Here is a 43,762-nt window from a genome sequence, read left to right on the forward strand (position 1 = left end):
TCCGACAGCACGTACGGCGCGAAGACCACCAGCCGCAGCACCGCCCGCCCGCGGATCTTCCGGTTGAGCAGCAGCGCCAGGGCGATCGACAGCGGCAGTTGGATGACCACGGACAGCACCGCGATGATCAGGTTGTGCAGCAGCGCGGACCGGAAGACCTCGTCCTCCAGGACCCGCTGGTAGTTGCCCAGCCCGTACGGGGTGCGGGGGCTGAAGCCGGTCCATTTGTAGAAGCTGTAGTAGACGGCGACCGCGATCGGCAGCAGCACGAACCCGACGAACAGCACGAGGGCCGGGCTGAGCAGGAGCGCGAGTTCCAGCCGGGTGCCGAGGCGCCCCGGCCGGCGGGCCGGCCGCGATGACTCGCGGCCGGCCTGCTTCGCGGGCGCCGTTGCGGCGGCAACGGTTCCCATCACTGACCCATCACTTGTTCGCGACCGCCTTGTTGAAGGCGTCGACGATGCCCTGCGGGCTGCCCTTGCCGGCGAAGAAGTCGGCAATGGCGTCGTTGAGTGCCTGCCCGACGCTCGTGGGCAGAGCCTGGTCGAAGTACACCTGGATGTACGGCGCCTTGTTCAGGTACTCCTGCACGGTCTTGAGCGTGGGGTCCTGGATGGCGGAGATCGCACCCGGGTTCGCCGGGAGGCTGATCGTGTTGCTCTGCACCAGCTTCTGCTGGACCGGGACGCTGGCGATGTACTTGAGGAAGTCGGCGCACGCCGCGCCGGCCTTGACGGCGCAGGAGTAGCCGTCGCCGCCGCCGAGCGCGGTCCCGGGCGTGCCCTTGCCGCCGGGGACGCTCGGGAACTCGAACCAGCTGAGCTTCTTGGCGTACTCCTTGTCCTCGGTCAGCGGGATCATCGTGGGCAGCTCCCAGTCACCCTGCAGCTCCATCGCGGCCTTGCCGTTGGCGACCAGACCGGCGGAGCTGCCGGCGCCCTGCTGGGCGGGGGTGCCGAGGAAGGCCTCCTGGAACGGCTTGGTGTCGAGGAACGCCTTGAGGTCCTCGCCGGCCTTGACCCAGCACGGGTCGTCCATCTTGAGGTTCTTCACGGTGTTCTTCACGGTGTCCAGGGCGCACTCGCGGATCGCGAAGTAGGACCACCAGAAGGCGTCGGGCCACTTGTCCTTGCCGCCGAGCGCGATCGGGGCGATGCCCTTGGCCTTCAGCTTGGTGACGGCGGCGTTGAGCTCCTCCATCGTCTTCGGCGGGGAGGTGATGCCCGCCTGCTCGAAGAGGTCCGTGCGGTACCAGAAGCCGACGACGTGCAGGCCGAACGGCACGCCGTACTGCTTGCCCTCGACCTGCCAGCCCTTGGCGCCGGCGCCGAGCTCGGAGATCCAGCTCGAGGTCGCGTCGGTGATGTCCAGCAGCTTGCCGGACTCCACCTGCGTGGCCAGGGCGCCGCCGCCCCACTGCTGGAAGATGCTCGGCGGGGTCGGCGACTGCAGCGCCACCGAGATCTTGGTCTTGAGTGCCTCGTTCTGTGCCGGTTCGACCTTGAACGACACGTTCGGGTGTTCAGCGTGGTACTGGTCGGCGATCGACTGCCAGACGCCCTTGGCGGGGTCCTGGGCGCCGTTGTGCCACCAGGTCAAGGTCGTGGCGGCATTCGGGTCGCCGCTCGATCCGGGTTCGTCGTCACCGCATGCGGTCAGGGAGGGGACCGCCACCGCAAGTGCGATGGCAATCGTGGCCAGCCTCCGTGGGGTGCTCAGGCGGACGTTCAAAGTGATCATCTCCTGACGGGGGCGAGCCGAGCCGAAGGGCTCGGCCCTCGATGACCGCAGATCCTCCGCCTCGGGAAGTCCGCTTGTCAATCGTTGTTGATATCGTTATCGGAAGTTACTCTGCCCTCGTGAAGCCCAGTTCTCGAATCACGATCCGGGACGTCGCCGCGACCGCGGGCGTCTCGGTGGCGACGGTGTCCAAGGTGCTCAACGCCCGTTACGGGGTGTCTGCCGCAACCAGCGCACACGTCCAGTCCGTCATCCGCGAGCTGGGCTACGAGGCGAGCCTCGTGGCGCAGAGCCTGCGCAACCACAAGACCAACGTGATCGGCATCCTGGTCGCCGACCTGGAGCCGTTCAGCACCGAGCTGCTCAAGGGCGCCGCTAAGGCGATCAAGGGCACCGGCTACGAGCTGGTCGTCTACTCCGCCGGCGGGCGCACCAGCGACCAGGCCGGCTGGGAGCAGCGCTACCTGTCGCGGCTGTCCGGCACCCTCATCGACGGCGCGGTCCTGGTCACGCCGACCGTGGTCGACGTCGACTACGGCACCTCCGTGGTGGCCGTCGACCCGCACGCCGGCCCGTCCGGCCTGCCGACCGTCGACTCGGACAACCTCAACGGCGCCAGGCTCGGCACCCAGCACCTGCTCGACCTCGGTCACCGCCGCATCGCGATGATCACCGGCCGGCCCGACCTGGAGTCCTCCAGGCTGCGTGAGCGGGGCTTCCGGGAGGCGATGCACGACGCCGGCGTGCCCGTCGACCCGGACCTGATCCAGGTCGGCGACTACGACCCGGACTCCTCGGCCGCCGCGGCCCGGCTCCTGCTCGAGGGCCCGGACCGGCCCACCGCCATCTTCGGCGCCAACGACGTCTCGGCGATCGTCGCGGTGGAGGTCGCGGCCTCGATGGGCCTGCGGGTCCCCGACGACCTGTCGGTCGTCGGCTTCGACAACGTGCCGGAGGCGGCCCTGGCCAGCCCGGCGCTCACCACCGTCGAGCAGCCGATCCACGCCATGGGCCACCGCGCGATCGAGCTGCTCATCAAGCTGATCCACAACGAGCCGGTCGACACCACACACGTGCGGCTCACGACCCGCCTCGTCGTGCGCCAGTCGACCCGCACCGTCTGAAACCTTCCAAACGTCCCAGCTCAACGTCCCCAGGCACGTCCCAGGCACGTTCCCAGCGTCCCGAGACGCCGTGCGCAACGCCGCGCGCGGCGTCCAGTGCCACCCTGCAACGAACATTGGAGCCCCGAGCGTGACACTCGACAGCGGCGTCTCCGCCGGAACCTGGCGGGACACCACGGCGCCCGCGTCCGCACGCGTGGCCGACCTGATGACCCGGATGACTCTGCGCGAGAAGGTGGCGCAGATGTACGGCGCCTGGCTCGACGTCAACGACAGCGCCGGTGAGGTCGCGCCGCACCAGCACGACCAGACGCCCGAACCGATCGACTGGGCCGCCGTGCTGCCCCACGGCATCGGCCAGGTGACCCGGGTCTACGGCACGACGCCGGTCGCGCCGGCCGACGGTGCCCGGCGCGTCGCCCACCTGCAGCGCGAGATCGTCGCGGCCGGCCGGTTCGGTATCCCGGCGATCGTCCACGAGGAATGCCTGACCGGCCTGGCGGCCTGGCAGGCGACCATCTACCCGGCGCCGCTGTCCTGGGGCGCCAGCTTCGACCCGGAGCTGGTCGAGCGGATGGGCGCGCAGATCGGGCGCACCATGCACCGCCTCGGCATCCAGCAGGGCCTGGCCCCGGTCCTGGACGTGGTCCGGGACCTGCGCTGGGGCCGGGTCGAGGAGACCATCGGCGAGGACCCGTACCTGGTGGGCACCATCGGCGCGGCGTACGTGCGCGGCGTGGAGTCCGCGGGCGTCGTGGCCACCCTCAAGCACTTCGCCGGCTACTCCGCCTCCCGCGCCGGGCGCAACCTCGCGCCGGTGTCGATCGGGCCGCGCGAGATCGCCGACGTGCTGCTGCCACCGTTCGAGATGGCGCTGCGCGCCGGCGCCCGCTCGGTCATGAACAGCTACACCGACGTCGACGGCGTCCCTGTCGCCGCCGACCCGGCGATGCTCACCGACCTGCTGCGCGACCGGCTGCGCTTCGAGGGCACCGTCGTGTCGGACTACTTCTCGATCGCGTTCCTGCAGACGCTGCACGGGGTGGCCGCCTCCCGGGCCGACGCGGCGGCGCTGGCGCTGCGCGCCGGCATCGACGTGGAGCTGCCCGGCGCCAACTGCTACGGCGCCCCGCTGCTGGACGCGGTCGAGGCCGGCGACGTCGACGAGGCCCTCATCGACCGGGCCGTCGCCCGCATCCTGCTGCAGAAGTGCGAACTCGGCCTCCTGGACGCCGACTGGCGGCCGGAGCCGCCGGCGCTGGACGAGCAGGGCACGGCCGTCGACATCGACGAGCCCGACGCGCGGGACCTGGCCCGGCGGCTCGCGGAACGCTCCGTCGTGCTGCTGCGCAACGCCCCGGTCGACGGCGCCCCCGTGCTCCCCCTGGCACCCGGGGCGCGGCTCGCGGTCGTCGGCCCCGGCGCCGCGGAGTGGGGCGCGATGCTCGGCTGCTACTCCTTCCCCCGCCACGTCCTCGTGCACCACCCCGACGTGCCCGCCGGCGTGTCCGTGCCCTCGGTGCTCGACGCGCTCAAGACCGGGCACGACGTGACCTACGCGCTGGGCTGCCCGGCGCTCGGCGGCGACGACGAGCAGATCGCCGCCGCGGCCGAGGCCGCCGCCGGCGCCGACGTCTGCGTCGCGGTCCTCGGCGACCTGTCGGGGCTGTTCGGTGGCGGCACGTCCGGGGAGGGCTGCGACGCCGTCGACCTGCGGCTGCCCGGCCGGCAGGAGGAGCTGCTGGAGGCGCTGCTGGCCACCGGTACCCCGGTGGTGCTGGTGCTGCTGGTGGGCCGCCCGTACGAGCTGTCCCGGCAGGTCGACCGGCTCGCCGCCGTGGTCTGCGGGTTCTTCCCCGGCGAGGAGGGCGCCGCCGCGATCGAGGGCGTCCTCAGCGGGCGGGTCGACCCGGCCGGCCGGCTGCCGGTGAGCTTCCCGGGCGCCGGCGGCAGCCAGCCGTCGACCTATCTCGCCGCTCCGCTGGCGGCCAGCAGCGGCGTCAGCACCGTCGACCCGACGGCGCTGTTCCCGTTCGGCCACGGCCTGTCGTACACGCCGACGACGTGGGGCGAGGTGGGCCTCGAACCGGCCGGTGGCTGGGCCACCGACGGCACCGTCGAGCTGGCGGTGCCGGTGAGCAACGACGGGGACCGTGCGACGAGCACCGTCGTGCAGGTGTACCTGCACGACCCGGTCGCCGAGGTGGCCCGCCCCGAGCGGCAGCTGATCGCCGCGGCCCGGGTCGACCTGGACCCGGGGCAGTGCCGCACGGTCGTGTTCGGGCTGCACGCCGACCTGCTGTCCTACACGGGACGCGACGGGCGGCGGCTGGTCGAGCCCGGCGAGGTCGAGCTGCGGGTGGCGCGTTCCAGCGCCGACGTGCACGCCGCGGTGCGGGTCCCGGTCGTCGGGCCGCGCCGGGTCGTCGGGGCCGACCGGCAGCTGCACCCCCGGGTCACGATCACCGGCTGAGCAGGCAGTACAAGGGCGGGACCCCGGCCGGGGTCCCGCCCTCTTCGTGCGGTCAGACGAGCGTGCAGGCGCTGCCGTTCAGGGTGAACGCGGGCGGCCGGCCCGTGTCGCCCGTGTGGTTGGCCTGGAACCCGAACGACGTCGAGCCGCCCGGCGGGATCGACCCGTTGTAGCTCACGTTGCGGGCCGTCACCGCGCCCGAGGTGGGGCTGACGGTCGCGTTCCACGCCGACGTGACGCTCTGCCCGGCCGGCAGCGTGAAGCCGAGGGTCCAGCCGTTGACGGCGGTGGAGCCCGCGTTGGTGATCGTGACGGCCGTGGTGAGCCCGGTGTTCCAGGCGTTCACGGTGTACGACACCCGGCAGCCGCCGACCGGCACCGACGCCGACCCCGAGGGCGAGGCCGACGCAGAGGCCGACGGTGACCCGGACGGCGACCGGGACGGCGACGCCGAGGACGGCGACGGGCTCGTGCCCCCGGACAGCCCGAAGAACGCGATGACCATGGCGGCCTGCCCGGCCAGCGGCAGCGAGTGCCCGACGCCGGCGATGCTGATGCCCTCGACCGGTGCCATGGTGCCCGCGCTGCCGTAGCGGGTGCGGGTCCAGTTCTGCTGCGGCTGGTCGGTGAACACCGGCGTCTGGCTGACGCCGAGCACGTTGGTCCACTGTTCGATCTCCTCGCCGAAGTTCGGGTAGGCGAGGGTCGTGTCGGTGGTGCCGTGGAACACCTGCATGCGCGGGCGGGGCCCGCTGTACCCGGGATAGGCGGCCCGGACCAGGTCACCCCACTGCTGCGGAGTCTTGTTCAGCTGCCCGCTGGAGCAGGTGCTGTTCCAGGACGAGCCGTCGGTGGTGGCGAAGCACCCGAACGGCACCCCCATGAACGCGGCGCCGGCCTTGAACACGTCCGGGTAGTCGCCGAGCAGCACGTTGGTCATCATGCCGCCGGACGACGCGCCGGTCACGAAGATCCGGTCCGGGTCGACGTTGTAGCGCTGCTGGACGTAGGTGACCATGGACATGATGCCGACCGGGTCGCTGCCGCCACCACGCCGCAACGCCTGCGGCGACGACACGTCGAAGCAGTTGCCGCTGCGGGTCGCGGACGGGTAGATCACGATGAACCCGTACCGGTCGGCGAGCGACGCGAACTCGGTGCCGGAGTAGAACGCGGGGCCGGAGCCGGTGCAGTAGTGCACGGCCACGACGACCGCCGGCCGGGCGGCGACCGTGTTCGGCACGTACAGGTGCATGCGCAAGTTGGTCGGGTTGGTGCCGAAGCCGGTCACCTCGGTCAGGGTGGCGGCGGCCGCCGGCGACGCGACCAGGGTGACGCCGGCGACCGCGACGGCCGCCACGGCGACGGCCGCGCCCAGGAGCCTGCGGAGGACACGCATCTGCCGCTCCTTTCAGCTCGCGGCGCAGCTCGGGGTCAGGGTGCCGGCGGTACCGTTCGCCTGGAAGCCGAACTCCGTCGACTGGCCCGCGCCGACCTGGCCGTTGTAGGAGACGTTGCTGAAGACGTTGCCCGACCGGCTGGTGTTCCAGGCGTTGGTGACGGTGACGCCCGACGGCAGCGGCAGGGTGACGGCCCAGCCGTTGGTGCCGTTCGCGCCGGCGGTGACGCGGAGCGTGGCCACAAACCCGCCCTGCCACTGGTCGACCCTGACGACGGTGGCGGTGCAGCCGCCCGACGGGATCGGCGGCGGGCTGGAGCTGGAGCTGGGGCTGTTGCTCACCGGCGGGCTGCTCGGCGGCGTCGAGGTCGGGTTGCCCCCGCCGAGCGCGGCCAGGGTGCTGGTGTAGGCGGCCTTCTTGTTGCCGTTGCCGTCGAAGAGCAGCGGGGTGCCGGACGCGCGCCACGAGTCGCTGTCGCGGATGCCCCACACCGTGATGCCGGTGCAGCGGGTCACGGCCAGGCAGGCCTGCACGACGCGGCGGTAGTTGTCGGCCTGGGCGGTGCCGGAGCCCTCGATGTCCAGCTCGGTGATCTGCACGTCGACGCCGAGGTTGGCGAAGCGCTGCAGGTTGGCCTGGTAGTCCGACGGCACGGGGCTGGCGGAGTTGAAGTGCGACTGGAAGCCCACGCAGTCGATCGGCACGCCACGGGACTTGAAGTCCTGCACCATCGCGTAGACGGCGTTGGACTTCGCGTTCTGCCCGTCGGTGTTGTAGTCGTTGTAGCACAGCTTCGCGCCCGGGTCCGCGGCCCGCGCGGCACGGAACGCGACCTCGATCCAGTCGTTGCCGGTGCGCTGCAGGCTCGAGTCCCGCCGCGCCCCGGAGCCGCCGTCGTCGAACGCCTCGTTCACCACGTCCCAGGCATAGATCTTGCCCTGGTAGTGGGTGGCGACCTGGGTGACGTGGTTGACCATCGCGTTGCGCAGCGCGGTGCCGGACAGGTTCTGCGCCCAGCCCGGCTGCTGCTGGTGCCAGGCCAGGGCGTGCCCGCGGACCCGCTGGTTGCGCGCCAGCGCCCGGTTCACAATCTGGTCGGCGGAGCTGTACGAGAACGAGCCCTGCGACGGCTCGGTCGCGTCCCACTTCATCTCGTTCTCCGGCGTCACCATCCCGAACTCGCGGTCCAGGATGCCGGTGTAGACCGAGTCGCTGAGCTTGTACGCCGCGACCGCCGTGCCGAAGTACCGGCCCTGCTCGGCGGCTGCGGCGTGCAGCGTGGACGCCGCGGCGTCGGCGCTCGACGCGATGCCCAGGGCGACGACGACCGCCAGGGCACCGGCCCCGGCGGCGCCGAGCGCCCGTTTCCGTGTCTTGTCCATTGCCAAGCCCTTCGTTTCGAAAACATTGTTCGGCGGGGGACCTGATCAGCATCAGGGAATCGACAGACGGCAACCCGTGCCGACGTCCGGATTTCCCCGCCGCGGCCGGGGTTGCCCTGCTGGAGGCGGGCAGCGGCGCAGTTTTCGAAAAACCAAAACTGAAACTTTCATTGATCTGCGCACGAGTTTCTTGATTCGATGTCGGTGCGCCGCACGCGGCCGGACGAAAGGACCAGGAAATGGTGCCGTTACGGTTCGAAGGCCACCGCGACGCGGCCGGTCCGCTCACCGCCGGCCAGCGCAACATCGCCAAGTGGCTGCTCAACGCGCCGCACGCGCCCGCCGCCGTCCTCGATCACACCTTCGCCGTCCCGCCGGGCACGACCGTCGAGGACGTCGCCGCGTGCCTGCGGGTGCTGCTGTGCCGCCATGAGGGGCTGCGCAGCACGTACCGGCTCGGCGACCCCGGCGAGCAGCGGGTCCTGGCCGCCGGGTCGCTGCCGCTGCTGGTCCACGACGCCGACGGTGGTGGCGACGCCCCCGACGGTGGCGGCGCCGGTGCCGCTGCGCGGCTCGTCGCGCTGTGCCGGGCGGAGCCGTTCGACGTCGCCGCCGAGCCGCCGGTCCGCTTCGGCGTCGCCGTCACCGCCGCGGGACTCGTCACCGCCGCGGTCATGGTGTGCTCGCACCTCGCCGTGGACTTCCAGGCCCTCGCGGTGCTGGACGCCGAGTTCGCCGAGATGATCCGCGACCCGGCCGCCCGGGTGCCCGGCGAGCCCCGTCCCCAGCCGCTGGACCGCGCCGCGCTGGAGGACCGGCCGGCCCGACGCCGGCGGATGGACCAGGCGGTGCGGCACTGGGCACGGGCGCTGCGGGTCGCGCCGGCGCACCCGTACGCCAAGCCGCGCACCGCGCCGCCGGCCGCGTCCGGCGCCGGCACGGGATCCGGCGCGTGCGGCATGTCATCGCCCGCCGCGGCCATGGCGCTGGAGCACGTCGCGGCCCGCACCGGCGCGAGCCGCCCCGCGATCGTGCTGGCCGCGTTCTGCGCGCTGCTGTCCCGCCGTACCGGCGACGCCACCTGCACCTTCGTGACCCTGTCGGCGAACCGGTTCGAGTCCGACCTGCTCCGCTACGTCGGCACCCTGGCGCAGGCCACGTTCCTGACCGTCGAGGTCGGCGACTCGGGCTTCGACGCGCTGGTGCGCCGCTGCTTCGGCGCGGTGCTGCAGGCCGGCCTGCACGGCGCGTACGACGTGCACCGCCAGCACGAGCAGTCGACCCGCATCGTCGCCGAACGCGGGATCGCGCCCACGTTCGAGCCGATGTTCAACAGCATCGTGATGGACACCCGCGCCCCGGCGCCGGGGTCCCTGCGCGACATCGCGCTGGCGCCCGCCACCGAGACCCAGTGGGTCGACCTGCCCGCCACCGACATCCTGCTGCGCTTCGACCTCGGCAGCGTCGACGGCGCGCTCATCGCCCGGGTCTGGACCGGCGACACCTCCCGGGTCAGCCCGGCGGAGGCCGAGTCGCTGCTGCTGGCCCTGGAGCGGCTCGTCATCGCCGCGGCCGGCGGCGACCTCGATCACGCCGGCATCGTCGGCGCGCTCGGGCTGGCACCGATCCAGCGGCCCCCGGGCTGGCTGCACATCGACCACTGCTGGGTCGACGTCGCCGAGGTCCAGCGCCTCCTCGACGACGCCCTCGCCCCCGCGGTCTGCCGGGTCTTCCCCGGCGTCGACGGCGTCCCGCTCACCGCCTACGTCGCCGGCGGCCCCGCCACCGCGCAGGAGGCGCACGAGCGGTGCCTGGCCGCGCTGCCCGGGCGGCACGCCGCGATGGCGCCGCAGCGGTACGTCCTGTGTGGACAGTCCCCGGCCGACCCGGCGCTGCTCGCCGCCTGGCAGGCCGAGCCGGTCCTGGCCGAGGGCTCCGGCCGCACCGGCGACCTGGCGCTGAGCGCCGTCTGACCCGCCCTACCTGACCCGCCGCGGCACGGCGGCGGTGCCGGTGCTCACGGCCGCGGTTGCGCCGCCGGTCCGGTGACGCACACGCCTTCGAGCATCAGGTCGATGGAGCGGGTCGCGGCGTCGGCGTCGGCCGTCTCCACCACGCCCTCCACCATCGTGCACAGCAGGGCCAGATCGGCGGGGGCGAGGTCGGCGCGGACGAGGCCCTCCTGCTGGGCGCGGCGCAGCGGTCCGGTGAGTGTGGCGATCATGCGCTGCTGGTACCGGTCGCGGGTGGCCCGGTCCAGCCGGCGCACGTACAGCACCAGCGGGCGCATCGCGATCTGGGTGCGCAGCAGCCCGGCGAGCAGGTCGCGGAAGGCGGCCGGGCGGTCGGCGTTGGCGGCCACGTACGCCTCCAGCCGGGCCAGCTCGTGCGCGACGACGGCGGCGGTCAGCGCCTGCCGGTCCGGGAAGTGCCGGTAGAGGGTCGCCTGGCCGACGCCGGCCCGGCGGGCGATCTCCGGGATCAGCACGGTGGTGCGGCGGCTCAGCATCATCTCGGAGGCGGCCTCGACGATGGCCGCGCGGTTGCGCTGCGCGTCCCGGCGACGCGGCGTCTGGGCTCCGTACAGCACCGGCCACACCCTCCCGAGCGGCATCGCAGCAACACATGTTACCGACAAGTAACGATAATGTCATGAACTTCAAATTCTCGGTACCCGCTTCTACGCTCCCGCCACCGAGGCACCCGCCTGACCGACCCCGCCCCGGCCCACCCCGCCTCCGAAGGAGCGCGCATGGCGAAGCGCCGAACACCCCTGCCCGTCTGCCTGCTGTCCGTGCTCGCCGCCGCCGTGCTCACCGCGGCGGACCCGGCGGCGGCCGCGGCCGCTCCCCCGGCCGCCGCCCCGGTTGCCGCCACCCAGGTCGCCGCGGCCCCCGTGCCGACGACCGGGTTCCGGTTCGTCGACGTCACCGGCTCCGGCGGCGTGGTCCTCAAGGCCAACGTGATCGCCCCGTCCGCCGCCGGCCGGTACCCGGCGATCGTGTTCCCGGCCAGCTGGGGGCTCAACGACCTGGAGTACGTCGCGCAGGCGAGGACCCTGGCCGGCCGCGGCTACGTCGTGGTCTCCTACACCCCGCGCGGCTGGTGGGCCTCCGGCGGCGAGATCGACACCGCCGGGCCGAAGGACATGGCCGACCTGTCGAAGGTCATCGACTGGACGATTGCGAACACCGCCGCCGACCCGTCGCGCATCGGCGCGGCGGGGATCTCCTACGGCGCCGGCATCAGCCTGCTCGGCTCGGCCTTCGACCCGCGCATCCGGGCCGTGGTCATGATGAGCGGCTGGACCGACCTGGTGTACTCGCTGTACGGCGACCAGACCCGCCACCGGCAGTCCGTCGGGCTGCTGCAACTCGCCGCCGCGCTGCTGGGCAACGCGGGCCCGGAGCTGTCCGGCAAGCTCGACGACTTCAACGCCAACCGCAACGTCGCGCAGATCATGGCGTGGGCCGGCGCCCGCTCGGCGGCGACCTACCTCGACGCGATCAACGCCAACCGCCCGGCGGTGCTCATCGCCAACTCGTGGGGCGACTCGATCTTCCCACCCAACCAGCTGGTCGACTTCTACGGCCGGCTGGCCGGTCCGAAGCGCCTCGAGCTGCGCCCCGGCGACCACGCCATCGCCGAGCTGACCGGCGTCGCCGGCCTGCCCAACGCCGTGTGGAGCAGCGCGTACCGCTGGTTCGACCAGTACCTGGCCGGGATCGACACCGGCATCTCCGGCGAGCCAGGGGTGCTCGTGCAGCCGCACAACGCCGCCACCGAGGCCTTTCCCGCGTGGTCCTCGCTCAGCGGGAGTGTCCGCCGGTACGGCCTGGGCCAGATCCGCTGGTGGGACGGCACCGGCCTGCTCGGCGGCGCCCCGAGCACGGGCTGGAGCAAGAGCCTGCCGGCGGAGCTGAACACCACCGCCGACGGCGGGGTCGTGCTGCTCACCAACGGCGCCGCCGCGCTGACCGGCGTCCTGCCGCAGATCTGGCTGCCGACCGTGGACCGGCTGCGCGCCGGGGTGTGGGCCTCCGAGCGGCCCTCGACCCCGCTGCGCATCCGGGGCGTGCCGAAGGTGCACCTGAACCTGACCGGCACCGCCGCGCAGGGCACCGTGGTCGCGTACCTGTACGACCTGGACAGCCTCGGCAACGCCAAGCTCGTCACGCACGCCCCGGTGACGTGGCTCGGCACCGCCGGCGGCAGCCGCAGCGTCGACGTGGCGCTGTCGGCGACCGCGTACGACGTCCCCGCCGGGCACGCGCTGACCCTCGTGGTGGACACGGTCGACCCGCTGTACTACGACGCCAACGCGCCCGGCGGCACGGTCACCGTCGCCGGCGGGTCCTACGTGGACGTGCCGGTCCGCTGACCGCGGCCGGCACCGGCCGGTGCGCCGCCCGCCTCCCGGGCGGCGCACCGGCGACCGGCGCTCAGCCGGTGCTGCGACGGCGTGACCCACGACGCGCGGTGGGTGTCGGCGGCCCGACCCTGCTGCGGGCCGCCGGCGCATACGGTGACGGCATGCTGCGCAAGCTCGCCCTGACCGCCTGCCTCGCCCTGGCCCTCACCGGCTGCAGCTTCCCCGGTGCGGACCCGTTCGGCGCCGGCGACGGCAAGCACATCAAGGTCGCCGTCGAGGAACTCTTCGGCGAGCTGGAGCGCGCCGATTACGCCGCCGCCGCGTCGCACTGGTGCGACGCCGGGCCGGCCGCGACGCCGCCGACCGCCGACGAGCTCAGGGCCGGCTTCGCCGCCTACCCGCGGCCGTGGCAGGTCAAGCCGGTCTCCTCGCGGCACACGCCCGGCGGCACCGGCTTGGTCAACGTGACGCTGACCGACGGCGCGGGCGCCGGGCACCAGTACAACGTCGACTTCACCATGGCCGGTGGGACCATCGAGGTGTGTGACGTGGACACCGGCACCGTCCACATCGACGCGGACGTCTGACGGCCGGCGGTGGAGGGCCCCGGCTATCGTGCCGCGGCATGGGATATGCATTCAGTTTCGACCCGCCGACCGACGAGGGCTACGCCAGCACCCCGTGCGCGTTCAACGGCGAGCAGATGAACTACGTCCGGCTGATCATGATCGAGGCCGGGGCGATCGGCGGGGACGGCTTCGAGCAGGCGCTGGCCACGCCCGGCCTGGAGCCCGGCGAGCAGACGCTGCGGGCGCGGCGCTTCCAGTACAACGAGGGGCACGTCACCGCGGCCGAGGCGGCCTTCGTCGCCGCGCGACTGCGTGCCGCCGTCGAGGCCAAGGTCGCCGGCGAGCTGCTGTCGTTCTACGACGAGCACCCCGGCGTCGAGGAGGTGACGGCGTGGGTCGAGCGGTTCGCGGCCTTCAACGAGCAGGCCGCCGGGCGCGACGGCTACTACATCTGCTGACGCCCCGGGGGCGGGATGGCGGCTGGGCCGTCACCCCGCGCCTACGTCAAGGGGTGACGGCGCGTCACAGGTGCGGGCCGAGCAGGGTCAGGTCCGCCGGGGAGAGCCGGTCCCGCGCGGTCTTCGCCTGGTGCCAGTACGGGTACAGCAGCTTGACGGCGCTGACCTCGTCGAGCCGGTGCCGCTCCTCGTCGCTGAGGACCAGGTCCGCGGCGGCGAGGTTGTCGGCGAGCTGCTCGCTGGTGCGGGCGCCGATGACCAGCGACGTCACCGCGGGCCGGCCGAGGATGTAGGCCAGGGCGACCTGCGCGGCCGACACGCCGTGCCCGGCGCCGATCTCGACGAGCAGCTCGACCGTGTCGTAGAGCTTGTCCTGGTCGTACACCGGCGGCTCGTCCCAGTCGGAGAGGTGCCGGGACCCCGCCGGCGCCTGCTGGCCGCGCCGGTACTTACCCGACAGCAGCCCGCCCGCCAGGGGGCTCCACACCAGCACGCCGAGGCGCTGGTCGACGGCGGCGGGGATCAGTTCGTACTCCGCGTCGCGGGCCTGCAGCGAGTAGTAGATCTGCTGGCTGACCGGGCGCGGCAGGCCGTGCTGCACGGCGGTGCCGACCGCCTTCATCAGCTGCCAGCCCGCGTAGTTGGACAGCCCGACGTAACGGACCTTGCCGGCGCGCACCAGCAGGTCGAGCGCCTCGAACGTCTCCTGCAGCGGGGTGACGCCGTCCCACTCGTGCAGCTGGTAGAGGTCGATGTGGTCGGTGCCGAGCCGGCGCAGGCTCGCCTCGCAGCCGGCGATGACGTGCTGGCGAGACAGCCCGGCGTCGTTGGGGCCGGGCCCCATCGGCATGCGGACCTTCGTGGCGACGAGCACGTCGTCGCGGCGGCCTCGCATCCCGCTGAGCACCTCGCCGACGATGCGCTCCGACTCGCCGGTCGAGTAGACGTCGGCGGTGTCGATGAGGTTGACCCCGGCGTCGAGGCACCGGTCGACCTGGCGGCGGGCCTCCGTCACGTCCGTGGCGCCGACGGCGGCGAAGCCGCCCTTCCCACCGAACGTCATCGTGCCCATCGTGAGCACGGAGACCATGAGACCGGACCGGCCGAGCGCGCGATACTCCACCCGGCCACCCTACCCAGCGGCGGCGGCTCAGCCGCGCAACCGGTCCAGCCCGTCCAGGAGCAGGTCGAGGGTGAACTCGAACTCGACCTGGCTGTCGCACCAGCCCAGGGCCGGGTCCGCCGCGGCGTGGACCTCGGCGGCGACCATCGCGGTCAGGTGCGGCATGCGCTGCGCCATCGCGGCGAGCTCCGCCTCCGTGGCCTCGACGTCCATGCTGCCGCCGGCCGCGGCCGGGCTGAACACCTCCTGCGCGAAACCGAGCGGCATGCTGCCGAACGCGTGCAGCGCCCGGTGCGCCAGGTGGTAGCTGAACCCGCCGCCGACGAGCGTGCCGAGGATCCCGTCGTAATACGCGAACACGGCCGCCGGGACGCTCCGCCGGGTGCCCAGCAGCCCCGGCGCCCACGGGTGGCGCAGCATGACCTCCCGGGCGGCGAGGAACTGCCGGCGCAGCACCTCCCGCCATGGCCCGCCGGTCAGCGGCTCGACCGCGGCGGCGATCTCGCCGACGACGGTCTCGGCGACGCCGTCGAGCAGCGTCTCCTTGTCGGGCAGGTGGTAGTACAGCGACATCGCCTCGACGCCGAGGTCCACGGCGAGCCGGCGCATGGTCAGCGCCTGGATGCCGTGCCCGTCGGCCAGCGCGACCGCCGCCGCGAGGACGCGCTCGCGGCTGAGCGGCGGCCGGGTCGCCTTGCGTGCCACCGGTGCTCCCTTCACCTCTTGCCGCTACCTTACAACGTATGGTTACCTTACGAGGTAAGGTTGTCCTGGCCTGCGAAGGAAGCCCCTCATGCATCCGCTGATCCGCACCGCCCGCGTCACCGGCCTGCTCTATCTCGGCCTCGCCGTCACCGGCGGGCTCGGGTTCCTGCTCGTGCGCTCGCGACTGTTCGTCGACGGCGACCCGGCGGCGACCCTGGCCAACCTTGTGGCGCACGAGTCGCTGGCCCGCACCGGCGTCGCCCTGGAGCTGCTCGTCGTGCTCACCCAGGCGCTCGCCGCGGTGTGGTTCCACCGGCTGTTCCGCACCGCGCACGGGACGGCGGCGGCCGGCATCGCCGCGTTCGGCCTGGTCAACGCGGTGCTGATCCTCGTCAGCGCGGCGCTGCTAGGTGCGGCGGTGCAGCTGGCCGGCGACCCGTTCGGCGACGCGGCGGCGGGTGTGCAGCTGCTGTACCTGGTGAGCGGCGGCCTGTGGAGCGCGGGCGGGATCTTCTTCGGGCTGTGGCTGATCCCGATGGGCTGGTGCGTGCTGCGGTCGGGGTGGATGCCGCGCGCGCTCGGCTGGATCCTGGTGGCCGGCGGCGTCGGGTACGTGCTCGCCGCGTTCCTCGGTTACCTCACGCCCGGGCTGGCAGGAGCCGGGGACCTGCTGGTGGTGCCGGCGACGGTCGGTGAGCTGTGGATGGTCGGCTACCTGCTGGTCCGCGGCGTGCGCCGGCCCGCCCTGGAGCCCGCCCTGGAGCCCGGCACCGAGCCCGCGGCGGCGTGACGGCGCGGTGTTCAATGATGGGCATGGAATCGTTGCTGCCGGTCGTGGTGCTCCTGCCGTTCATCCTCGTGCTGCTGGTCGTGGGCAGCGGCCGCCGCGCCGCCGCCGACCATCAGGCCCGCCGGCTGGCCGCGATCGAGCGCAAGCTGGACCTGGTCATCGCCCACCTCGGCCTGCGCGAGGACGAGCCCGACGCCGTCATGCTGGAGCTCCTCGCCGGCCGCAAGGTGCATGCCGTCAAGGCGTACCGCGAAGCGACGGGCGCGAGCCTGTTGGAGGCCAAGAACGCCGTCGATGCCATCGCCAGGCAGCACGGCATCGCCTGAGCGGCCCGCCCGTCGCGGCTCAGCTGTAGTCGAGCGAGAAGCTGTTGCAGGTGAACGAGGAGCGGCCGGCGGTGCCGGTCAGCTCGAAGCCGAACTGGACCTGGCCCACGGTCACGTCACCCCACCAGCCCTGCGTGCGCAGCCAGTTCATGACCGCGAGGACGTCGACGGTACCGGACGCGGTGGTGCTGGTGCGCACGAACGAGAACACGGCGTTGGCGCCGTTCGAGCCGCGGTACACGTTCCAGGTGTGCCCGCCGACGGCGACGTTGCGGGCGTTGGGCACCGCCCCGTGACGAGCACGCCGGTGGCGGCCGCGCCGATCGTCGCGGCGGACAGGGCAACTGCGGTGCGCCTACGCATACCCGCACGACCTTCCTTGAGGCAGGCCGCCCCACGGACCGCAATTGGCAGAGTGAGTGACCTGTGTCGATGCGCTTCGACACGGCAAGCTAGCCCCGCCCGTCACCGCGGTCAACCGCGGCCGCCCCCGCCACCGTCCGGGCCGTGAAAGTTTCCGCGGTCGCGCCACGGCGGGCCGGCGCGGGCTGCGGCCGCGCCGGCCGTTTTCATGGCAAGGGGGTCAGGCCGGCACTGGGGCCGGGGCCGGGGTGAGGCGGCCGCCGGTGAGGTCGTACACGGCGTCGACGTGTTCGAGGCCGTCCCGGCGGTGGGTGAGCAGCAGCACCGCACGGCCCGTCGCCGCGGTGAGCAGGTCGGTCATCAGCGCCGCCGCCTCCTGCTCGTCGAGGCCCTCGGTCGGCTCGTCCAGGACCAGCAGCGCCGGGCCGGCGAGCAGCGCGCGGGCCATCGCGAGGCGCCGCCGCTGGCCGCCGGAGATCGTGGCGCCGCCCTCGCCGAGCCAGGTGTCCAGCCCGTCGGGCAGGCCGGCGAGCCACGGGCCGAGGTGGGCGGCCGCGAGGGCGGCGCGCAGGTCGGCGTCGGTGGCGGCGGGCCGGGCCAGGGCCAGGTTCTGCCGGACGGTGGTGGCGAACACGTGGTCCGCCGCGTCGCCGACCATGCCGACCGTGCGGCGCAGCACCGGGTCGGGCAGGTCGCGCAGGTCGGTGCCGCCCAGCAGGATCCGGCCGCCGCGCGGGTCGAGCATCCGCACCAGCACGGCCGCGAGGGTCGACTTGCCGCTGCCGGACGCGCCGAGCACCGCGACCCGCCGCCCCGGCGGCAGCCGCAGCTCGAGGCCGTCGATGACCGCCGGCCGCGCCGGGTCCCAGCCCGCGGTGAGCCCTTCGACCGACACCGTGACGTCCTCGCCGGTGCCGCCCGCGGCCTCGGTACGCGCCGGCGCGGCGAGGCCTGGCTGCGCGGCGCGGCTTGCCTGCGCACCAGGGCTCGGCGCCGCGGCGGGGCGCGGCTGTGCGGCGAGGCTCGGTGCTGCGGCGGGGCTTGGCTGCGCGGCGGGGCTCGGTGCCGCGGCGGGGCGCGGCTGTGCGGCGAGCGCGGCGAGGCGGCGGCGGGCACCGGCCGCGGCGCGCCGGGCGACGGCCGCGGCGGGCAGGGTCAGCACGGGTTCGGCGAGGGCGACCGCGCCGAGCAGCAGGATCGCGGCGGTCTCGGCCGGGTGCCGGCCGGTGCTGGCGACGGCCAGGGCGGTGCCGACGACGGCGACGCCGCAGCCCAGGTGGGCCAGGGCCGCCGCGGCGCCGGCCGTGGCCGCGGCGCCGGACTCCAGGCGGGACAGGGCCTGGCTGCGCCGGTCCGGGACGGCGAGCGCGGCCGCGGCGCCGCGCACCGCGAGGTCCTCGACGCCCTCGACGGTCTCCACGACGGCGTCGCGCAGCCGGGCGCGGGCTCGGCCGGTGGCGGCGTCGGTCCGGTCCGCGTGCCGGGCGGCCAGCCACGGCGCCAGCCCGCCCGCCACGGCGGCGCCCGCGGCGAGGGCGGCGGCGACCGGCAGCGAGACCAGCGCGGCCACGGCCACGGCCACGGCGGTCGCGCCCCAGGCGGCGTACGCGGGCAGCCTTCCCCGCAGCACCCCGTCGACCCGGCCGTCCACGTCGTCGACGACCCTGGTGAGCAGGTCGCCGCGGCGGTGCAGGGCCGGGCCGGGCACCCGCGGGATCAGGTCGGCGTACACCTCGGCCCGCCACGTCCCGAGCCGGGCGAACGCGACCTCGTGCGAGACGAGCCGTTCGAGGTACCGCAGCAGCGGCCGGGCGACGGCGCTGCCGCGTACCAGGACGACGGCCGCGGACAGGGTCAGCACCGGCGGCAGCCCGGCGGCCCGGACGATCAGCCACGTCGCGGCGCCGGTGAGGGTGATGCCGGCCAGCCAGGACGCCGCCCCGAGCGCGACCGCCGTGACGGGCCGCCGCCCCGCCGCCCGCACCAGGCCGAGCCCGCCGCCCGCCCGCGACGACCGATCCGGCTCCCCGCCCACGGTCGCGGCTCCGGCCACCGCAGGCCCACCCACCGTCGCGGCTCCGGCCACCGCAGGCCCGGCCGCGGTCAACGGCAGACCGGCGTCTTCCACCGGTACAGCGGCGGCGGGCGGCGGGGTGATCAGCACGGTGCGGTCGGCGGCGGCGAGCACCGCGGGCCGGTGCGCGACGACCAGCACCGCGCAGCCCCGCTCGGCCAGGGCCCGCAGCTCGCCGATGACGAGGCGTTCGGCGGCCGCGTCCAGGTGGGCGGTCGGCTCGTCCAGCAGCACCACAGCCGGGCCGGTGGCGGCCTGCCGCAGCAGCCGGGCGAGGGCGAGCCGCTGCCGCTGGCCCGAGGAGAGGCCCTGGCCGCGCTCGCCGAGCGGGGCCAGCAGCCCGCCCGGCATGGCGAGCACCTCCGCGTCGAGCCCGACCGTCCGCAGCGCGTCGAGGAGCACGCCGTCGCCGGGGCGTTCCTCGTCGTCGAGCGTGACCGCCTCGGCCACGGTCCGCGCGTGCGGCAGGGTCGGGTCCTGCGGCAGGTACAGGGGACGGCCGCCGACCTCGAAGCTGCCGGCCAGCACCGGCTGCAGCCCCGCCAGCACCCGCAGCGTCGTGGTCTTCCCCGCCCCGGACGGCCCGCGCAGCCCGACGAACTCTCCACTGTGGACGGTGAGTGACGGCAGCGACAGCGCGTCGACGGCCGTCCCGGCGTGCCGGACCCGCAGCCCCGCCGCCACGACACCCGGCGCGTCGTCACCCGCGGCCGGCGGCGGAGCGCTCCCGCCGGCCGGGGTCAGGATCTCGTCGACGTCGGCGATGACGGCGCCCGCGTCGGCGCTGGCGTGGAAGCGGGCCGCGACCTCGCGCAGCGGCCGGTACGCCTCCGGGGCGAGCAGGATGACCAGCAGCGCCGGGCCGAGGTCGAGCCGGCCCGCGGCGACCCGCAGCCCCGCCTCGACCGCGACCAGCCCGACGGACAGCGTGCCGACCAGGTCCAGCGCGGTCGAGGAGAGGAACGCGACCCGCAGCACCCGCACGGTCGCCGCGCGGTGCCCGTCGGTCATCCGGCGCACGGCAGCGATCTGGCGTTCGGCGCGGCCGTAAAGGCGCAGCGTCGCGATGCCGCGCACGGCGTCGAGGAAGTGCCCGGCCAGGCGCGCGCCGGCCTGCCAGCGGTCCTGGGCGCGCCGCTGGGTGGCCCAGCCGATGAGGGCGCCGAGCAGCGGCACCAGCGGCAGGGTCACCAGCACGATCAGGGCCGAGGCAGGGTCGGCGACGAGCATGGTGGCCACCACGAGCGGCGGCAGGGCCACCCCGAGGACCAGCGACGGCAGGTACCCGCTGAACCACGGCCGCAGCGCGTCGAGGCCGCCGCCGAGCACGGCGACGAGCCGGCCGGTGCCGTACCCGGCGACCCAGGCGGGCCCGCGGCGCAGCGCCGCGTGCAGCACCGAGCGGCGCAGCTCGTCGGTGACCCGGGCGGCGGTGCGGTGCCCGGCCACCTGCTCGGCCCAGGTGAGGGCGGCCCGGGCGGCGTACACCCCGGCGAGCGCGGCGAGCGGCCCGGCACCGACGGCACGGGGTCCGGGGCCGGCGAGGGTGACGACGATGCCGGTGAGGATCACGGCGAGCGCCACCGTGGCGGCGGCCTGGGCGGCACCGATCGTGGCGAGCACGGCGATCCCGGCCCGGCTGGAACGGGCGTGCCGCAACAGCCGCGGGTCGACCGGCCCGCGCGCGACCCGCCCGCGCACGCCGCCCCCTGGACCGCTCACGAGGCGACCCGTTCGCTGGCGACGCGGTGGCGGAAGACGCGGTACGACCACGCCTGGTACACCAGCACCCCCGGCAGCACGACGACCCCGGCGGCGCTGATCAGCCGCAGTGTGGAGCCGGTCGCAGCGGCGTCGTGCATGGTGAGGGAGAAGGCGCCGGACAGGGTGCTGGGCAGCACGACGTCGCCGTTGGCGGTGAGCGCGGCCACCACGGCCCCGGCGACGGCGGCGGCGGTCAGCGCGAACGACGCCGCCTCCCACCGCGTCCCCGGCCGGCGGGCCAGCACGGCCAGCCCGGCGAGGGCCAGCGCGGCGACGGAGGCGACGGCGGCGGTGCCGGCCGCCCCGGTCAGGGCCGCGCCGCCGGCGGCGAGCAGCGCGACGGTGGCGCCGGCCAGGGAGACCCGGCGGGCCAGCAGCGCGGCCCGGCGGCGCACCGGGCCGGTGGTGCGCAGCGTCAGGAACGTGGCGCCGAGCAGCACCGCGGCGGTCAGGGCGAGCAGCGCGCCGAGGGCGGCGGCCGGGGTGAGCAGCGGCGCGAGGGTGCGGCCGAGCCCGCCGCCGGTGACCTCGCCGCCCGCGTCGAGCGCGAGGCCGCGCACGAAGACGGTCAGCACGGCGCCCCACAGCAGCACGACCCCGGCGGAGCAGGCGGCGAGGACGGCGTCGCAGCGGCGGCGCCAGCGCGGGTCGTCGTGCTTGCCGCGGAACTCCAGGGCCACGCCGCGCCCGGCGAGCAGCAGCAGGATCGCCACCATCGGCAGGTACAGGCCGGACAGCAGGGCCGCGTACCAGCCGGGGAAGGCGGCGAAGGTGACGCCGATCGCGGCGACCAGCCACACCTCGTTGCCGTCCCAGAACGGGCCGATGGTACGCACGGCGGCGGCGCGTTCGTGCTCGTCGCGGCCGAGCAGCGGGCTGAGCAGGCCGACGCCGAAGTCGAAGCCCTCCAGGACGAAGAACAGCACCCAGCAGAGCACGATCAGGGCGTACCAGATGACGACGAGATCCATGGGAGCCTCCTCAGTAACTCAGGGCCGGTTCGGCGGCGGCTTCCTCGGCCGCGCGGGGCGGGCCGAGCGGGCGGCGCACGAGGTGGCGCACCAGGCGCAGCCAGACGACCGCGAGGATGCCGTAGACGGCGGCGAAGCCGAGCAGGGACGCGAGCACCTCGCCGCTGGTGAGGCCCGGGGAGATGCCGTCGGCGACCTTCGTCAGGCCGAACGCGATCCACGGCTGCCGGGCGGTCTCGGTGAAGATCCAGCCGAGGCTGTTCGCGGCGGCCGGCAGCAGCGGCAGCAGCGGCGCGGCCCGCACGATCCAGCCGGCGGGGCGCCGGCCGCGGCGGGTGCGCCACAGGTAGAGGGCGGCGAACAGCATCGCGAGCATGCCGGCGCCGATCATCGCGCGGAACGTCCAGAACGCCACCGGGACCATCGGGATGTAGCTGCCGGCGCCGTATGCGGCGCTGTACTGCGCCTGCAGGTCGTCGATGCCGGCGACGGTGGCGTTCGGGTCGCCGTAGGCGAGGATCGACAGCAGGTACGGGATCTCGACGCTGAAGAACGGCTCGCCGCCGTCGGGGCCGCCGACCGCGAACAGGGAGAACGGCGCGCCGGTCGTGGTGGAGTAGAGGGCCTCGGCGGCGGCCATCTTCATCGGCTGCACCTGGGTGATGACCTTGCCGAGGTGGTCGCCGGTGACGGCGGTGAGCGCGCCGCCGGCCACGGTCATCCAGGCGCCGACCCGGGCCAGGGTACCGAAGGCGGCGGCGTCACCGTCCTCAAGCGGCTGGCGGCGTGGCCAGGCGCGCCAGGCGCCGACGGCGAGCAGCAGCGCGCCGCCGACCATCACGGCCCCGGCCGTGGTGTGCGGGAACGCGGCGAGGTTGACCTCGTTGAGCAGCAGCTCGCGGAAGCTGGTGAGGTGGGCGCGGCCGGTGACCGGGTCGAGCTCGTAGGCGACCGGGTGCTGCATGAACGAGTTCGCGGCCAGGATGATGAACGCCGACAGCAGCGTGCCCACGGCGACCACCACGATGGTGGCGAGGTGGACCCGGCGGGACAGCCGGTCCCAGCCGAAGTACCACAGGGCCAGGAACGTCGCCTCGAGGAAGAACGCCAGCATGCCCTCGATGGCGAGGGTCGGGCCGAACACGTCGCCGTAGAAGCGGGCGAAGCCGCTCCAGGCCAGGCCGAACTGGAACTCCTGGACCAGGCCGGTGACCACGCCGACGGCGAAGGTGACGATCAGCAGCTTGCCGACGAGCAGCGTCAGCTGCCGGTACCGGTCCTGGCCGGTGCGCATCCAGGCGATCTGCAGCCCGGCGGTGGCCGCGGACAGGCTGATCGACAGCGGCACGAACAGGTAGTGGTAGATCGTGACGACGGCGAACTGCAGCCGGGTCAGGTCGAGCACGTCGAGTCCCATTGACTCCCCCATCTACGACACGTCGTAGTAGATACTACGTGCCGTAGTACGACGCGGACCGTAATTCGGATTACACTTGGGGCATGGCCGGACTGGGAGATCTTGAGCGTGAGGTCATGGCGCGCCTGTGGGACGCCGGCGAGCCGCTGACGGTCCGCCAGGTGCACGAGCGGCTCGACCCGGACCGCGGCCTGGCGTACACGACCGTGATGACCGTGCTGGACCGGCTGGCCAAGAAGGGCGTGGTCACCCAGCAGAAGGCGGACCGCGCCTACCGGTACGCGGCGGCGCAGACCCGCGAGGAGATGACCGCGGCGCTCATGCTCGACGCGCTCAGCGCCGCACCGGACGGCGCGGCCCGCGACGCGGCCCTGGCCCACTTCGTCGGCCGGGTCGGCCCGGCCGGTGCCGCCGCGCTCGCCGCCGCACTGAAGGCCGCCGAAGGCCGGTGACCGCGCTCCTGCTGGGCGCGCTCGGCCTCACCCTGTCGCTGGTCGTGCCCGGTCCCCTGGCGCGGGCGCGCTGGACGGCGCGGGCGCCCGGCGCCGCCGTCGTGCTCTGGCAGTCGGTCACGCTGACCGCCGTGCTGTGTGCCCTCGGCGTCGTGCTCGCCGGGCCCGAGGAGCTGGTGCGGGCCCGCGGCGCCGACCAGACCCTGGCCGTGGCGGCGCTCGTCACGGCGCTGGCGGTGGCCGCCGTCATCGTCGTGCGGCTGCTCGTGTCGGTCGGGCTGGTCGCGTACCGGTCCAGGGTCCGCCGCGCCCGGCACCGCCTGATCGCCGACCTGCTCGACCGGGCCGAGGAGCACGCGTCCTTCGACGCCGAGGTGCCCGCCGGCGCGCTGCGGGTGCTCGACGGCGGGCTGCCGTTCGCGTACTGCGTCCCGGGCCGCTCGCCGCGCATCGTGCTGAGCCAGGGCACGCTGCGGGTGCTGGACCCACCGCAGGTGACGGCGGTGCTCGCGCACGAGCGGGCGCACCTGCGGGCCCGCCACGACGTGGTGATGGAGTCCTTCACCGCCTTCTACCGGGCGGTGCCGGCCCCGCTGCGCAGCCGCGCCCCGCTCGACGCGGTGCACCTGCTGCTGGAGGGCCTCGCCGACGACGCGGCCCGCCGCCGGCACGGCACCGCGCCGCTGCGGGAGGCGCTGCAGGCGCTCGGCGGGACGGTCGGCGACCTGGAGCTCGACGGCGACGGCCGCGACACCGAGCGGGAGCGCCGATGGCGGCTGGACCGGCTCGCACCGGACGCGCCGGGCACGGACGGGCGGCTCAGCGCGGCCGTCTACGCCCTCGCCGCCGCGATCCTCGTCCTGCCCACGATCCTGCTCGTGGTGCCGTGGCTGGACCAGGCGCTGCACACCTGGCCCCTGTGATCTGCGCTCCGCCGCGGGACGTCACACCGCGACGGTCAGGCGGATCGTGACGGTGTCGCCGAGCTCGATCTCCTCGGCCCGGCGCACCCGGTCCTTCAGCGGCACGACGTAGCCGCCGTCCTTGGGGAACAGCGACGTCTTCCAGTGCGTGCCGCCGATGCGTGCCGCGACCGGGACCATCCCCCAGCCGTACGTGACCAGGCCCGCGGCGGCCTGCAGCGCGGCGCACTCGTCGGCGGGCACGGTCACGAAGTGGAACGGTGACGGGCCGCGCCAGAACCACACCTCGCCGCTGAACTCCAGGTCCACCGGACCACAGTAGAGCTCAGCGCCGCCGGCCGTGCTGCGCGCGCCGCGCCAGCGGCGCGTTGTCCATGATGACCACGCACTTGTGCTCCAGGCGCAGCCAGCCCCGGGCGGCGTAGTCGGCGAGCACCTTGTTCACCGACTCGCGGGAGGCGCCGACGAACTGCGCCAGCTCCGACTGGGTGAGGTCGTGCACGACCCGGGTGGCGCCGCCCTCGGCGACGCCGAAGCGCTGCGAGAGCTGGATGAGCCGGCTGGCGACCCGGCCGGGCACGTCGCTGAAGAGCCGGTCGTCGACGGCCGCGCGGTGCCCGCGGATGCCGCGGGCGATCACCCGCAGCAGCTGCTCCGCCACGTGCGGGTACAGGGCGACCCACCGGTCCAGGACCGGCTTGGGCAGCACGGCGAGGCGGGCGTCGGACACGACGGTGGCGGCGGCGGCGCGCGGGCCGCCGTCGAGCAGCTCGAAGTCGCCGAAGTGGTCGGTCGGGCCGAGCAGCGCCATGAGCCCCTCGCGGCCGTCGCGGGCGCGGCGGCTGAGTTTCACCTTGCCGCTCAGCACGATGTACAGCCGGTCACCGGGGTCGCCCTCGGTGAACAGCACCGTGCCGCGCTCGGCGTGGACCGGCTCGAACTCGGCGGCGAGCGCCGCGGCCGCGCCCGGGTCGATGCTGCGGAACAGGTCTGTGGAGCGCAGCACCGGGTCGGCGGCGAGCCCGGTGGCCGCGGTGCTGGGTGGAAACGTCAGGACCATGTGCCCTCCCCAAGCCGAGCGGTACTGAGTACCATTGTGACGGTACCGGATACCGAAACCGGAAAGCAACAGCTCAGAGCGGATGCGCGAGGATGGGACCGTGACCGGGATTCCTGTACGAGACCGTCTTGTCGATGCCGCCCTCGAACTGTTCGACGAGCGTGGCTACGAGCAGACGACGGCCGACGACATCGCCGACCGCGCGGGCGTCGGGCGGACCACCCTCTTCCGCCACTACCGGTCGAAGGAGGACGTGATCTTCCCGGATCACGACCGGCTCCTCGCGGCCGTCAAGGACCGCCTCGCCACGTCGAGCGCCGACACCGCGATCGTGGCCGTGACCGAGGCCGTGCGGCTGGTGCTGCTGCGGTACGTCGAAGAGGACGGCCGGGCCCGCCGGCGCTACGCGCTCACCAGCCGCATCTCGACGCTGCGCGACCGGGAGATCGCCAGCGTCGCGCGGTACCAGCGGCTGTTCCGGGAGTTCATCGCCGAGTGGATGGGGCCCGCCCCCGGCGCGGCGCTGCGGGCCGAGCTGATGGCCGCCGCCGTGGTGTCCGCCCACAACCACGTGCTGCGGCGGTGGCTGCGGCGCGACACCACCGAGCCGGCCGCCGAGCTCGACGCGGCCATGGCCCAGGTCGTGGCGCTGTTCGCGGGCCCAGAGCCGGCCGCCGGCGCCGCCGGGCCCGACGGCGGCAACGGTGTCGGCAACGGTCTCGGCAACGGTGTCGGCAACGGCAGTGGTGGTAACGGCAACGGCGGCACCGCGGTGATCGTGCTGCACGACCAGCGCGACCCCGAGTACGTGGCCGCCGCGATCCGGCGGGCGCTGCAGGAGGCCTGAGCACCCGCCGGCGCGGGAAAGGCGGGCGCCGCAGGGGGCCTGAACGCCCGCCGGCGTGGGTCAGGCGGCGGTGCAGCCCGTCGCGGCGAGCCCGGTCGCCGAGCCGGTGCCCTGGAAGCCGAACTCGGTGGAGGCGCCCGCGCCCAGGGCCCCGTTCCAGGTGGCGTTGGTGACCGTGGTGCCGGACAGCCGGCCGTTCCACAGGTTGGTGATCGCGCCGTTGGGCAGCGCGAGGCGCACGCTCCAGCCGGACATCGGTGCGGCGCCGGCGGTCACCCTGACGGAGGCGACGAAGCCGCCGTCCCACGCGTTCTGCACGGTGGCGACGGCCGTGCAGCCCTGCCCGGGCGGCGGCGACACCGGCCCGGACGGCGACGCCGACGCGGACGGGGACACCGACACCGACGGGGAGACGGACGCCGACGGGGAGACCGAACGCGAGGGCGACGGGGACTCGCCGTCGGCGAGGACCGGGGTCTGCCAGTCGCTCCAGTCCGACAGCCGGCCGAGCGCCCGGCTGGAGATGCGGATCGCGCCCGGCTCGTTGCCGGTGCGCAGCAGGTACTTCGCGATGTGCTGCTGCAGCGGTGTGCGCCACTCGGGCCGGTTGGCGCAGTGGGTGCCGTCCTGCACGTCGGACCAGTAGGTGATGTTCGCGCCGGCGCCGAGCGCCTTGTACACCTCGGCGCCGCCGAGCGCGGCCACGCTCGCCGATCTGGGGCCGAGGTTGGCGATGTGCGGGTTGTCCATGACGAACAGCCCGCGCGGCGCGACCATCGCGACCATCTCGTGCGTGTCGACCGGCAGCCGGTTCGGGTTGCCGGTGAACGTGCCGAAGGCGTCGCCGAGCCAGGGCTGCTCGCCGTACGCGCTGCTGAGGCTCTGCGCGCCCTCCCCCGGGATGCCGCGGAAGATCGGCACACCGGCGCTGCCGGACTCGATCGGCATGGTCAGCGCGATGCGCTGGTCGAACGCGCCGACGACGAACGCGCCCTTGCCGAAGCGGGAGCAGCCGGTGACGCCCATGGCGTCGGCCTTGAGGATCCGCCCGTCGGACTGGGCGACGACGTCGATGATGCGGCTCACGCCCCACGCCCACGCCATCAGCAGGCCGGTGCTGCTGGTCGCGCCGTAGATGCTGTAGAACGCGCCCTGCTTGTTGGTCCGCGGGGTGCCTTCCTTGCCGACCGCGTACGGGTCGTAGCTGATGACGGCGGCGCCGGCGGCCTTGATGGCGGCCGTGTCTGCGCCGAAGCCGCCGAGGACGACGACGGCGGGGAACGGGCCGGTGCCGCCGGGCAGCTCGACCCGCGCGGAGAAGCTCGAGCTGCGGCCGTTGTGGGTGACGTTGACGGCGACGCCGGTGCTGGACACGGTGCCGGTGACGCTCTGCGGCTTCGCGGGTTTCTCGCCGTAGACGAACTTCTCCGCCAGCCGCTTCACCTCCTCCCGCCGGCACCGCCAGTCGGACTTCGTGGCGATGCGGCTGCCGTCGAGGCGCTTGAACGGGTCGGGCAGCTTCGCGTTGGTCGGCAGGGCACCGGCGTCGGGCAGCGCCGGCACGGGGCAGTCGGCGCCCTCGTCCTCGACGGTGGAGGTGAGGGCCGCCTCCGCGGTGCCGGCGAGCGTCGCGACGGTGAGCCCGCCGGCGAAGGTCGCGGCGGCGGTGAGCACCACGGCGGCGAGGCGGAGTCTGGAACGGGGCGGTCTGATGGTCATCGGTGTCTCCCATCGGGCGGGGTGGCGCGCCGCGACGAGCGTGGCAGAAATCGATCGCGGTCATCGAGGAAATGTTTCCAAACACCCCGATGTCGCAGGTCGCACCGCCGGGGGGCGTGTACCTTGCACGCCCGGCGGCACGACCGGTCAGTGGATGCGGCGGCCGTGCGCGTCGGGGACGCCGGACTTGCGGTGGAAGTACGTGTTGATCTGGTCGCGCCACTCCCGCGCGCTGCGCAGCTGCTCGTCGAGGCGCTCCGCGACCCGCTCGGCCACGGCCGGGTCGACGAGCCCGGCCGGCAGCCGCGACCACAGCCGCCGCATCCGCGCCACCTCCTCCGCGCCGGCGAAGTGCGTGTCGTAGATGTGCTGGATGACGGTGGTGCCGTCGTGCAGGACGTGGCCGTAGGGCACGTGGTGGAAGAACAGCAGCAGCTCGTCGGGGCACTCGCGCGGCGAGCCGTAGACGCGCGACCACGGCGGCGGGTACTGCCCGGCGAAGCCGGTGCCGGTGGCGGTGCTGCGGTCCACGCCCACGCCGTCACGGTCGGCGAAGTGGTAGGTGCCCCACGGCGTGTACTCGTAGCCGTCGACGTCGGGCCCGTAGTGGTGCCCGGGCCGGACCATGAACCCGATGCCCAGCGGCGCGGTGTACCGCTCGTACGTGCGCCACGAATCGTCCATGACGGCGTGCAGCGTGCCGCGCAGCAGCCCGGGGTCGGCGGTGGTGTCCGGCGCGAACGTCAGGTCGATCCACTCGTCGAGCACGCCGACCGGGTCCAGGTGCGGGTCCCAGGCGAGCCGGCCGAACGCGTACAGGTTCGCCTGGGCCAGCGGGTGCCCGGTCCAGAACGGGTCGTCGCCGGCGTTGGAGACCCCGGTGAGCCCGTCCGCGATCCCGGCGACCGCCGGCCCGTCCGCGCCCCACGGCGCGAAGCCGAGCACCTCGCTCCACATCGGACCGAGGTGGCACACGTGCCGCTGCTGGCCGGTGTACTCCTGGGTCACCTGCAGCTCGACCGCGACCCGCGTACCCGGCATGGCGGCGATGACCGGCGACACCGGCTCGCGGGCCTGGAAGTCGATCGGGCCGTGCTTCACCTGCAGCACCACGTTGTCGAGGAACTGCCCGTCGAGCGGGGCGAAGTGGTCGTGGGCGGCGCGGGCCCGGTCGGTGCCGCGGTCGCGCCAGTCCTGCCGGTGGTTGTAGACGAACGCCCGCCAGTGCACGACGCCGCCGTGCGGGGCGATGGCGGCGGCGAGCACGTTGGCGCCGTCGGCGTGGCTGCGGCCGTACGCGAACGGGCCGGGCTGCCCCTCCGAGTCGGCCTTCACCACGTACCCGCCGAAGTCGGGGACCGCCTCATAGACCCGGTCCGTGGCCAGCGCCCACCAGGCCGCCACCCGCGGGTCGAGAGGATCGGCGGTGCCGAGGTCACGGGCCGGCGCGGCGAAGCTCACCGACAGGTGGACCCGGATCCCGTACGGGCGGAAGACCTCGGCGAGGGTGGCGACGTCGCCGAGCCGGTCGGTCAGCAGCAGCGCCTCGGTCGCGTGCACGTTGACGTTGTTCACCGACACGGCGTTGATGCCGACGGACGCGAGCAGCCGGGCGTAGGCGGCGGCGCGGGTCAGGTCGGCGCGCAGCGCGCCGTCGTCCCAGAAGAGCGACCCGCCGGCGTAGCCGCGCTCGACCTGGCCCATGACCGGGTGCACGTCGACGTTGTCCCAGTGCTGCACCATCCGCCGCTCGTACGCCGGCCGGTGCGCCCGCGGCGGGAACGGCTCGCCGAAGGCCGCCTCGCCGAGCCGGGCGACGTGGAACAGCCCGTACAGCAGCCCGGCACCGTCCCCGGCGGCGACGGTGGTGACGCCCGCCGCCCGGGACACGGCGAAGGCGTCCGGCGGCTCCGCCGGGGAGAGCGCCAGGACGAGGTCGGGCGGGCCGTCGCCGGCGCCGCCGTGGTGCGCCTGGGCCTGCCCGACCTCCGCGCGCACCGTCGCCACGAGCGGCCCGTCGCCGTGCACCTGGACGCGGCGGCGGCCGACGGACCGCATCGCCGACGGCGGCAGCCAGGCCGGATGGACCCCGGGCACCCAGCCGGGCACCTGGAAGGGCGCGCCGGAAGGCGCGGAGGAGGGCCCGTCCGTGCGGGGGTCCGGGCGGGGGTTCACGCCACGAACCGTTCCGTGATGCCGCTGATCATCGGCCGGGTGACGGACAGCAGCGCGGCGGTGAACGCCGAGCCGAGCAGCAGCAGGACCGCCTCGGAGGTCAGCATCGTGACCGCGGCGGCCGCGAGCAGCAGCCCGGTGGTGCCGAGGGCGACGGCGGGCCGGCCGGCCACGAAGTGCACGGCGAGGCGCAGCACGTCGACCGGCCGGAACTCGAACAGCGACACGATGACCAGCGCGGCGAGGGCGAGCAGGATGGCCACCGCGGCGAGCACCACCAGCAGCGCCGACCACCACACCGGTACACCGGCCGCCTCCCGGTGGGTGAGGCTCACCGCCACCACGGCCAGGACCGCCAGCAGCGGCACCCAGACCCGCAGCGCGGCGCCCGCGTTGCGCCGGTAGCCGCGCCCGAACGCGGCGGCGGGGCGCAGGTCGGTGAGGTCGGCCGGCTGCCGGTGCAGCGCGTAGAGGGCGGCCGACAGCGCCGGGCCGGCCGGCAGCGCGCACAGCACGAACAGCGGGACGTTGCTGGCGTCCCGGTCGAGCAGGACGAGCAGCACCAGGCCGGGCGCCGTGGTGGCGACGAGCGCCGCCTCCACCACGAGCAGCGTGTAGATGCGCGCCGCGAGCCGCGACAGGGGCCCGGTGCCGAACCGCCGCATCACGGGCCACCCGCGCCGAGCAGCCGGTCGTCGTCCCACCAGGGCGGGGTCTCGTCGTGCACGGCGGTGACCTCGACGAGGGTGACCTCGTGCGCGGCGAGGGTCAGGTCGAGCCCGGCCCGGCCGGCGGCGACGGGCACGGCGTGGTGCCGCCGGGCCGGCTCCGCGGCCTCCCGCAGCGCGTCGAGCTGCCGGGCGCGGGGCGAGCGTGGGCTGCCCATCTCGCGCCAGGCCGCCCACGCGTTGCCCGCCTCCTCCGACACCGAGGAGCGGGCCACGTACGCCGTGGTGGTGCCCGGCGGCCCGACCGGCACGGACAGCCGGACCCGGTGCCCGGCGACCGGCGGGCCCAGCCCGGTGTGGTCGACCGGGGCCCAGGCCAGGACGGTGACCCGCCCGTCGCCGTCGCGGGTCACCAGGTGGTCCTCGCCGCGGGCCAGGACCTGGTCGCCCATGCGGGCGAGGAACGCGTACAGGTGGAACGTCGGCTTGCGGATCTGGCGATGGGTGAGCAGCCCGAACCCGCCGTGGAACAGCGACACCGGGATGCCGTTCTCCTCGAACACGTCGCAGAACGTCCAGTAGGAGAACGAATCGACGAGGTCGCCCGCGGCGGCCACGACCGGCGCGAGGTAGGCGGCGTGGAACGCGGTGTCGTGCACCGGGTTGTCCGGCCGGTAGGAGGAGTTGAACTCGGTGATGTGCACCGGCAGGCCGGCCAGCGGGGTGCCGGCCAGCTGCCTGCGCGGCGCGCCGAACTGCGTCAGCAGCGTCGCCGCCGGCGCGAGGGTCTGGTGCACGCCGAACGGCACGTGCTGGGCCGCGCCGGAGGTGTACGCGTGCCGGCTGACGAAGTCGACCGGCACGTCGCGCGCGGTCACGAACTCGGCGAACCGCGGCAGCCACCCGTCGTCCGCGCCGGGTGACAGGGCCGGGCCGCCGACCTGCAGCCCGGCGTCGACGTCCTTCACCGCGGCCGCGGTCGCCTCGTACAGGTCGTGGTAGGCGTCCTGGTCCGCGTGCTGCCAGAAGACGTCGAGGTCCGGCTCGTTCCAGACCTCGATCGGCCACTGGCGCACCTCCTCGATGCCGTACCGGTCGACGAGGTGCGCCACGGTGGCGCGGACCAGCGCCGCCCACTCGGCGCGGGAGCTGGGCGGGGTGACGTTGCCCCGCCACCAGAACACTGTCTGGTCACCGGAGGCCAGCCCCGGCGGGGTGAACCCGAGCTCGACGAACGGCCGGACGCCCAGCTCCAGGTAGGCGTCGACGACCTGGTCGACGTAGGTGAACGCGTGCAGCACGTGCCGCGCCCCGCCGTGGTCGTAGGGCCGGTGCACGCCCATGCCGTCGCTGAACAGCCCGTGCTGGCGGACGTACCGGAACCCGATCTCGCGCTGCAGCAGCGCCAGGGAGTCCTGGTAGTCGCGGCGCAGCGCGAGGTCGAAGCGGCCGGCACCGATGCAGTGCCGCCACGCGTCGCCGAGCCTCCCGGTCATCCGTGGTTCTTCTTGTACCGGTTGTAGGCGGCGTTCACGATCTCGATGTAGCGGGTCATGTTCTTGCCCTTGAGCTCGTTCACGTAGGCGTCCCACTCGCTGAGCGGGCGGGTGCCGAGGATGAACTTCAGCGTCTGCTGGTTCACGTGGTCCTTCAGCGTCGTCTCCCACAGCGTCGCCTGCTCCCGCTCGTCGGCGTTGAGCGGGCGCGGCGGGGGCAGCGGCCGGTTCTTGCGGGCGTTCATCACGTCCTGGACCGCCTGCTCCTCCTTGGGGAACTGGGAGTTGAGCAGCTTGGTGCTGCCGCCGTAGATGAACACGCCGTTGAGGAAGCCGTACTCGACCTGGAGGTTCTTCGTGCCGGTGGGGTTCAGCCCGCCCCAGTTGACGTCGGGCGCGAGCTTGAACGTGCCGTCCTCGACGCTGCCGGTGTACGTGGTGCCCTCCACGCCCCACTTGGCGAACAGCTTGCCCTGCGGCGAGTAGTACAGCCAGTCCATGAACTGCATGAGGGCGACGAAGTTCTTGCTGTCGCGGGCCTTCGCCGAGATCATGACGCCGCTCTCCAGGCGGCTGCCGGCCTTGGTGTCGCCCATCGGGCCGGTCGGCGCGGGGATCTTCACCACGGTCGCGCCGGGGATCTTCGCGATGCTGGGCCGCAGCTCGTTGATGAGGGTCTGGGCGTTGCAGCTCATCACGAACGACTTGCCGTTGGCGAACTTCTGCTTGGCGATGTCGTCGGACTGGGTGAAGCTCTCCGGGTCGATGAGCTTCTCGGCAACCAGCGAGTTGAGGTACTCGACCATCTGCTTGTACTGCGGGGTCGCGCCGGTGTAGACGAACGCCTTCGCCGCGTCGTCCCAGCTGGTGTGCTGGTAGCTCCAGCCGGTCATGATGCCGTGCGCGGAGCCGACCAGCGACAGCAGGCTGTTGGCGCCGGGGTTCGGCGGGCTGCTCCAGCGGTCCGACAGCGGGTACACGTCGGGGTGAGCGGCCTTCATCGCGCGCAGCACGGTGCGCAGGTCCTCCAACGTCTTGGGCGCCTGCAGGCCGAGCTGCTGCAGCACGTCGGTGCGCACCGCCAGGGAGTACTCGGACCAGACGTCCTCGTGCAGGCCGGGCAGCAGGTAGAACTTGCCGTCCTCCTGGCGCAGCGCGTCGAGGTCGGACTGCAGGTTCCACTTCGCGATCTGGTCGCGGAAGTTCGGCATCAGGTCGAGGTGGTCGCTGACGGGCAGGATCGCCCCGCTGGCGATGTAGGCCTCCTCGTCCGGGTGGTACGTCTTCGGGATGATCATCGGGGCGTCGCCGGCGGCGACCATGACGCTGCGCTTCTGGTTGTAGTCGCTGCCCGGCACGACGGTCGCCTGCAGCGTCACGTTGGTGCGCTTGGTGAGCTCCTTGAAGAACAGCCAGTCGGCCTTGTACGGGTACGCCGCGTTGCTGAGCATCATGATGGAGAAGTTCAGCGGCTGGGTGGCGGTGAACTGCTGGCCGAGGCCGTAGGCGTCCATGGCACCGTCGCGGTGCCCGGTGTAGTCCTGCCCCTTGTCCGGGTCGTCGTCGCCGCCGCAGCCGGCGAGGGCGACCAGGGCGGCGGCGCCGCACGCGCCGAACAGGGCGCGCCTGGATACCTGATGCATGGGGACTCCTTGTCTGGCTCCGGGCGGCGCGGTCATCCCTTGACAGCGCCGAGGGTGACCCCGGAGACGAAGTAGCGCTGGATGAACGGATAGACGAGCATGATCGGCAGCGCGGTGAGCACGATCGTCACGGCCTGGATGTTCGCCGCGATCTGCAGCGCCGTGTCCGACGGCGTGGAGATGTCGGACCCGCCGGTGGAGCCGGCGATGAGGTTGCGCAGGTAGATGGTGACCGGAAACAGGTCCGCGTCGTCCATGTAGAGGAACGCCGGGAACCACGAGTTCCAGAAGGCGACCGCGTAGAACAGCAGCATCGTGGCGATGACCGCCTTGGACAGCGGCAGCACGATGCGCCACAGGATGCCGTACGTGCCGAGCCCGTCGACGGCCGCGGCCTCCTCCAGCTCCACCGGCAGGCCCTCGAAGAACGCCTTCATCACCAGCAGGTTGAACACGCTGATGGCGTTGGGCAGCACCACCGCCCAGATCGTGTTGCGCAGGCCGAGGCCGCTGACCAGCACGTAGTTGGGGATCAGGCCGCCGTTGAAGAACATGGTGAACACGGCGACGGCCACCAGCAGCCCGCGGCCCTTGAGGTGGCGCTTGGACAGCACGTACGCGTAGCAGGTGGTCAGCACGATCGAGATCGCGGTGGCCACGACGGTGTAGACGACGGTGTTGCGGTAGTTGGTCCAGAACACCGGGTCGGACATCACCACCTCGTAGGTGGTGACGTTGAAGCCCCGGGGCAGCAGGTTGACCTCGCCCGCCTGGATGTACTGCTCCTGGCTGAACGAGCGGGCCACGACGTTGACGAACGGGTACAGCGTCAGCACCACGACGCCGGTGAGGATCAGCGCGTTGACGACCTGGAAGACCCGCCGGCCGGTGTCGCGGCCGGCGACCGGTCCGGTGTCACGCCCGGTGGCCCGGTCGGCGGCCCGGCCGGTGTCACGGCCGGCGGTCCGGTCGGTGGTCACCACAGGCTCGCCCCGACCGTGCGGCGGGAGATCCAGTTGGCCGTGAGCACCAGGGTCAGGCCGATCAGCGACTCGAACAGCCCGATCGCGGCGGCGTAGCTGAAGCTGCCGGACACGACGCCGACCCGGTACAGGTAGGTGGATATGACGTCGGCGGTCGGGTAGGTCAGCGGGTTGTACAGCAGCAGCACCTTCTCGAACCCGACGGACAGGAAGGTGCCGATGTTGAGGATCAGCAGCGTCACCATCGTCGGGCGGATGCCGGGCAGCGTCACGTGCCAGGTCTGCCGCCAGCGGCCGGCGCCGTCGATCCGGGCCGCCTCGTAGAGCTCGTGGTCGACGGTGGTGAGCGCGGCGAGGTACAGGATGGTGCCCCAGCCGACGGTCTGCCACATCTCCGAGGAGATGTAGATGGTGCGGAACCAGCCGGGCTGCTGCAGGAACGGCACGGCGTCGGCGCCGACGGCGCGCAGCCCCGCGTTCACCGCGCCGTCGAGGGCGAGCAGCTGCATGACGATGCCGGCGACGACCACGATGGACAGGAAGTGCGGCAGGTAGGAGATCGTCTGCACGAACCGTTTCAGCCAGCGGGTGCGCAGCTCGTTGAGCAGCAGGGCGAGCACGATCGGCAGCGGGAAGACCAGCAGCAGGGTGAGCCCGCCCAGCACGAGCGTGTTGGTGAAGACGTGCCAGAACGTCGGGTCGTGCCAGAACATCTTGAAGTAGCGCAGGCCGACCCAGGTGTCGCCGAAGAGGTCGCCGCCGGGCCGGTACCGGCGGAACGCGATGACGTTGCCGGCCATCGGCAGGTAGCGGAAGACCACGAAGAACAGCAGCGGCAGCACGGCCAGGGAGTACAGCTGCCAGTCGCGGCGCACCGCGGCCCGCCAGGTGCGCCGCCGCTGAGTTCTCATCCCCGATCCTTTCCAAACACCGAAAGTTTCGGAAACAATCGGCCAGGCATCGGGTAATGTAGATTTCTTCGCGACACCCTGTCAAGGACCACTTCAACGCCGCATGACCTGCGCTGACGGCACCGCCCCGGGGCAGTGGAAGGTTCAGGAACGTTCGTTCGACACCCGCGAGGAGCCATGGCACAGTTCGATCTCCCGCTCGAGGAGCTGGAGCGCTACGCACCGGCGGTGCCCGCACCGGCGGACTTCGACGCGTTCTGGCAGGAGACGCTCGGCGAGGCCCGCGCGGCGCCGCCGGTGCGCTCCGCCCGGCCTGTGACGGCCGGGCTCCGGCTGGTCGACACCTGGGACGTCACGTTCGCCGGCTTCGGCGGCGCTCCGGTCCGGGCGTGGTTCAGCCGGCCCGCCGGGGTGCCCGGCGCGCTGCCGGCCGTGGTGGAGTACGCCGGGTACGGGCGCGGCCGCGGCCTGCCGCACGAGCGGCTCACCTGGGTCTGCGCCGGCTACGCGCACCTGCTCATGGACAACCGGGGCCAGGGCGACCTGTACGGCAACGGCGGCGACACCCCCGACCCGCACGCCGGCGCGCCGGGCGGGCACCGGCCGGTGACCCAGGGCATCCTGTCCCCGCACGACTACTACTACCGGCGGCTCATCACCGACGCGGTGCGGGCCGTCGACGCGGTGCGCGCCCTGCCCGGCGTCGACCCGGCGCGGGTCGCGGTCGCCGGCAACAGCCAGGGCGGCGGGCTCGCCGTCGCCGTCGCCGGCCTGGTGCCGGACCTGGCCGCGATGCTCGCCACCGCGCCGTTCCTGTGCCACATCGCGCGGGCCGTCACGCTCACCGACGCCTCGCCGTACGGCGAGATCGCCCAGTATCTCGCCGTGCACCGCGACGCGGAGCCCCAGGCCCGGCACACGCTGTCCTATGTGGACGGTGTGAGCTTCGCCCGGCGGGCCCGCGCGCCCGGGCACTTCGGCGTCGGCCTGCGCGACACGGTCTGCCCGCCGAGCACCGCCTTCGCCGCGTACCACGCCTACGGCACGCAGGACCGCACGATGCACACCTACCCGTTCAACGGGCACGAGGGCGGCGACGCGGTGCACGTGCGGCACCAGCTGGACTGGCTCGGCGCCCGGCTGCCCGCCGCCGAAACTTTCGACGTAGACTCGCGCTGAGCTTCACCAGGACGGGGGCGGCATGACGCGGCACAGCAGGGCGACCATGGCGGAGATCGCCGCCGAGGCGGGCGTCTCCGTGCCGACCGTCTCCAAGGTGCTCAACGGGCGGCGCGACGTCGCCCCGGCGACCCGGGAGCGGGTCGAGGAGCTGCTGCGCCGCCGCAGCTACCTGCCCCGCCGGGCGGTCCCGGCGCGCACCGTCGGCCTCATCGACGTCGTCTTCGTCGACCTCGGCAGCCCGTGGGCGATGCAGATCCTGGCCGGCGTCGAGGAGGTCGCCCACCACGCCGGCACCGGCGTCGTGGTCTCCGCGGTGCACGGCCGGTCCCGCACCGCGCCGGACCGCCGCTGGCTGGAGAACCTGGCGGCGCGCCGCTCCGACGGGGTCCTGCTGGTGCTGTCGGAGCTGTCCGCCGACCAGCGGGCGATGCTGGCCGGGCACGGCATCCCCGTCGTGGTGGTCGACCCCGCCGGGCAGCCGGACCCGAGCGTGCCGTCGGTGGGCGCCACCAACTGGACGGGCGCGCTCACCGCCACCGAGCACCTCATCGGCCTGGGCCACCGGCGCATCGCGGTCATCGGCGGCCCCGGCGACGTGCTGTGCTCCCGGGCCCGCCTGGACGGCTTCCGCGCCGCGATGCACGCCGCGGGCCTGGAAATCCCCGCCGGTTACGAGCGCACCGGCGACTTCACCAGCCCCACCGGCTACCGGGAGACCCTCGCGCTGCTGGACCTGCCGTCGCCGCCGACGGCCATCTTCGCGTGCGCCGACGAGATGGCCCGCGGCGCCTACGAGGCGCTGCACGAGCGCGGCCTGCGCGTCCCCGCCGACATCAGCATCGTCGGCTTCGACGACCTCGAGCAGGCCCGCTGGTCCATCCCGCCGCTGACCACGGTGCGCCAGCCGCTGACCGAGATGGCCGGGCTGGCCACCCGGATGCTGCTGTCGCTCATCGCCGGCGAGCCGCTCGACTCGACCCGGCTGGAGCTGGCCACGCCGCTCGTGGTGCGGGCCAGCACCGCCCCGTTGGAAATGTTTCCAAACACTCCGACCGATGCCGAGGCGTGAATCTCACTCGACGCGAACGTGTCACGCTCCCATACACTGGCGCCGTGGATCCCGCGAAAGCTCAAGTCCCGGGCGGCAGGCGGCGGCGCGGCGAGGTCACCGTCGCGGCCATCGCCCAGCTCGCCGGCGTCTCGCCGCCGACAGTTTCGAAAGTTCTGAACGGTCGCTCCGGCATCGCCGTCGAGACCCGGGACCGGGTCGAGGCGCTGCTGCGCGAGCACGGCTACCGGCGCGGCGAGTCCGCGGTCGCGTCGCCGAGCGTCGAGGTCGCGTTCTACGGCCTGGAGAGCCACCTCGCGATGGAGATCCTGCGCGGCGTCGAGCAGGTGGTGCGCGACCGCGGCCTGGCCGTCGGGTTCACCGACCTGCAGGGCCCGGCACCGGGCGGGCGCCGCACCGCCGACCGGCTCCTCGCCCGCCGCCCGACCGGCGTCATCGCGGTCAACTCGGCGTTCCGCGCCCGGCAGTACGAGCAGCTGATCGCCAGCGGCGTGCCCATGGTGGTGCTCGACCCGACCGGCGAGCCGACGCACTCGATCCCGTCGGTCGGCGCCACGAACTGGAGCGGCGGCATCGCCGCGACCCGCCACCTGCTCGACCTCGGCCACCGGCGGGTCGGCGTCATCACCGGCCCGATGGAGTACCTGTGCGCCCGGGCCCGGCTCGAGGCGTGCCGCGGCGCCCTCGACGCCGCCGGCGTGCCGCTGGACCCGGCGCTGGCGCGGCACGGCCGGTTCCACTTCGACGACGGCGCGCTGCTCGGCCGGCAGCTGCTCACCATGCCCGACCCGCCGACCGCGATCCTGTGCGGCGACGACCTGCAGGCCCTCGGCGTCTACGAGGCGGCCCGCCTGCTCGGCCGGCGCATCCCCGACGACGTGAGCGTGGTCGGCTTCGACGACATCGAGGTGACCCGCTGGTGCGGCCCGCCGATGACCACGGTGCGGCAGCCTTTCGCCGAGATGGGCGCCACCGCCGCCCGGATGGTGCTGCAGCTGGCAGTGGGCGAGGCCGTCGAGCCCGCCCGGGTGGAGCTGGCCACCCAGCTCGTCGTGCGGGCCAGCACCGCACCCCCGCCCGCATGATCACGCCCGCATGATCACGCCGCCGGACGAGGGCGGGCCGGCGATGGACCGCCCGGCGAAGGCGGTCATCTCCGAGCTGCTCACCCGGCACGTCACGCCGTCCGGCTCGTTCGCCGCGATCACGTGGGACCCGCCGGATGAAAGTTCCACCGCGGCAGGGGCGGCGACCGCCCTGCCCGGCCCCGCCGATTGACACCGCCGGCGCGCCGCCACCACGCTCGCGGCGGGCCGAGGGTAAACGGGAGTCGTTGGTGGACAACAGGACGAGCCACGTCGTCGTCGCGTTCCACGGCGACGGCGCCGGCACCGAGGAGCTGACCTGGGGCCAGCGCGACGTCTGGGACCTCATGCGCCACACCGGGCGGACGATGAACATCGGCGGCACCGTCCCCGCCGCCGAGGGCGAGACGGTCGAGCGGGTCGCGGCCGTGCTGCGGCTGCTCGTCGGCCGGCACCAGGCGCTGCGGACCCGGCTGTCGCAGGTGGACGGCGGGCCGCCGCGGCAGGTCGTGTCCGCCGCCGGGGAGATCGCGCTCGAGGTGGTCGACGCCGCCGGGGACCCCGCCGAGGTCGCCGAGCAGGTCCGGGTGCGCTACCAGACGACCGCCTTCGACCCGTTCACGCAGTGGCCGGTCCGCATGGCCGTGGTCCGCGCCGGCGGTACGCCCACCCACATCCTCGTCATGTACTACCACGTCGTGGTGGACGGCTTCGGCATCGGGCGTGCGCGAGGACACCTACGACGGCGCCCTGTACCTGCACGTCGAGGACGACGCGAACTACTCGCTGTGGGGCGACACCCACCGGTACACCCCGGACGCCATCGAACGGTGCGCCCGGGACGTCGAGACGGTCCTGGTCGAGGCGGCGCTGGGACTCGTCACGGCACCCGCGCCTCGATGAACGCCTCACCTGCGTTGAGGGCGCGGAAGTCGTCGATGCCGAGCAGCGTGACCGCCGGGGCGACCTGGGTGTGCATGGCGAGCAGCGCGGCGATCTTGCAGTCCAGCGCGGCGCCGGTGAGGCGCAGGTCCAGCGCCAGGTCCTCGGCGGCCACGCCGACCGGGCGCTCGTCGGTCATGAAGACGCGCCACTGCTCGTAACGCTCGCCCCAGGTCTCCAGGTGCTCGGCGGTCATCGTGGCGTGCAGCAGCCGCCCGGGCCGGCCCGCGCGGTCCCACGCCGCGCCGACCCACGCGGAGATCGTCTGGTGGTCGGGGTGGAACGTCCCGCCGTCCGGCCCGAACGTCAGCACCGTGTCCGGGGCGACGCCGGCCAGCAGCCCGGCGATCCGCTCGACCGGCCCGGCCGGGTCGAGCGCGGCCATCCCGCCGTCGGGGTAGTCCAGGAAACGGTGGTCGGTGACGCCGAGCACCGCCATCGCCGCGGCCGCCTCCCAGCGCCGGGTCCGGCCGAGCCGCTCCGGCGGCCACGCGACCGGGTCGTCGGTGCCGTGCTCCCCCACGGTCGCCGACACGCACACGACCCGCTGCCCGTTGGCGACGGCGGCCGCCATGAGCCCACCGGCCAGGTAGGTCTCGTCGTCGGGGTGCGCCCAGATCGACATGATCGTGCCGAGCTTCTCCACCTCGTCCATCACCTGCTGCTCCACCCCTCCATGGATACAGCACGCCCGCCCCGCGCCCGCCCTGTCGCTGCTGTCGGGTCCCGGACCCGGCTCAGGGCGCCGGTGAGCTGCGCGGGCGCGCCGGGCCGGGTGAGGTCCGGCGGCGTGCGGCGCACCCCGCGGGGCTGGGAGGACAATACGGACCGTGAGCCGGATCCTCATCGTCGACGACGACGAGCCGCTGCTGCGCGCGCTGCGGGTCAACCTGACCGCCCGCGGCTACCAGGTCGACACCGCCGCCACCGCGACGGCCGGCCTCATCTCGGCCGGCAACCACCATCCGGACCTGGCGATCGTCGACCTGGGCCTGCCCGACCTCGACGGCATCGAGGTCGTGAAGGGCCTGCGCGGCTGGAGTCCCGTGCCGATCATCGTGCTGTCGGCGCGGCATGCGGAGCCGTCGAAGGTGGCCGCCCTGGACGCCGGCGCCGACGACTACGTCACCAAGCCGTTCGGCATCGACGAGCTGCTCGCCCGGATCCGCGCCGCGCTGCGCCGCGGGGCGCCGGCGCCGGGCGCGTCGGTGATCACGACCGAGTCGTTCACGCTCGACCTGGCCACGAAGCGGGCCGTCGGCCCCGGCGGTGAGGTGCGGCTCACCCCGACGGAGTGGCACCTGCTGGAGGTCCTGGCCCGCAACCCGGGCACCGTCGTGGAGCACCGGCAGCTGCTGCGGGAGGTGTGGGGACCCCGGTACGAGACGGAGACGAACTACCTGCGGGTGCACTTCGCGAACCTGCGCCGCAAGCTCGAACGCGACCCCGCCCGGCCGCGGCACATCGTGACCCGGCCCGGCCTCGGCTACCGCCTGGACCTCTGAGCGGCGTCCCCGGTCAGGGCCGGCAGGGTCAGGGTCATGGTGAGCCCGCCGCCGGGGGTGTGCTCGGGCAGCAGGGTGCCGCCCATCGCCTCGGCCAGCCCTCGCGACAGCGCCAGGCCGAGCCCGACGCCGGTGGACGTGTCGCGGTCACCGAGCCGCTGGAACGGCTGGAACACCCTGTCCCGGTCCTCGTCGGCGATCCCCGGCCCGTGGTCCACGACGCGGACCTCCACGACCCCGGCGTGCTCGCTGACGCTGACCCGCGGCGGGCGCCCCGGCGGGCTGTGCCGCAGCGCGTTGGCCAGGACGTTGACGAGGATCCGGGCGAGCAGCGCGGGGTCGGCGACGACCTCGGGCAGGTCCCGCGGCACGCTGACCCGCACCGCGACGAGGTCCCGGCCGCCGGCCTCGCCCGCCGCACCGGGCCGGTCGGCGTCTTCGTCGGTGTCGGGCGCGCCGACGGCGTCGGGGGTTCCCATGGCGTCGGCGACCCCGCCGAGCTCCTCGACCGCCTCGGCGACCGCATCGGCAACGCTGACCGGCCGGGTGTGCAGGCCGAGGGCGCCGGCCTGCAGGCGGCTCATGTCGAGGAGGTTCTCCACCAGGAGGTTGAGCCGGTCGAGGGATTCCTCGGCGGTGGCGAGGAGTTCCTCGCGGTCTTCGGCGGAGAACTCGACGTCGTGGCTGCGCAGCCCCCCGACGGCGGCCTTGGCCGAGGCGAGGGGGGTGCGCAGGTCGTGGCTGACCGCGGACAGCAGGGCGGTGCGCAGCCGGTCGACCTCAGCGAGGGTGCCGGCCGTCGACGCCTGTTCGGCCAGCCGCTGCTGGCGCAGCGCGATCGCGGCGTGCGCGGCGAACGCCTCGACCAGCCGCCGGTCCGCCGCCGCGAGGGTCCGCCCCCGCAGCACCAGCCGCAGGTCCTCGTCGATCGGCACCTCGGTCTCCCCGTCCCCGGGCGACACCGCCGGCCGGTCACCGACACTGGCCGCGACGCTCCACCCGGCCCGCACCCCACCGACCCCCGCGCCGCCGTCCACTTCCTCGCGCCCCGCCCCCGCGCCGTCCACCTCCGCGCCACCAGCCCCGGCGGCGGCCTCCCCGGCCGGGCGGCGTTCCAGGAGGGTGACGGCGGTCAGGGCGAACGTCTCCCGGACCCGTTCCAGCAACGCCGGCAGGGGCCGGTCGCCGTGCAGGACGCCGCCGGCGAGGGTGGACAGGGTCTGGGCCTCGGCGCGGGCCGCGGCGGCCTCGCGGGTGCGGCGCGCGGCGAGGTCGACGACGGTCGCCACGGCGGCGGCGACGACCACGAACGCGAGCAGGGCGAACAGGTTCTCCCGTTCGGCAACGGTGAACCGGTGCAGCGGCGGGATGAACGTGTAGTTGAGCAGCAGGAAGCTGCCGACGGCGGCGAGCAGCGCCGGCCAGAGACCGCCGAGGAGGGCGACCGCGACGGTCAGCATCAGGTACGCGAGGATGTCACTCGGCAGCGTCAGCTCACCGCGCAACGCGTCGAGGCCTGCGGTGAGCAGCGGCAGGCCCAGCACCGCGAGCAGGAGCCCGGACAGCCGCCGGCGCCGGCTCAGTCCGCCGGTCGTCACCGGGCGCAGCCGGCCGCGGCGGGCCTCCTCGTGGGTGACGAGGTGGACGTCGATCGTGCCGGACTCCGCGGCGGTGGTGACCCCGACGCCCGGTGAGAGCAGCTGGGCGAGGCGGGGCCGGCGGCTGGTGCCGAGGACCAGCTGGGTGGCGTTGACGCCGCGGGCGAAGTCGAGCAGCGCGGCCGGGATGTCGTTGCCGACGACCTGGTGGTAGGTGCCGCCGAGGGTCTCCACGAGGATCCGCTGGCGGGCGAGGTTCGCGGGGTCGGCGCCGGCGAGTCCGTCGCCGCGGATGACGTGGACCGCGAGGAGGTCCGCGCCTTTGGTACGGGCGGCGATCCGCGCGGCGCGCCGCACGAGGGTGTCGCCTTCGGGTCCGCCGGTGAGGGCGACGACGACGCGTTCGCGGGTTTCCCAGGTGGTGTCGATGCCGTGCTGGGCGCGGTACCGGTC

Annotated in this window: 39 protein-coding genes and 1 pseudogene (1 of these 40 running past the window's edge); 18 read left to right on the plus strand and 22 right to left on the minus strand. The window is 73.9% G+C overall.

Annotation, left to right across the window (positions count from 1 at the left end; translation table 11 throughout):
- Both AB0H83_RS32265 and AB0H83_RS32270 read right to left on the minus strand, forming a co-directional pair.
- On the minus strand, positions 1 to 413 hold the beginning of the coding sequence (locus AB0H83_RS32265) for a sugar ABC transporter permease (protein WP_360101609.1). 556 nt of this gene lie to the left of the window's left edge; only the first 413 of its 969 coding nucleotides appear in the window; the start codon lies at positions 411 to 413; its stop codon lies beyond the left edge, outside the window.
- Positions 414 to 423: 10 nt separating this feature from the next.
- Positions 424 to 1,674 (minus strand): extracellular solute-binding protein, encoded by a 1,251-nt coding sequence (locus tag AB0H83_RS32270; RefSeq protein WP_360101611.1) that lies wholly within the window; start codon positions 1,672 to 1,674, stop codon positions 424 to 426.
- A gap of 185 nt (positions 1,675 to 1,859) precedes the next feature.
- Between AB0H83_RS32270 and AB0H83_RS32275 the strand changes: the two genes are divergently transcribed.
- Complete coding sequence (locus AB0H83_RS32275; protein ID WP_360101613.1) at positions 1,860 to 2,864, plus strand: LacI family DNA-binding transcriptional regulator; 1,005 nt, start codon at positions 1,860 to 1,862, stop codon at positions 2,862 to 2,864.
- Between the two features lie 130 nt (positions 2,865 to 2,994).
- A complete protein-coding gene (locus AB0H83_RS32280; RefSeq protein ID WP_360101615.1) occupies positions 2,995 to 5,337 on the plus strand; it encodes a glycoside hydrolase family 3 N-terminal domain-containing protein in 2,343 nt (780 codons plus the stop codon).
- A gap of 52 nt (positions 5,338 to 5,389) precedes the next feature.
- Here the strand turns inward: AB0H83_RS32280 and AB0H83_RS32285 are convergent, their stop codons facing one another.
- The gene (locus AB0H83_RS32285) at positions 5,390 to 6,736 is read right to left on the minus strand and encodes a PHB depolymerase family esterase (RefSeq protein ID WP_360101617.1); all 1,347 of its coding nucleotides are present in this window, start codon (positions 6,734 to 6,736) and stop codon (positions 5,390 to 5,392) included.
- Positions 6,737 to 6,748: 12 nt separating this feature from the next.
- Positions 6,749 to 8,119: an endo-1,4-beta-xylanase gene (locus AB0H83_RS32290; RefSeq protein WP_360101619.1), complete on the minus strand. Its 1,371-nt coding sequence runs from the start codon at positions 8,117 to 8,119 to the stop codon at positions 6,749 to 6,751.
- 239 nt (positions 8,120 to 8,358) lie between these two features.
- Between AB0H83_RS32290 and AB0H83_RS32295 the strand changes: the two genes are divergently transcribed.
- Entirely contained in the window at positions 8,359 to 10,092 is a 1,734-nt protein-coding gene (locus AB0H83_RS32295; RefSeq protein WP_360101621.1) for a condensation domain-containing protein, read from the plus strand.
- 44 nt (positions 10,093 to 10,136) lie between these two features.
- Here the strand turns inward: AB0H83_RS32295 and AB0H83_RS32300 are convergent, their stop codons facing one another.
- Positions 10,137 to 10,709: a helix-turn-helix domain-containing protein gene (locus AB0H83_RS32300; RefSeq protein ID WP_360101623.1), complete on the minus strand. Its 573-nt coding sequence runs from the start codon at positions 10,707 to 10,709 to the stop codon at positions 10,137 to 10,139.
- Between the two features lie 162 nt (positions 10,710 to 10,871).
- On the opposite strand from AB0H83_RS32300, the gene AB0H83_RS32305 reads away from it, so the two are divergent.
- The 3 genes from AB0H83_RS32305 (at position 10,872) to AB0H83_RS32315 (ending at position 13,518) form a co-directional block, all read left to right on the plus strand.
- Positions 10,872 to 12,500: a CocE/NonD family hydrolase gene (locus AB0H83_RS32305; protein WP_360101625.1), complete on the plus strand. Its 1,629-nt coding sequence runs from the start codon at positions 10,872 to 10,874 to the stop codon at positions 12,498 to 12,500.
- A 152-nt stretch (positions 12,501 to 12,652) separates the two neighbouring features.
- Entirely contained in the window at positions 12,653 to 13,078 is a 426-nt protein-coding gene (locus tag AB0H83_RS32310; protein WP_360101627.1) for a hypothetical protein, read from the plus strand.
- Between the two features lie 38 nt (positions 13,079 to 13,116).
- Positions 13,117 to 13,518 carry a hypothetical protein gene (locus AB0H83_RS32315; protein WP_360101629.1) on the plus strand — a complete coding sequence of 134 codons (402 nt, stop codon included), beginning with the start codon at positions 13,117 to 13,119 and terminating at the stop codon, positions 13,516 to 13,518.
- 64 nt (positions 13,519 to 13,582) lie between these two features.
- Here AB0H83_RS32315 and AB0H83_RS32320 read toward each other — a convergent pair whose 3' ends face one another.
- Together AB0H83_RS32320 and AB0H83_RS32325 are read right to left on the minus strand one after the other, a co-directional pair.
- On the minus strand, positions 13,583 to 14,641 hold the full coding sequence (locus tag AB0H83_RS32320; protein ID WP_360101631.1) for an aldo/keto reductase: 1,059 nt from the start codon (positions 14,639 to 14,641) through the stop codon (positions 13,583 to 13,585).
- Positions 14,642 to 14,668: 27 nt separating this feature from the next.
- Positions 14,669 to 15,346: a TetR/AcrR family transcriptional regulator C-terminal domain-containing protein gene (locus AB0H83_RS32325; protein WP_360101633.1), complete on the minus strand. Its 678-nt coding sequence runs from the start codon at positions 15,344 to 15,346 to the stop codon at positions 14,669 to 14,671.
- 88 nt (positions 15,347 to 15,434) lie between these two features.
- Between AB0H83_RS32325 and AB0H83_RS32330 the strand changes: the two genes are divergently transcribed.
- Both AB0H83_RS32330 and AB0H83_RS32335 read left to right on the plus strand, forming a co-directional pair.
- Positions 15,435 to 16,136: a DUF4386 domain-containing protein gene (locus AB0H83_RS32330; RefSeq protein WP_360101635.1), complete on the plus strand. Its 702-nt coding sequence runs from the start codon at positions 15,435 to 15,437 to the stop codon at positions 16,134 to 16,136.
- 23 nt (positions 16,137 to 16,159) lie between these two features.
- Positions 16,160 to 16,462: a hypothetical protein gene (locus AB0H83_RS32335; RefSeq protein WP_360101637.1), complete on the plus strand. Its 303-nt coding sequence runs from the start codon at positions 16,160 to 16,162 to the stop codon at positions 16,460 to 16,462.
- Positions 16,463 to 16,481: 19 nt separating this feature from the next.
- Here AB0H83_RS32335 and AB0H83_RS32340 read toward each other — a convergent pair whose 3' ends face one another.
- The 4 genes from AB0H83_RS32340 to AB0H83_RS32355 all read right to left on the minus strand — a co-directional run bounded on the left by AB0H83_RS32340 (position 16,482) and on the right by AB0H83_RS32355 (position 23,051).
- Positions 16,482 to 16,748, minus strand: coding sequence for a hypothetical protein (locus tag AB0H83_RS32340; protein ID WP_360101639.1), 267 nt, complete (start codon positions 16,746 to 16,748; stop codon positions 16,482 to 16,484).
- Positions 16,749 to 17,045: 297 nt separating this feature from the next.
- Positions 17,046 to 20,621: a thiol reductant ABC exporter subunit CydD gene (cydD, locus tag AB0H83_RS32345; RefSeq protein ID WP_360101641.1), complete on the minus strand. Its 3,576-nt coding sequence runs from the start codon at positions 20,619 to 20,621 to the stop codon at positions 17,046 to 17,048.
- The gene (gene cydB, locus AB0H83_RS32350) at positions 20,618 to 21,634 is read right to left on the minus strand and encodes a cytochrome d ubiquinol oxidase subunit II (protein WP_360101643.1); all 1,017 of its coding nucleotides are present in this window, start codon (positions 21,632 to 21,634) and stop codon (positions 20,618 to 20,620) included. The genes cydD and cydB overlap by 4 nt, the downstream gene beginning before the upstream one ends.
- A gap of 10 nt (positions 21,635 to 21,644) precedes the next feature.
- Positions 21,645 to 23,051, minus strand: coding sequence for a cytochrome ubiquinol oxidase subunit I (locus tag AB0H83_RS32355; protein ID WP_360101645.1), 1,407 nt, complete (start codon positions 23,049 to 23,051; stop codon positions 21,645 to 21,647).
- Positions 23,052 to 23,134: 83 nt separating this feature from the next.
- Here AB0H83_RS32355 and AB0H83_RS32360 point away from each other — a divergent pair, with 83 nt between their 5' ends.
- Together AB0H83_RS32360 and AB0H83_RS32365 are read left to right on the plus strand one after the other, a co-directional pair.
- Complete coding sequence (locus AB0H83_RS32360) at positions 23,135 to 23,503, plus strand: BlaI/MecI/CopY family transcriptional regulator (RefSeq protein ID WP_033363857.1); 369 nt, start codon at positions 23,135 to 23,137, stop codon at positions 23,501 to 23,503.
- Positions 23,500 to 24,426 (plus strand): M56 family metallopeptidase, encoded by a 927-nt coding sequence (locus AB0H83_RS32365; RefSeq protein ID WP_360101647.1) that lies wholly within the window; start codon positions 23,500 to 23,502, stop codon positions 24,424 to 24,426. Before AB0H83_RS32360 ends, AB0H83_RS32365 begins: the two co-directional genes overlap by 4 nt.
- A 21-nt stretch (positions 24,427 to 24,447) precedes the next feature.
- Here the strand turns inward: AB0H83_RS32365 and AB0H83_RS32370 are convergent, their stop codons facing one another.
- Entirely contained in the window at positions 24,448 to 24,735 is a 288-nt protein-coding gene (locus tag AB0H83_RS32370; RefSeq protein ID WP_360101649.1) for a DUF1905 domain-containing protein, read from the minus strand.
- Positions 24,736 to 24,751: 16 nt separating this feature from the next.
- The gene (locus AB0H83_RS32375; RefSeq protein WP_360101651.1) at positions 24,752 to 25,486 is read right to left on the minus strand and encodes a Crp/Fnr family transcriptional regulator; all 735 of its coding nucleotides are present in this window, start codon (positions 25,484 to 25,486) and stop codon (positions 24,752 to 24,754) included.
- Positions 25,487 to 25,586: 100 nt separating this feature from the next.
- On the opposite strand from AB0H83_RS32375, the gene AB0H83_RS32380 reads away from it, so the two are divergent.
- Positions 25,587 to 26,333 (plus strand): TetR family transcriptional regulator, encoded by a 747-nt coding sequence (locus tag AB0H83_RS32380; RefSeq protein WP_360101653.1) that lies wholly within the window; start codon positions 25,587 to 25,589, stop codon positions 26,331 to 26,333.
- A gap of 60 nt (positions 26,334 to 26,393) precedes the next feature.
- Here AB0H83_RS32380 and AB0H83_RS32385 read toward each other — a convergent pair whose 3' ends face one another.
- From AB0H83_RS32385 to AB0H83_RS32415, 7 genes are all read right to left on the minus strand, one after another.
- Entirely contained in the window at positions 26,394 to 28,052 is a 1,659-nt protein-coding gene (locus AB0H83_RS32385; RefSeq protein WP_360101655.1) for a cellulose binding domain-containing protein, read from the minus strand.
- A 147-nt stretch (positions 28,053 to 28,199) separates the two neighbouring features.
- The gene (locus tag AB0H83_RS32390; protein WP_360101657.1) at positions 28,200 to 30,227 is read right to left on the minus strand and encodes an alpha-glucuronidase; all 2,028 of its coding nucleotides are present in this window, start codon (positions 30,225 to 30,227) and stop codon (positions 28,200 to 28,202) included.
- Positions 30,224 to 30,892: a hypothetical protein gene (locus AB0H83_RS32395; protein ID WP_360101659.1), complete on the minus strand. Its 669-nt coding sequence runs from the start codon at positions 30,890 to 30,892 to the stop codon at positions 30,224 to 30,226. Before AB0H83_RS32395 ends, AB0H83_RS32390 begins: the two co-directional genes overlap by 4 nt.
- A complete protein-coding gene (locus AB0H83_RS32400; protein WP_360101661.1) occupies positions 30,892 to 32,391 on the minus strand; it encodes a xylan 1,4-beta-xylosidase in 1,500 nt (499 codons plus the stop codon). Before AB0H83_RS32400 ends, AB0H83_RS32395 begins: the two co-directional genes overlap by 1 nt.
- Positions 32,388 to 34,034 (minus strand): extracellular solute-binding protein, encoded by a 1,647-nt coding sequence (locus AB0H83_RS32405; RefSeq protein WP_360101663.1) that lies wholly within the window; start codon positions 34,032 to 34,034, stop codon positions 32,388 to 32,390. The genes AB0H83_RS32400 and AB0H83_RS32405 overlap by 4 nt, the downstream gene beginning before the upstream one ends.
- A gap of 32 nt (positions 34,035 to 34,066) precedes the next feature.
- The gene (locus AB0H83_RS32410; protein WP_360101665.1) at positions 34,067 to 35,014 is read right to left on the minus strand and encodes a carbohydrate ABC transporter permease; all 948 of its coding nucleotides are present in this window, start codon (positions 35,012 to 35,014) and stop codon (positions 34,067 to 34,069) included.
- Positions 35,011 to 35,928, minus strand: a complete 918-nt coding sequence (locus AB0H83_RS32415) for an ABC transporter permease subunit (protein WP_360101667.1) — start codon at positions 35,926 to 35,928, stop codon at positions 35,011 to 35,013. The genes AB0H83_RS32410 and AB0H83_RS32415 overlap by 4 nt, the downstream gene beginning before the upstream one ends.
- 177 nt (positions 35,929 to 36,105) lie before the next feature.
- Between AB0H83_RS32415 and AB0H83_RS32420 the strand changes: the two genes are divergently transcribed.
- The 6 genes and pseudogenes from AB0H83_RS32420 (at position 36,106) to AB0H83_RS32445 (ending at position 40,167) form a co-directional block, all read left to right on the plus strand.
- Positions 36,106 to 37,107: an acetylxylan esterase gene (locus tag AB0H83_RS32420; RefSeq protein ID WP_360101669.1), complete on the plus strand. Its 1,002-nt coding sequence runs from the start codon at positions 36,106 to 36,108 to the stop codon at positions 37,105 to 37,107.
- Positions 37,108 to 37,129: 22 nt separating this feature from the next.
- A complete protein-coding gene (locus AB0H83_RS32425; protein ID WP_360101670.1) occupies positions 37,130 to 38,179 on the plus strand; it encodes a LacI family DNA-binding transcriptional regulator in 1,050 nt (349 codons plus the stop codon).
- 44 nt (positions 38,180 to 38,223) lie between these two features.
- Entirely contained in the window at positions 38,224 to 39,264 is a 1,041-nt protein-coding gene (locus AB0H83_RS32430; protein ID WP_360101672.1) for a LacI family DNA-binding transcriptional regulator, read from the plus strand.
- Between the two features lie 10 nt (positions 39,265 to 39,274).
- Positions 39,275 to 39,457: a hypothetical protein gene (locus tag AB0H83_RS32435; RefSeq protein ID WP_360101674.1), complete on the plus strand. Its 183-nt coding sequence runs from the start codon at positions 39,275 to 39,277 to the stop codon at positions 39,455 to 39,457.
- A 175-nt stretch (positions 39,458 to 39,632) separates the two neighbouring features.
- Positions 39,633 to 39,968, plus strand: a pseudogene (locus AB0H83_RS32440) (condensation domain-containing protein); the annotation flags it as partial.
- A 19-nt stretch (positions 39,969 to 39,987) separates the two neighbouring features.
- Positions 39,988 to 40,167 (plus strand): hypothetical protein, encoded by a 180-nt coding sequence (locus AB0H83_RS32445; protein WP_360101684.1) that lies wholly within the window; start codon positions 39,988 to 39,990, stop codon positions 40,165 to 40,167.
- Here the strand turns inward: AB0H83_RS32445 and AB0H83_RS32450 are convergent.
- Positions 40,145 to 40,876, minus strand: coding sequence for a PIG-L family deacetylase (locus AB0H83_RS32450; RefSeq protein WP_360101676.1), 732 nt, complete (start codon positions 40,874 to 40,876; stop codon positions 40,145 to 40,147). The two genes, AB0H83_RS32445 and AB0H83_RS32450, sit on opposite strands and share 23 nt — an antisense overlap.
- A gap of 160 nt (positions 40,877 to 41,036) precedes the next feature.
- Between AB0H83_RS32450 and AB0H83_RS32455 the strand changes: the two genes are divergently transcribed.
- Positions 41,037 to 41,711, plus strand: coding sequence for a response regulator (locus AB0H83_RS32455; protein ID WP_360101678.1), 675 nt, complete (start codon positions 41,037 to 41,039; stop codon positions 41,709 to 41,711).
- Here the strand turns inward: AB0H83_RS32455 and AB0H83_RS32460 are convergent.
- A partial coding sequence (locus tag AB0H83_RS32460) for an ATP-binding protein (RefSeq protein WP_360101680.1) occupies positions 41,693 to 43,762 on the minus strand: 2,070 nt, incomplete at its 5' end. The two genes, AB0H83_RS32455 and AB0H83_RS32460, sit on opposite strands and share 19 nt — an antisense overlap.

It is taken from the genome of Dactylosporangium sp. NPDC050688 (assembly GCF_040654515.1).
Lineage (GTDB): Bacteria > Actinomycetota > Actinomycetes > Mycobacteriales > Micromonosporaceae > Dactylosporangium.

What these genes read in the sequence shown, in the direction of transcription:
- cydB (WP_360101643.1), bottom strand. Translation starts at nt 21,634, where the DNA reads ATGGATCTCGTCGTCATCTGGTACGCCCTGATCGTGCTCTGCTGGGTG.
- AB0H83_RS32355 (WP_360101645.1), bottom strand. Translation starts at nt 23,051, where the DNA reads ATGGGACTCGACGTGCTCGACCTGACCCGGCTGCAGTTCGCCGTCGTC.
- AB0H83_RS32305 (WP_360101625.1), top strand. Translation starts at nt 10,872, where the DNA reads ATGGCGAAGCGCCGAACACCCCTGCCCGTCTGCCTGCTGTCCGTGCTC.
- AB0H83_RS32330 (WP_360101635.1), top strand. Translation starts at nt 15,435, where the DNA reads ATGCATCCGCTGATCCGCACCGCCCGCGTCACCGGCCTGCTCTATCTC.
- AB0H83_RS32315 (WP_360101629.1), top strand. Translation starts at nt 13,117, where the DNA reads ATGGGATATGCATTCAGTTTCGACCCGCCGACCGACGAGGGCTACGCC.
- AB0H83_RS32310 (WP_360101627.1), top strand. Translation starts at nt 12,653, where the DNA reads ATGCTGCGCAAGCTCGCCCTGACCGCCTGCCTCGCCCTGGCCCTCACC.
- AB0H83_RS32400 (WP_360101661.1), bottom strand. Translation starts at nt 32,391, where the DNA reads ATGACCGGGAGGCTCGGCGACGCGTGGCGGCACTGCATCGGTGCCGGC.
- AB0H83_RS32290 (WP_360101619.1), bottom strand. Translation starts at nt 8,119, where the DNA reads ATGGACAAGACACGGAAACGGGCGCTCGGCGCCGCCGGGGCCGGTGCC.
- AB0H83_RS32385 (WP_360101655.1), bottom strand. Translation starts at nt 28,052, where the DNA reads ATGACCATCAGACCGCCCCGTTCCAGACTCCGCCTCGCCGCCGTGGTG.
- AB0H83_RS32395 (WP_360101659.1), bottom strand. Translation starts at nt 30,892, where the DNA reads ATGCGGCGGTTCGGCACCGGGCCCCTGTCGCGGCTCGCGGCGCGCATC.
- AB0H83_RS32335 (WP_360101637.1), top strand. Translation starts at nt 16,160, where the DNA reads ATGGAATCGTTGCTGCCGGTCGTGGTGCTCCTGCCGTTCATCCTCGTG.
- AB0H83_RS32295 (WP_360101621.1), top strand. Translation starts at nt 8,359, where the DNA reads ATGGTGCCGTTACGGTTCGAAGGCCACCGCGACGCGGCCGGTCCGCTC.
- AB0H83_RS32415 (WP_360101667.1), bottom strand. Translation starts at nt 35,928, where the DNA reads ATGAGAACTCAGCGGCGGCGCACCTGGCGGGCCGCGGTGCGCCGCGAC.
- AB0H83_RS32285 (WP_360101617.1), bottom strand. Translation starts at nt 6,736, where the DNA reads ATGCGTGTCCTCCGCAGGCTCCTGGGCGCGGCCGTCGCCGTGGCGGCC.
- AB0H83_RS32375 (WP_360101651.1), bottom strand. Translation starts at nt 25,486, where the DNA reads ATGGTCCTGACGTTTCCACCCAGCACCGCGGCCACCGGGCTCGCCGCC.
- AB0H83_RS32425 (WP_360101670.1), top strand. Translation starts at nt 37,130, where the DNA reads ATGACGCGGCACAGCAGGGCGACCATGGCGGAGATCGCCGCCGAGGCG.
- AB0H83_RS32435 (WP_360101674.1), top strand. Translation starts at nt 39,275, where the DNA reads ATGATCACGCCGCCGGACGAGGGCGGGCCGGCGATGGACCGCCCGGCG.
- AB0H83_RS32420 (WP_360101669.1), top strand. Translation starts at nt 36,106, where the DNA reads ATGGCACAGTTCGATCTCCCGCTCGAGGAGCTGGAGCGCTACGCACCG.
- AB0H83_RS32360 (WP_033363857.1), top strand. Translation starts at nt 23,135, where the DNA reads ATGGCCGGACTGGGAGATCTTGAGCGTGAGGTCATGGCGCGCCTGTGG.
- AB0H83_RS32405 (WP_360101663.1), bottom strand. Translation starts at nt 34,034, where the DNA reads ATGCATCAGGTATCCAGGCGCGCCCTGTTCGGCGCGTGCGGCGCCGCC.